The sequence below is a fragment of the Sulfuricurvum sp. genome (genome assembly GCF_023229695.1).
GTDB lineage: Bacteria > Campylobacterota > Campylobacteria > Campylobacterales > Sulfurimonadaceae > Sulfuricurvum.
In genome coordinates this window covers 8,819-66,489 of sequence record NZ_JALNYS010000011.1, presented here as the reverse complement: position 1 = coordinate 66,489, position 57,671 = coordinate 8,819, and the positions used below count along the sequence as shown (strand labels likewise).

Genomic DNA, 57,671 nt, shown 5'->3' with positions numbered 1-57,671 from the left:
CAATATGTAAATCGCCTGAAGGTTGAATACCGGTTAAAACTCTCACCATTACTCCTTGAATAGAGACAATTTTCCCGCATAGTGTCTTAAGCTTCGTATTAAGAAAAGATATGCTATATTTTTCATTGAAAACGTCACTACAAATTGTTGTACGTTGCAGTTTATCGCGGATGGGTCTTCTAAAACGGAAGAGGAGTCAACGTCAGTGTAGCTGATCGGAGTTTTGCTTCATCAGTGTATCAATCAAAAAATCAAGGATTTATTATGAATGTTCAAATTCGCTCGAAAGAGATTAAACTTACCCAGCATCTCAATGATCACATTGGAGCGGCTATCGAAAATTTTAAGCGTTACCATCTCGACATTACTACTGTAAACGTTATGATTACCAAAGAAAAAAATAAAGTCGGTGTCGAATTTGATATGCATATCGCCCATGCACAGCCGGTTGTTATCTCGGATTCCGACGAAGATGTTGATACGGCTATCGACATGGCAATCGAACGTGCCAATAAAGCACTTCGCCGATTACACGATAAAATGAAAGACCATCAGGCAACTTCGTTGCGTGAAATAGAGGTTGTCGAAGCAGAATAACCCCAACATACATATCTCGAAGAAGGGGTTGGTTACCCCTTCAACTGCAAGGGATGTCGGTTTCCAAACAATTTAAATTTTACAGAGATATGAAACGAGGGTTTTATGCAAAAAATTAATATCGTTTGCCCCCATTGCGGCGGTGTCAATGCCATTCCCGTCAAAGAGAGTTACACCAAAGCTGCATGCGGACACTGCAAAGGATCGCTTCTCGATACAAAACCTCTCAATGTCACCCAAGAGAAGCTTGATCGATTGCTTCTGAACGATGAGCGATTGATCATCGCCGATTTTTGGGCCCCGTGGTGCGGCCCTTGCCGTTCGATGGCACCCGCATTCGAAGAGGCGGCACGTTTATTTCCCCTCAAAGCCCAATTTATCAAAATCAATACCGAAGAGGAGCAGAACCTTGGGGGGCGCTTCGGTATCCGATCGATACCGACCGTTATCGCGTTTAAAAACAATCGCATCGTTGATCAATTCAGCGGTGCTCTTCCTGCCTCTCAAATTATCGCTTGGGTCAAAAAACATCTGTAAGTGTTAACTTTTTTTAGGTACCCTTGCGTCTACTTTTATTAACAGGACGTAACACATGTACAACTGGATCCTTTGGTTTCATATTATCTCAATGGTGTCGTGGTTCGCGGTACTCTTTTATCTCCCTCGTCTTTTTGTTTACCATGTCGAAAACGGTACCAATCAGGGATTCATCGACGTCGTTGAAGTGATGGAGATGAAGATTTACAAATACATCGGCATCCCTTCTTTTTGGGCGACACTGATTTCAGGGACAGCACTCATCATGCTCTCTACGCAACACTATGGGGTAAATGTATTTGGAATGGGGGGCTGGATGCACGCCAAAATGACCCTCGTCGCCATTTTGATCGCCTACTTTTTCTCACTCGGACACTACCGTCTCAAGCTCAAAGAAAACACAGCCTATAAAAGCGGAAAGTTTTTTCGCATCTACAATGAAGTACCGACCCTTTTGTTGATCGGTATCGTTGCATTGGTCATCGTTAAACCATTTTAATTCTTTGATCTGATGTTACACACTTTTCGCTCATAGCCCGTAAAGTGGCAGGGACAATTTGTCCCCTGCACCCCCCTGAAGCTACCCGTATCTTTCGGATACGGGAGATTACTAACCTTTTCGCACTTGTTGAGACAAGGTGCGTAAGGTCAGCTTTGATATTCCCCCGCTCATAAAAGGGGGGAGGTCACCCGCAATGACCCCTCTCTCATTACCACGATGCTTTTTTCTTATGCGGCTGCGGTTTTCGATTGCCGTTTTTGCTTTTCGCTTTAAACAGAATCGGCGTCCCTTCAAAATCGAACTGCGCGCGGAGCTGATTGGTCAAATAGCGACGATAGCTGAAATGGAGCCCCTGCGGTTTGTTCATGATCAACGCAATGCGCGGCGGACGGATATCGTACTGCGTCGCAAAATAGAGACGGATATTCTGGCCGTTGATACTCGGCAGGATATGCTTGCGCATTGCCGCCTGAATCACTTCATTCAGTTTGCCCGTAGAGATACGCTGCGAGTAGTTTTCGTTGATTTTGAGAAGCATATCGAAAATCTTGTGGACACGCTGTTTACTCTGTGCCGAAATCGTGATGATCGGGGCATAGCTTAAAAATTTAAAGCGGTCACGCACCTCTTCGATAATCTTGTCGTAATCTTCTTTCGGGGCCATATCCCATTTATTCAGAACGATCAGACACGCAAGGCGGTTTTTATCGACGAATCCTGCGATTTTCTCATCCAAGTCCATAAAAGGCTGTGACGCATCCAAAACAAGTAACGCGATATCGGCCGTCTCCAACATCTCTTCGGTACGCATTAAGGCATATTTTTCAATCCCCAGGATTTTCCCCCGCTTACGGATCCCCGCCGTGTCGATAAACGTAATTTTCTTCCCTTCATATTCGACCTCTTCGTCGATCGGATCGATCGTCGTCCCCGCAACCGAACTGACAACCGAACGATCTTCACCGAGCAAAGCATTGAGCAATGAGCTTTTACCGACGTTGACACGTCCGATAATCGCCACTTTCATTTGGTTGATATCGCCGGCTTCGTACTCTTTGACAATCCCGCGATATGCTTCTTCGAGTGCTTCTATCGATTCGTCATCGATCTCTTCGTCCGAATCATCTTCTGAATCGTCATCATCAAACTCTTCATCGTCGGAAGAAGCTCTCAAAGCGGCATCAAAACCGTCCATCTCATCTTCTTCCGCGATTTCATTCTCAGGAGTAACGATGGAAGACTCCGGCAGCTCCGAAGCTATCCAGTTTAAAAGCGGTAAAACCGATCGGTTATGGGCAACCGAAATTCCGAAAATTCGGTCGGTTCCAAACTCGTAATATTCCCATAGCTTCTCTTGCATTTTGTCATTATCAATCTTATTAACGACCAAAGCGATCGCTTTCCCCATCGATTCGAGTTCGTAAAAGAGTTTTTTATCGTCATCTTCCGGGAGACTTTTACCATCCACCATAAACAAGATGATATCGGCTTCATGCGCCGCTTTCAGTGACTTTTCTTTAATTCGGTCGAACAACTCGCACCCTTCGTCGAGTCCGCCGGTATCGAGGATTTCGACTTGCTTATCAACTACTACGGCAATCCGTTTTTTAACATCCCGTGTCGTTCCTGCCTGCTCAGAGGTAATTGCATCGCGCTGCTTTAAAAGGCGATTGAACAATGAACTCTTGCCAACATTCGGACGGCCGATTATGGCTAATTTTTTCATTAATATTCCTGTTTTTTTCATCCCATCAAGACGCAATCTTGATTGGCTACGTTAACATAAGGGACCTTTTCAACGAATTGCCCTATACGCGTGAGCGCTTATTATACGATAATGAATTTTTTTTATTATAGCGTAGATGCCCTTATGATATGATTGCATTTATGATACTTTATACGTACAACCATTTTAAAACCGATATTCTGACACTGGGACATCAATGTGAACCCTTCGAACCGGATACGGTTGTAGCGATTGCACGCGGGGGGATGACATTAGCGCACGCTTTAAGTATGTACATGAATATACGCAATCTTCAAAGTATTCGGATAGAAAGCTATGACGAGGATCGTCAACGCGACACCGTTACTATTTTCGGGGAGTGCGATTTCAGCCGTTCTCGGCGAGTCTTGATTGTCGATGATATTGTCGACAGCGGCAAAACATTGCAGGCATTGTTGCCTATATTATCACAGAACTATCCGGACATCCTTTTCAAAAGTGCCGCTTTGTTCACAAAAACGACCGCCTTGATCCAACCCGACTATTCCTTGCATGAAGCAACCGACTGGATCGATTTTTTCTGGGAACGGGATTTTTTAAAATCCAATTTGCTATAATCACACCCTTTCACCCTCTGATCATTGGAAGATAGGGCTTCGACCAAGAGGTTTATTTCAACGCTAAACCGTGCGAGAGCACGTTAGCCTACTTACAAAATAAAAAGGATTTTTATGCCTAAAGAGTATATTTTCACCTCCGAATCGGTCACCGAAGGGCATCCCGATAAAATGGCCGATCAAATCAGCGACGCCATTTTGGACTACATCATAGAAGATGACCCGAAAGCACGTGTTGCATGTGAAACGCTTGTATCCAACGGATTTTGTGTCATTGCCGGTGAACTGAAGACGACTGCCTATGCTCCGATGCAGGAGATTGCCCGTCAGGTAGTTCGCGAAATTGGCTATACCGATGCTACCTACGGATTTGATTATCGCTCCTGTGCCGTCCTTAACGGTATCGGAGAACAATCTCCCGATATTAACCAGGGGGTTGATCAAGAAGACGGCGAAATCGGTGCGGGAGACCAAGGATTGATGTTTGGGTATGCCTGCCGCGAAACCGATGTTCTTATGCCTCTTCCGATCCATCTGGCTCACCGGATTACCGAACGCCTTGCTCAAGTACGTAAAGAGGGGATTATCCCCTATCTGCGTCCGGACGGTAAAGCACAGGTTAGTGTTCGCTACGTAGATGACAAACCGGTTTCCGTAGAGACCGTTGTCGTCTCCACACAGCATGCTCCCGATATCTCTCAGGAGAAACTCCATGCGGATGTTATCTCTGAAGTTATCCGACACGTTATTCCAGCTGAACTGATGAGCCCGAATATCGTCTATCACATCAATCCTACCGGCAAATTTGTCATCGGCGGCCCGCAAGGCGATGCTGGATTGACCGGGCGTAAAATCATTGTAGACACCTACGGCGGAAGCTGTCCTCACGGCGGAGGGGCATTCAGCGGAAAAGACCCGACCAAAGTAGATCGGTCGGCCGCCTATGCAGCGCGTTACGTTGCCAAAAATCTGGTTGCGGCAGGAGCCTGCGAGCGTGCAACCATTCAAGTGGCTTACGCGATCGGTGTCGTTAAGCCAATTTCGATTATGGTCAACACCCACGGTACCGCCGTCGTTGATGAAGAAAAAATTGAGAGCTGTGTCAAAGAGCTGTTCAATCTTACCCCAAAAGGGATTATCGAATCGCTTGACCTGCTGCGCCCTATTTATCGTCAAACAGCGGCATACGGCCATTTCGGACGCGAGCTGCCCGATTTTACCTGGGAAAAGACCGATAAAGTCGATGCGATTCGGGCCTATTTAGGTCTTTAACCCCGTTTTTTTTCCGCTTGTGTAACACTCCGACTCTATATTGCAAATTGCCTGCCTATTTTTTAGGTGGGTTTAAAATTCTTCTGTTATAGTTTCCCATATTTATTTATTTAAGGAGAACCCTATGGCAGTAGTCATTAATGATACCTGTATTAACTGCGGCGCTTGTATCGACGAGTGTCCGGTAGAAGCGATCGTAGACGAGGACGATAACCCAACGGGTGAAGAGATTTATTACGTATACGCTGATAAATGTGTCGAATGTGTAGGTCATCATGATGAGCCTGCATGTGCGACTGCCTGTCCTACTGAGGGTTGTATCACATGGGATGAGATCGGCGCAAGCCCGTCTCACCGTGAAGATATCTCTGCTGAGATGCGTGCGAACAAAGCAAACATCGTCGACTAATCCCCATTGCCCCTTTTGGGGCAAACACTTCTACTTCTCAATTTTTCAGTATCTTTAATATTATCTAAATTATTAAACCGCTATAATCGCACTCTATTTTTTACACATAAAACAGGAGTATTGATGGAACAAACGTTGTCAATCATCAAACCCGACGCCGTCGCAAAAGGTGTCATCGGCAAAATTTTAGATCGTTTCGAAAGTAACGGTCTTAAAATCGCAGCTATGAAAAAAGTTCAACTAAGTAGACAGGATGCAGAAGCATTTTATGCGGTACATGCCGCACGTCCATTTTTTAATGACTTAGTTGACTTTATGGTCAGTGGTCCGGTAGTCATCACCGTTCTTGAGGGTGAAAATGCCGTTCTTAAAAACCGTGATCTTATGGGTGCAACAAACCCTAAAGAAGCGGCTGCCGGTACAATTCGTGCCGATTTTGCAGAGAACATCGATGCGAATGCGGTACATGGGAGCGATTCATTGGAAAATGCTGCAAACGAAATCGCATTTTTCTTTTCAGGCCGTGAGATCTCGTAAGTGACACGGATACCGTTTAAGCATGTGAACGACAATCCTCTTGATTTTGAGGTGAAACGGGAGAATGCTGTGTTTTCAGGAAATTTAGCCCTGAAAAAGCGTAATCTGGTTCAATTAAACGGTACAATAACAGGGAGTATTTCCATTCCTTGTGATCTATGTGCCGAGATAGTGGAAAAAGAGCTGAATGAAGAGGTCCATTTTTATCTATCCGATGGGATCGTACACGGAAATAGTGATGAATTGGATCTTGTCGAAGTTGAGAACTCTTCCATCGATATGGATGAACTTTTCGCTTCAGAGCTTGAGCTGATCAAAAGTGACTACTTTTGTTGCTCAAGCTGTGAAGGCTCCTCTTTAGAACGCGAGTTTTAAAGAGAAACCGGTAGTCATCAGGATAGCGGAAATTGCATTTTCCGTCTCTCATCCTAATTGCGTAGCGTACATAAGTGCATTCGGTTTCCTTCGATAGAAAACCGAATGTTAAGCAAGCAGGGGGAATCTCCCTGCATTTAAAATTAAATAGAAAGGGATAAAATACTATGGCAGTACCTAAAAGAAGAGTGAGTCATACTCGTTCGGCAAAACGTAGAACTCACTATAAAGTTACACTCGCTCGCCCCGTAAAAGATAAAGACGGGACATATAAATTGTCGCACTATGTCAATCCGACGACCGGTGAGTACAAATAATCGATGATCAAGATTGCTATTGATGCAATGGGCGGGGACTTCGGTCCCGAACCGATTGTTAAAGGGACCCTTGAAGCACTCAAGGAAAAAAGATTCGAAGCAATTCTTGTAGGTAAAAAAGATGAAATTTTATCTTTGTTACCCAAGGGTTATAAAGATAAAATTATTATCGTCGAAGCGGACGATGTGATCGATATGAGTGATGCGGCCACGGATGCGCTCAAACGAAAAGAGAGCTCAATTTACAAAGCGATCGAATTGGTCCGCGACGGACACGCAGACGGTGTTGTCAGTGCAGGACACAGTGGTGCGACGATGAGTTTGGCTACGCTGCGTCTTGGACGTTTAAAACACGTTTTACGCCCTGCTCTTGCCACCCTTATGCCCACAAAAAGCGGACAACGAAGTATACTGATGGATGCCGGAGCCAATGTCGATTGTAAAGCGGAACATCTGTTCCAGTTTGGTATCATGGGGTATTACTATGCCAAAGATATGCTCAAAATTGCAAATCCTCGTGTCGGGCTTCTGGCAAACGGTGAAGAAGATTCCAAAGGGAATGAAGTAACCAAAGAAGCTTTCACACTGCTTCACGGGACTCAGGGATTTATCGGAAATGTTGAAGGGAATAATATTTTTGATGCCTCCTGTGATGTCATCGTATGTGACGGTTTTATCGGAAATTTAGTCCTAAAAGCTTCCGAAGGGGTCGCTTCTACGATCAGTTTTTTCATTAAACAATACATCCGCAAATCTCCGGTAGCCATTACCGGTGCACTTCTTATGCGTAAAGTTTTTCATCTTTTGAAAAAAGAGATCGACTATGCCGAAATCGGCGGTGCACCTCTGATCGGTATCAAAGGATGCGCCATTGTCAGCCATGGCAAAAGCAATCCGAAAGCGATCAAAAATGCTATTTTTCAAGCGATTCACTATGTTAATACCGGCGTAAACGGCCATATCGAAAATCGTCTTGAAGAGCTTAAAAGTTAAACCGGTATATCAAAAGGATAACCAATGTATGCAGCGTTCCGTTCTATCGGGGCTTATGTCCCGACCAAAATTCTCAGTAATGCCGATCTTGAAGTCATGGTTGATACCACAGACGAATGGATCACCAAGCGTACCGGGATAAAAGAGCGCCATATCGCCGATGAAAATGAAACTACAAGCGATATGGGTGCCAAAGCAGCGGAACTCGCCATTGAACGCTCCGGATTGGATAAAAATCAGATTGATATGCTTATCTGTGCTACGATCTCCCCCGACTATTTCTGCATGCCCTCAACGGCTACTATTTTGGCCACAAAACTCGGTTTGAACAAAGTAACCGCTTTTGATATCTCTGCCGCGTGTACCGGGTTTGTTTATGCCCTTAGTATTGCAAAAGCCTTTATCGAATCGGGGATGAAAAAAAATATTCTGATTGTCGGGGCTGAAAAACTAAGTGCCATTACCGATTATTCCGACCGAGGCACCTGTATCCTCTTTGGAGACGGTGCAGGTGCGGCACTCATCAGTGCGACCGAAAACAAAGCGGAAGCAATCATTGATATTCATACCGGATCGGACGGCGCTTATGCTGATTTGCTCATGACCCCCAATGGAGGAAGCGGCTCTGTCCACGATGAGCTGGACCGTGAAAAAGCGGGTTGCTTCATGAAGATGAAGGGAAATGAAACATTTAAAGTGGCCGTACGGACATTGACCAATGACGTTATCGAAATTTTAGAGCAAAATTCCATCTCCTCTTCGGCCATCAAACATTTTGTACCCCATCAAGCCAATTATCGTATCATCAAAGCGGTCGGTGACGCACTGAATCTTGCCGATGAACAGGTAGTTTTGACGGTAGCAAAATACGGAAATACCTCCGGCGCGTCTATCCCTATGGCGATTAATGACATTTATGAGTCCGGTCGCCTTCAAGAGGGAGATTTAATGCTTCTGGATGCCTTCGGAGGCGGTTTAACGTGGGGAAGTGCCCTCGTTCCGTTTGCAGGAAAAACTCTCTAAAAATCGCTACAATATCGGATCTTTTAAAAGGTCTGATATGTTTTACTCCAATCCTCTTATTTACATTGACATCCACGACAGCGAAATCCCCTGGTTAAAACTATTCACCCATATCCCGTATAAAGAGTTTTCCGAATGTTCACGGGAAGAAAAGGAGATGCTCTGGGAATGTTTGGATCTCATCGAAAAAGAGATGCTCTCTTATTTTAAACCTGAAAAAATCAATATTGCATCATTTGGAAATATGGTGCCGAGAGTTCATTGGCATATTATGGCGAGATTCAAAGAAGACAGTTATTTCCCAGAACCGATGTGGGGAATGAAACAAAGAGAAGGATTGCTACCGGTAGCTCCATTGGAACTGTTTTTGCAGGAGTTAAAAGTAAAATTAGAAATCTGCCTCGAAAGAGGCAAACATTTCGAGGAAACATTGGGTTAACCAAGCACTTCCCTTGTGTCTCCCTTAGCGGCTAACGCAGCCAAAGGGATTTTGACATTCAAAAATAATGATTAGCTTCTTGGCTTAGAAGAACGGTTTCCGCCGCTGAAGCTGCGTGAACGCTCGCCGCTGCGATCGCTACCGCCGCCGGCATTACGATCGTTATTACCACGGTACCCACCGCTACGCTCACCGCCACTGGCATTACGATCGTTGTTGCCGCGATATCCGCCGCCGCTTCGATTTCGATTGAATCCGCCCCGATTTCCGCCCCGATCTTGGCGATTTTCAAGGTTATGAAGGATTTTTTCCAATCGCTCTGCCGCGATACCGATTTGATTCGGTCCGGCAACCGTATTACGCTCCATCAAAACCGAGATCAATTTATAGGCAATTTGCTCTTGATCGTATTCTTGTTTTAAGATATCGAGAACTTTGTGCGCTTCATCATAAACATGCTGTTTTTCGATTTCGGCACACAAACGGCTTACCTGAGCCTCTTTAACATCAAGTTTACTCGGGATATAGGCGTGCTCCATCGTGGTCCCCACTTTAGAACGGATACGCTGAAGTTCTTTAAACTCAAGCGGCGTTACGAGAGTAATTGCGACCCCTTTTTTACCTGCACGACCGGTACGTCCGATACGGTGGACATAACTCTCCGCATCAAACGGAATATGGTAATTGAATACGTGGGTAACATTATCGATATGAAGGCCGCGCGCTGCCACGTCGGTTGCGATCAATACGTCAATCCCTTCGGTTTTGAATCCTTTGATGACACTTTCACGCTGACGCTGCTCCATGTCGCCGTGCAATCCTTTAGCCGAATAACCGACTGCCGACAAAACGTTTGATAAACGGTCAACCTCTTTTTTCGTACGGCAAAAAACAACGGTTTTTTGTGCATCTTCAGCATCCATCAAACGGATAATCGCATCATCACGCTCGGATTCTTCGATAACGTAATACTGTTGAGTAATATCGGTATTGGTGGTCTCCGATTTTGTAATGGATGCAAAAAATGGATTGACCAAAATACGTTCAGCAAGATGCTTGATCGGAGGAGGCATCGTGGCTGAGAACAATAATGTCTGACGTTCTGTCGGAAGATAGCTGAAAATTTCATTGATATCGTCCAAAAAGCCCATATCAAGCATCTCATCCGCTTCGTCCAAAATAACGGTTGAAGGGGTAAAACCTTTAAGCATGTTACGGCTAAGCATATCAAGCAAACGGCCCGGAGTGGCAATAATCACTTGAGCGCCGCGCTCAATCAAATCCATCTGGCGGTTGTATGAACTTCCGCCGTAAATGGTTACGGTACGAACACCCAAGTGCTTGCCGTATTTGAAGATTTCATCGCTCACCTGATTTGCAAGCTCACGCGTCGGAGTGATAATGAGAGTTTCAATCCCCCCTTTTAAATGCATTTTATTCAATGCAGGCAAACCGAATGCAGCCGTTTTGCCGGTACCCGTGTGGGCTTGTCCGACAACGTCGCGCCCTTCCATGATAACGGGGATAACCATGGATTGAATCGGGCTTGGGCTCTTAAATCCAGCATAACTAATGCTCTGCATAATTTCGCTACGAAGACCGAATGCTTCAAACGTCGGAAGATTTTCCAAACCTGCTTCTGTGCCCATTTCTGTGCTATTTTTTGTGTTACTCATAATTCTACCTTTTTAAATACGCCACGCCGGCAAAAAAAAGGAACCCGTTTTTCGCATTGGCGAAAATATTTCCTCTAAAAGCCCATGTTGCTACGCTGTGCGGCTATGACGTTAAATTTTGCCCTGCTAAAGGGCCATAAATTTTCAGAGATTTGAATCAATCTCTACCATGGAGGGCACTTTCTTCTGTAGCAGCAGACACGTCACAAAAGCCCTCTGCTCGTTACGAGTCAAGCTTTAGTGCCATAGCGGCCGGCGTAGTCTCAGGAGTCATCCCCCTGAAGCGTAAAACAAAATGTATGTACCCAAAAATTTGGCGAATTATACCCACTTTGACCATAATATCTCCTGATAAAGACATTTTAATAAAAGTTAAAGTTAACCTTTCGTTTCAATTCGCATCTATTTTGTTTAAATTTTTTAATCTTTCCCGATTATACTTCCGAAAAATTTACCTTTGGAGTAACCTTGATGTTTAATGTGACAATAGAAAAAGAGTGTGGATGTTTCAAACGAAGCGGGATGAAAACTATCAAATCATTTGAGAACCGTGATGACGCAATGGTGGAAGCTCAAGAGTGGGCAGAGGAGATGAATGAAACGTTTTGTAAAAAACACAGCTTTCATGTAGTCGAAGAGGGAAATGATTTGATCATAAAAGTGGGAATGAACTAATCGCTGAGGGGAATACCCCTACAGCTTTAGATGCATTTTTTCAATCGTCATTTTTTTCGACCACATCGGATCTTTTAGCTCCAGCATCTCCCGCACCTCATCATTGACCAATCGGTACGAAATATGAATCGATACCTCATCGGCACCCTCAACAAGCGGAAGCGAAAAGATTTTCGACCCTTGCGCCGGGATAACGTTGTGTTCTATCGTCTTTTTTGAAAGATGGGGTACCGTCGGCTTATCCCGCTTGGTTACATAACGGGAAGTGAGTGAAAGGGTCTCTTTTTTAATCACTTTCCCTTCCAATGCATAATACGCTTCAATGAGAATCTCACGCGAACCGAATCCGCTCGGAAGAGCATGGGGCTGAGGGTTGCGCAAAACAACTTCAATCTCGCGCGATTTTTTCGTTACCTCAACCTTTAATGCCCCTTGCCACATCCGCTCGCTATGCGCACCGCTAAAATCGTGTTCGCGTATGAGACGTTTGCGCTGCTGCCCGTTCCGATCTCTCAAGGTAGCGGCAACCCCCTCGATTCGCGGTCCCATATGGCAATCCACACACTGTTTCCCATCATTGATAAACTCCGACTGCATGTTAATAAAACGGTTCCCCTCTTCTGAGGTATCGTTGGCATGACAGACAAAACAGAGCTGATTGGGGTTGCTATTCATAAAATCACGCGGTTCTACTTTATGGTAGGGGGATTTGGCATCACTGTAGGGGCCGCTCATCGTCCCCGAGGGCATCCAGCTTACCCGATGGATCCCCCGTTTGCTTTCAGGGAGCTCATCATGGATCTGATCGATATTGTGACACACGACACAGTTGATCCCTTCGGCAATCGTATTACTGCCGAGGGCTTTCGTCGCTGCCGTATCTTTATCAAGGTTCAAAGCCGCTATGGCCTCATAATCGGCATTGGTTGACGTGACCGAAATACGCGGATTATGACAGGCGGCACACTCTATTTTGATGGCATTAAGGGACTTGCGGCTTTTTCTGGCTAAATAATCGATGGTTTTTCGGAAATATTCGTCATTATCGTAATGAGATTTGGCGTGCCATGAACCTTCCCACTGTTTGACCAGATGGTTATGACACGGTTTGCATTTCCCCGAATCTTTGTACCGATCCCCTACGGCTACCACTTCAGCACTGTGTCCGATAACAACGAGTAATCCCAATCCTATTAACCAACGCATCTTTCCCCCCTATCGGTGTTTATCGAGCCAAACCATCAACCCTTTTTGGGCATGCAAGCGGTTCTCCGCTTCCTCAAAAATGAGACTTTGTCCCCCTTCCAGTACCGTTTCACTCACTTCCACATCCCGATATGCGGGGAGACAATGGAGAAATATGGCTTCGCTGTCGGCACGTTTCATCAATGCCTCATCCACAATATACCCTTTAAAATCAAGGATACGCTGCGCTTTTTCCTCTTCCTGCCCCATCGATATCCACGTATCGGTCGTAACAACCGTAGCCCCCTGCACTGCCTCTTTCGGGTCATTCGTGATCGTGATTTTTGCGCCGCTGATACGTGCAAATTCCATAGCATCCGCCACAATAGCCGGATCGCACTCATACCCTACCGGGGTGGCAATGCGCAGCTCAAAACCCAGTTTAGAGGCCAACATAAGCCACGAATGGGTCATATTGTTCCCATCCCCGATATAAGCAACGACAGCATTTTGATCTTTCCCGTGTTCCATCATCGTCATGTAATCGGTCAGAAGCTGTACCGGATGATAACTATCGGTCAAACCGTTAATAACAGGAACCTTTGAATGGGCAGCAAACTCTTCAAGCATCGATTGCGCGTACGTCCGAATCATAACCATATCGCACATAGACGAGATAACACGGGCCGTATCTTTGACCGGCTCACCGCGCCCCAAATGGATATCACGGTTAGAAAGAAAGAGTGCATGACCGCCAAGCTGATACATTCCGGCCTCAAAACTGACACGGGTTCGTGTTGAGCTTTTTTCAAAAATCATCGCCAAGGTCTGCCCCATCAGATACGGATGGGGTATTTTGCTTTTTTGTTCTTTTTTGATGGCTAGTCCCAATTCGAGAATCTCCAGAATCTCCTCTTTGGCGTAGTCTTTCAAGGTTAAAAAATGTCTCACGTGTTTCCCTACATCTATTTTGAACGCCAAAAGCAAAACTTTTAGCTGCGTTTCGAACATAAAATATGAAGTTTTTTTGATTTTACCGGCAAAAACTTCATTTTTACCGGGTTTACCCCGATAAGTTGGTTAAATCATAGCATAAAAAAATTACATTAGTTTAAAACTGCCCTTACACACTTTATCTTAACCAGTGCTTCAAGGGCAGTTAATCTCCCGTATCCGAAAGATACGGGTAGCTTTAGGGGGTTGCAGGGACATCTGTCCCTGCCACTTTCTGGGCTTCGCCCAAAAAGTGCGTAACATCAGTTTAAAAGTAATGCTGCTTCTTTAGCATGGTAACTGATAATAATATCGGCACCTGCCCGCTTGAATCCAATCATCGTCTCCATCATCACACGGTTATAATCGATCAGTCCCGCATTCCCGGCATATTTAAGCATTGCGTATTCTCCGCTGACGTTGTACACGGCAAGCGGTAATTGCGAAGCCTCCCGGATATCCCGGATAATGTCCAGATAGGCCAATGCCGGCTTGACCATCAGAATATCCGCCCCCTGTGCTTCATCGGCAAGACTTTCCCGAATCGCTTCACGACGGTTTGCCGGGTCCATCTGATACGTCGAACGGTCTCCGAAACTCGGAACCGATTCGGCCACATCCCGGAACGGTCCGTAATAACCGCTTGCAAATTTGGTGGAATAGCTCATAATGGGAAGATTCACGTATCCGCCGCCGTCAAGCGCATCGCGCAGTGTCGTAATAATTCCGTCCATCATTCCCGACGGAGCGATCATATCGGCACCCGCACGGGCATGAACCAATGCCTGCTGTCCTGAAATATCAAGGGTTAAGTCGTTATCCACCGTCTCATGAACGTGATCCAAAATACCGCAATGACCGTGGTCGGTATACTCGCAAAAACACAAATCGGTCACGACAAACATTTTCGGATAGGCCCGTTTAATGGCCCGAATCGCGGTGGCGATAATTCCGTGATCGCATAAAGCATCAGACCCGATCGAATCTTTCACCTCCGGGATACCAAAGAGGATAATGGAGTAAATTCCAAGCGACTGCAACAGTTCACACTCTTTTAATATTTCATCCAGACTCATCTGATACACACCCGGCATCGAAGAGACTTCCGTTTTGATCCCCTCTCCCGGTCTCACGAACAACGGATAAATAAAATCATTCACACTTACATGCGTTTCACGAACCAGTGAACGCAGATGAGGATTGAGTCGAGTGCGGCGAAAACGCTCCATAATATAGCTCCAATTATAATTTAAATGTTAACATAGCCAATCGGGACGTGTTCCGATGGCCTCTTATTCAAAATCAGACAAAGATTGTATCAAGGGTTGCTTTAATAAACCATCTTTTTAGAAACAACCATTATAATGGCACCAATGAAAACGACAACACCCACTTTTGAAAAATCTGCCATTGCCAATCTCCCGAGTAAATACGGTCATTTTAAAATCCGTGTCTACAAAGAGGGGATTCAAGAGCACCTCGCAATTTTTACCGAAAATTTTGACCGCCAGGAGGCTCCGTTGGTACGGATCCACTCCGAGTGCCTTACCGGCGATACACTGGGGAGCATCAAATGCGATTGCAATAATCAGCTCCACAAAGCCCTTAAACTGATTGCCGAGCAGGGGGGATTGGTCATTTATCATCGTCAGGAGGGGCGTAATATCGGCTTGCTCAATAAAATCAATGCCTACGCACTCCAAGACCAAGGGCGCAACACGATCGAGGCCAATATTGAACTCGGATTTGCCCCTGATCAGCGCACCTACGATATCGTTCGGGAAATATTTAAAGATTTCGGACTCAAAAAAATACGCCTTTTGACCAATAATCCGGCCAAAGTATCGATTGTAGAAGAGTTGAACGTCGAAATTACCGAGCGCATTCCGGTCATTATCGATCCGAATCCCTACAATGAAGGGTATCTCCGGGTTAAAAAAGAACAAATGGGGCATATTATATGAGCCGTTTACGCCGTCTCCTCCTTGAAGCAAACGTATCGGTCGACGAACGTTTTTTTGAATACGTTGAACAGTATAAAGTTTTATTGGCCAAATGGAACAAAATCCATAATCTCACCGGAGCAAAATCAACCGATCAAATTGATGATTTTATTGCCGATGCCATCACCCCGATCACCTTTCTCCCTCCGATTAAAACGGCGATGGACATCGGTACGGGTGCCGGATTTCCCGGGATGATTCTGGCCATGGGGATGCCGCAAACCCATTTCACTCTAGTTGAGCCGCTTGCCAAACGGGCCAGCTTCCTGCAGTTTGTCAAAGCCGATTTGGGGTTAAGCAATGTAGATGTCAAAGCGGTACGGGTCGAACAACTGGAACCAAAACCCTACGATTTCATTACGTCCCGCGCCGTCACCGATACGCAGATGCTCTTAAAACTTTCCAAACCGTTTCGCGGCGAACATACCCTTTTACTCTTTTACAAAGGGGAAAAAGTGTATGACGAAGTGGACGAAACCTTGAATTACAAAATTTTTCAAACCCAAAACCGTCACTATCTCCTCATTGAGCCCTCATCATGTTAAAACTATTGCTGTTTATAGGGGTTGTAAGCGCCGTCTATTTCTTTTTTTTCAAAAAAAAATCTCTTCCCCCTTCCAATGACACCTCTCAGGAAGAGGCAATGATCCCCTGTGCCCAATGCGGGACGTACGTTCAAGTCAAAGAAACGTTGATGCGGGACGGAAAATATTACTGCTCACGCGAATGTATGGAGGTTTAAATGCTATTGTTCGGTCACCCCTATCTCCCATCAGAGACGTTTTACCATATCGAGTCACTCGAAGCGATTCGACGCACTCCGCCCAATTCGGTCCTCACCCTTTTCTTTAGTTCTGAAAATTTAGATCTGATAGAGCATCTCCGTCAGCACGGTGTCCGTTTTGCCCTGCATGTCAATTCGATTACCGATGCGGTCATCGGGGAAAATCTGCGTGCAAGCTATCTCATTATCAATCCTAAATACGGGAATGAAATTCAAAAAGTGGCGGATCATTATCTTTTTGACGCAAAAATACTGGGGTATGTAAAAGAGATGGATGATCTGGAATCATTAATTGATATGCGGCTTGACGGTGCTATTTTTACCAATGCTATTATCAAAATAACCTCATAAAACTTTTTACTTTATCCACTCTCGCTTTAAATCTTTATCGAGGCATGCCAAAATTTCGTACCCGATCGTCCCGACGGCACGGGCATAATGGTTGGCGTTATCAAAAATCAGCAATTCGTCGGCATCGCTTGTGAACACGCTATTATCCATCGATATACGCCCCCGCAATGCGATCCCCTCGGGAGTCACATAACGGTTCGATGCCAAGCGGTCCAGTCCATTTGAATAGCCCAGATCATACGTCGAGATTACCTCATCTTCCATCGCTTCATAAATCCCGTTATACCCGACTCGCTCCCCTTTTTTCAGGATTCTGGTGGCGATTTTATCTCCCCAGAGTGATAAAACGGGTTTTAACCCAGGCTGCGGCAATGTCGCTTCCATCTCCAAACATCCGTACAAAGCGATACCGACACGTACCAAATCATCGCTACAGTCTGAGCGAAACGTACCGGCGGAATTCGATGCGTGAAAACGGAGAGTCCAGCCGTACTTTTTAGAAAATTCTAATGCCTGCACTTTTAACGTATCAAAGGCTCTACGCTGCCAATACCATTCACTGCTTAAGGTGTCGGCACTGCGGTAATGGGTAAATACCCCGCTGCAGATCAGCCCTTGTGCAGCTATCTGTGCAAAAGCTGGTGCAAGCATCGATGGATCGATTCCGTTTCGATGCATCCCCGTATCGATTTTAAGCTCCACCCGTGTGCCGTGGGGAAATTTTCGAATCGATTCAAGCGAGTTAATCGCATAGGTAAATTTCTCATCTGTTTGCGTAGGGGTATCAGCCAAAATCAGTATCTGATCAAAAAAATCGGCAATCTCTACCGCTTCATGTTCCAACCGAACTACGGCATTTTTCACACCGTATTCTTTTACAGCCTGAGCGATTATTTCGGCTCCATGCCCGTACGCATTATCTTTTAATACAACGGCAATTTTATCTTTTCCACCGATTTGGTGTGCGATAATGTCAAGATTATGAATGAGTGCCTGACGGCTAAGTTTAATTGTTCCCATAAAGATATTATATTGCAAGGTTAATTAATGCGCTATTTCCCCGCCGAATTCGAACCCCAAAGTTTTGTTCAACTTATTTTCCCTCATCCTCAGAGCGACTGGGCTCCTTATCTCGAAGAGGCTCGTCAATGTTTCGTCAATATCGCTTCTGCCGTTGCACGCTATCAGCCTTGCCTCATCATCTGTGATAATGTGGATACCGTCAAAAGCTATTTTTCTTCTCAGGACAATCTCCTCTTTGTTACGTATCAGACCGACGATACCTGGGCGCGTGATTGCAGCGTTCTAAGTGTCATCGACGAAGAAGAAGATGAAGCATTGCTCCTTGATTTTACGTTTACCGGATGGGGCGGAAAATTTGACGCATCACGAGATAACGGAATGAGCCGTTCACTCTGTGACGTATACGGTGCTCCGATGAAAACCGTCGATGTCATACTTGAAGGGGGAGGTATCGAAAGTAACGGCGCAGGATCGCTTCTGACAACGGCGGAGTGCCTCCTGAACCCAAACCGCAACGCCCATCTCTCCAAAGCCCAAACCGAAACAATGTTAAAAAAAGAGTTCGGAATAGAACAGATATTGTGGCTCCATCACGGCTATCTTGCAGGTGACGATACCGACAGCCATATCGATACCCTCGCCCGTTTTATCGATACCGATACCATCATGTACGTCAAATGCGATGATGAAAACGATGAGCACTACGATGCACTGAAAAAGATGGAAGAGGAGTTGCATTCCCTTCGCGACAGTGAGGGCGAACCGTTTAAGCTGATTTCCCTGCCGATGTGTCAGCCCCATTTTTATGATGATGAGCGTCTTCCGGCAACCTATGCCAATTTCCTGATCATCAACGATGCCGTATTGCTCCCCGTTTATAATGAACCGAATGATGAAAAAGCAATTGCAATCTGCGAAAAAGCGTTCCGGGGACGCGATATTATCCCCATCGACTGCTCCGTTCTAATCCGCCAGCACGGATCGCTCCATTGCGTCACGATGCAATTTCCCGAAGAAGTCTCTCTACGCCTTGACTAAGCGGGAAAACTTTTTCTAAGGCTGCGTCATAACAATTTCGTATGCAGTTTTTGCATCATCGGGTTCAAAATAAAATTTTCCAAGAAGCGGTTCAATCGTTTCAAAAGGGTGAATTCCCCTCAGTGTGAACAGTGTTCGGGCACATTTGAGTGCAGCACAGCTTTTGGGTTCAATCCCCTCCTCCGGCATGAGCGAATATTCCAGTGCATTAACAAATAGCGGATCAAAATTCCAATGTAAAAACAGCTGTGCGGCCAATCCGTCCCCCGATTTTCCAAGAAGAGCGGCTTCTTCAAGAAATAATCCATCCGGTCCGTTTTCAACGAACGTATGCGACCGGTTTTCCAACATCAATGCATACGAAGCAACCAGTCGCCCAATTTCGAGAATAAAAGTGAGTCCGCCCGCCGATTGAAGAATTGATCGGTGTTTTTTGCCAAGCCAAAGATCCGTAAATCGTTGCTGCTTCTCCATCACTTTGAACCACTCCGAGATTGAAATTCCATAGGGGGAAATATCCCTGAACGGATGTGCTCTCAAGGCTGCGGATAGAGCCATTCCACGAATTGTGGAAATACCGAAAAGTGCAATTGCCTGGGAGATCGACGTGATAGGATAACGAAAACCGTGGGACGGAACATTTGAAAACCGAAGAATGTCCGTATACAGCAACGGATCAGATTCAATAATACGGGTAAATGCTCGCAGATCGACCTCTTCTACACGACACAATTCATTAATTTGATGGATCGATTCCGGCAACGGCGGAAATGATTCGATCGTATAAAGCAAAGATTCTTTCATGCATTCCCTTTAAAGTTTGTGATAATATTTCGACTTTTTTGTGTCATACTTCTCCTATGGAAGGCCTTTATCGAGAATCAATCCCGTGCAAAACAAAAAAAAATAGTATTAGAAGCTATAATAATTAAAATGATTCTAACGTAAATATCTTTGAATGTATTCTTATAAAGCTATTATCATGATTATCTACCTTGACCTTTTCGACGCATATGTAACCTATCGTACCGTCCGATTGATGAGGACCAAAGAGTGAACATAAATCTCAAATCACGGTATAAAATTAAACTCGATGAGAATTGGTACGAGCTTAAAATTTTAACCATGGCAATGGAACATACATCCGACAGTATAATCGTTACTGACCGCCAAAATCGAATCATCAAAGCAAACCATGCATTTTTGCAGACCTTCGGCTATACGGAGGATGAAATACTGGGTAAGAATCCCCATATGCTCTCCTCTATCACCCAGGAAAGCCATCTTAATCTTGAGATATGGGAAACGCTACTACGCAAAAAACAGTGGAGCGGTGAAATATGGAATACGCGAAAAAACGGTGAGATTTTTTCGGCATGGGTCCGCATTAGCACGATTACAAACGAAAAACACAAAATTCAAAACTATCTTACCGTTTTTACCGATCTAAGCGCTTTGCGCACCAGTCAAAAAAAATCGCTAAAACTCGCTTTCTACGATCAATTGACCGGCTTGCCTAACCGGCAAAAAATCGTCTCCGACATGCAAAAAAGAAATCCGACTGCATGCATCATTTTTAACGTCGATGATTTTAAAGAGATCAATGATTTTTTCGGAATTGAAACCGGTGACATTGTCTTAAAGCAAATCGGGCAATGGTTTGAAAGAATGAACTTTTTCCCCTATCGAATCGGCGGAGATGAATTCGCCGTCTTGTTCCACAACAATATCACATGGAACGATTTACGCAACCGGATCATCGCTCTCATGTCGTTACTCGAAGAAAAAGTTTTTTTGGTCGATGAAGAGATGATCACGATACAAATGACAGTCGGTGCGGCTATCGGAAACAACAAATTACTGACACGAGCCGATATCGCCCTCAACCATGCAAAAAAAAGTAAAAAAACGATTGCCCTCTACGCAGAACACGAAAATGTGGAAGAAATATACTGCGCGAATATGAGGATGAGCGCCGCGATACGACAGGCATTGGCAAACCGGCAGATTGTTTGCCATTATCAACCTATCGTTAATTTCAAAACGGGGGCCATCGACAAATACGAGACACTCGTTCGCATGATCGATCATGAAGGAATGATAGTCCCCCCAGCCTTGTTTTTAACCATTGCGAAAAAAACGAAACTCTACCCCCACATCACGATCGAAGTGGTCAATCAAGCCTGCAACCTATTCGCATCACGAGATGAAGAGTTTTCAATCAACCTCTCTGACAGCGATATCCGTGATCAGCGTATCGTCAAAGAGATTATAAACACGATTCTCAAAACCGGCACGGGACCCCGGATCGTCTTTGAAATTCTCGAATCCGAAGGGATAGAGAACTACGAAGAGGTGGCGGAGTTTATCACTAAAGTCAAAACACTGGGAGCAAAAATCGCCATCGATGATTTTGGAACGGGATATTCGAATTTTGAAAATATTATCAAGCTCAACGTCGATTACATTAAAATTGACGGGTCACTGATACAGGGGATTGCTGAGAATCCAAGACACCGTATCGTCGTTGAGACCATTACCGATTTCGCCCATAAGATCCATGCCAAGACGATCGCTGAATTCGTCGGTTCACAAGAAACCTACACAATACTCAAAGAGATCGGTATCGATTTTTCACAAGGATATTTTACCGGCAAACCGGGCCCATTGAGCTAAACCATCGATTGTTGCAAATCTTCAACATGGTTTCTGGTAACTTTAGGGAGAGTAATATTAATAGACTTCTTGCATAACCTTGTAATGTAAGAAGTTTCTGCCTCGAAGAGGCAAGCTTTAGTGCCATAGCGGCCAGCGTGGTGCTTTGGGCTTTGCTCAAAGCACGTTTAAAATAGAGTTCTGCAAGAACTCTAATGAAATAGAATCGAAAAGCCGGAGTAGAGGAAATAGCCCGAAGCTGCCAGAAGAATAAGTGTCAAGATTATTTTTTTAATAGTTGGTTTCATAGTCCCTATTATAATCTCTTAACACTAATGTAACACTTTAAATCTATAATTCTTCATATTTACTTAAGGAATTAAAGTATGAAAAGCGTTGCTCTTCTCTCTTTAGCGGCCATTTCCGCTCTCGCTTCTGAACCGCTAGCCATCCAAAAAATTACGGTTGAAGCAGATACCTCTCAACAAGAGGTCTCACGGATTATCCCGGCGGCTACACCGACGGCAAAGACCATGACCGGAGATTCGGCAGCCCTTCTCGCAGACGTACCGGGGGTAAGCCTCTATTCAAACGGCGGCTTTGCTTCCCTTCCGGCAATCCACGGGATGGCGGATGATCGGGTGAAGATTGATATCGACGGAATGCAGATCACCTCCGCCTGCCCCAATCACATGAACCCCGCTCTCTCGTACATCGACACCTCAAAAGTTGCCGTCATGGACGTCATCGCAGGCATTACACCGGTCAGTGAGGGGGGAGACAGTATCGGAGGAAGCGTTATCGTCAAATCCAAAGAGCCCGTTTTTGCTAAAAATCGGGGCGAAGTAATTATAAATGCAGATGTGACCGGTTTTTACCGCAGCAACAGTGCCGCGCGTGGAGCATCACTCAACGCCAGTGCCGCCAATGACAAAATCAGTGTCACTTATGCCGGGTTTGCCGAAAAAGCGGCCAATTATAAAGATGGAAACGGCAAAATCGTCAAAGCGACTCTCCACCAAATGCAAAACAATACAGCCACGCTAGCCTATAAACTCGATGAGGGAATTGTCTCTCTCAAGCTCGGCAAACAAAATGTCGATTTCGAAGGATTCCCGAATCAGTACATGGATATGCTCGGAAACGAATCCACCTACGGCAACCTCAGCTACAAAGGGCGTATCGGCAAACTCCTCCTCGATGCCAATATTTTTCGCCAAAATACCGACCACTATATGAACAAAATTTCGACGGAACGTCCCGGTAATATGCCGATGTATACCCAAGCACAAGAGAGCGGGGCGAACATCAAAGCAACTCTCCCCTACAGCTCTACGCAAACGTTTAAATTCGGTGCCGACTACGACCGATACCGACTCAATGACTGGTGGCCACCGGTCACGACTACGGTCGGCGGTATGGGACCGAACACGTTTTGGAATCTCAACGACGGCCAACGCGATCGCCTCGGGATTTTTGCGGAGAGCGTTTCCCAATGGAGTGAAAAACTCTCCTCTACCATCGGAATTCGGACCGACAGGGTCAGCATGAATACCGGAAGTGTTACCGGATACAATACGGTCACTCCCCCCAACATGATGAGCAACGATCCGGTGGATGCAAACGCATTTAACGCCTTGGACCATAAAAAACAAGACAACAATTACGATTTCACCGCTATGACCAAATACGAATACAGCGATTCAAATGATTTTGAACTCGGTTTTGCCCGTAAAACCCGCTCTCCGAATCTTTACGAACGCTATTCATGGGCCGGAGGATACGGCGGAAATTTAAATGTCGCTCCGATCCGTATGGATATGGCGATGATTAACTGGTTCGGCGATGCCAACGGCTATGTCGGAAATCTCAATCTCAAACCCGAAGTCGCCAATACGATCAGCGCCACCGCTTCGTGGCACGATGGCGCATCCGGTTCGTGGGGGGTCAAAATCACCCCGTACTACACCAAAGTTCAGAATTACATCGATGTGAAAAAAATCGGATCGGTTGCGGGAGACGGAACAAAGTTCACCAATATTCAGCTGCTGCAATTTGAAAATCATGATGCCCATCTCTTCGGTGCCGATCTTTCCGGCTTTGCCACCCTTTGGGACAATAGCGAAAACGGCGTCGGAACGCTCAAATCCGTTATCGGCTATACGCGGGGATTTCGGGATGACGGCGGATCACTCTACCATATGATGCCTTTTCATGCCAAAGTCAGCTTAAACCGTCTCTCCGGCGCATGGAGCAACGGAATCGATGCACAAGCGGTCATGGCCAAAGATTCGGTCGATACCGTCCGTTCTGAGCCGAAAACGCCGGGGTATGCGCTTGTTGATCTCCGTACCGGTTATCAAATTTCAAAAAATATCAAATTTGACGTAGCGGTAACCAATCTGTTCAATAAAGCCTACGCTCTTCCTCTGGGAGGCGTCGATGTTGTCAACTATTCTGCCGGCAGCTATACACCGATGCAGGGGATGGGACGGTCGTTTAATACGGCGCTCAATATGAAATTCTAGTCATGCCCTTCGGGGCATTTGTGTTTTCGTCATTTCCCGATCAAAAGGGAACCTCTACTCTATTCTCCAAAAACCATCCAAAGCCAAACATCAATCCGGGTGTTTTGGCTTTGGTCTCATCCAGCACAAACGCTTTGGCTTCCGCTACACCGATCTCTACGACCTCAATCGATTCAAGATCGACACCGCCCCCTTCATGATGGCGCATCGATTCATTTACCCGGGCGAAATACAGGGTCTGTACCGATCCGGCAAACCCTACTGCGGTATAAAATGACGTCACCCTCTCGATCAATTCGAGAGGAACGCAATAACCGCACTCTTCGAGTATCTCTTCATGGGCAATCTCGGCTAACGACTTCTCCTTATCCACAATCCCCGCACACAGTTCATACGTAAAACCGTCACCGTTTTTCAGATAGACGGGAGGGCGAAACTGCCGAACGATAACAAGCGATTGACGCTCTTCGTGATACAGGATAATAGCTACGCTGTCATGCACTTCCACCATATCCCATCGCTTTGTTACCCCCTCCTGAGTATAGAGGATCCGTTTGGGCTTGATAAACTCAGAGTTTTCGCACGGCACTATCTCAATCGTGTCAATCATAATCACCCCTTAAAACGGTTTCACTTGAAACGTATCTTTGTCCACGTAATACGTATTTTGAAAATCGACGTATTTTCGCGATACCGGCTTCGTCGCAAGCTTTTGTGTAAATATCCGATCCATTTTATTCCGTATGGCCAAGAAAACATTACGCTCTTTTCCGCTAAATCCTTCGGTTTTTTTCTTCATAACGCTCAGCGGATCGATCGGTGTACTCCCCGCATACATTCCGAAATGCAGATGAGGCCCCGAAGAGAGACCTGAATTACCGACATAGCCGATCACGTCCCCTTGTTTCACGCTACTGCCGGAGCGAATCCCGCTCCGGAACGATTTTTGATGGGCATACAAACTGGTCAGCCCGTTCGAGTGCCTGATCTTAATCGTCTTTCCGTATCCCCGCGAAAAGCCTGCAAAAGTGACACGTCCATCCCCTGTTGCGAGAATCGGAGTCCCCGGACGGGCACCGAAATCAACCCCCACATGGGCTCGATAACGGTGCAATACGGGGTGCCATCGGCTTTTCGTAAATCGGGAAGTAATTCGGGGGGTTCGTACCGGAATTTTAAAAAGAAATTTCTCAAATTGCGCCCCTTTGGCATCATAAAAGTGACCGTCTTTATGACGGTACATCGCATACCGCACCCCTTTTATATCAATCATGGCCGCATGAATTTCCGGCATGGAAAACGGCTTACCCAGGCGATATTTCTGATCGTATACGATAATAATAGGGTCCCCCGGGTTCAAACCGCTTTTAAAATTAACTTTATTTTTAAACATTTTGACAAACGTAGCGGCAATGTTATTGGATCCCGTAGCATGGATAATATCATTATAGGGGAGTGACTTGATCGGTAGATACAACGCTTCATGATGCGTTTCGCTGATGATCGGTACGACTTTCATCGCATACCGTTTTTTCGGCGTTATGTAGATTTGTAGCTGTAACTCGTCATTCACCGGAATCAAAATCTGCCGAATCGTGTTTTTATCACTTACCAGTATCTGGCAATTGGCATTGTAGGGGATATCTTCGGTCAGCTTCTGGTCCTCTTTGTCAAGATTATAATAGATGGAGAGGGGGAGTTTTGTACGCTCCAAAAAAGTCAGAAAACTCTCGCCGTCTTTCCATTTGAACGGCTTGAGCGAAGTGCCGAAAAGGAGCATGGGGAGTAAAAATAAACTTAAAAACCTACCCATTGCTATCCTTATAATCCAGTGTGAGCGTAAAAAAAGTCTTAAATAATATCGAAAATTTCATTTACAAAGACTCCTTAGGCTATAATCAGCTTTACTTACTTTTCAAAAGGTTACCATGATGCGCATTTGGTTTTACTCTCTTATCTCGTTCGGCGTCCTGTACGCTTCACCGATTTCAGCCCCCTTGCTGAGCGTAGAGGGGAATCATGCTTCGATCGAAGCAGCCGAAGCGCGTGAGGGAATGAGCGGTTTTATCGTTCGCCATTTTGACGGAGTCCACAGCAGCATTATCGCCAATGCACATGTCGAACAAACCAACCCCTCCGATCACCGCACACTACTCCGACTTGATCCGTTTGACGGACTCCACCAAAAAGCACTTCCCGGAGGTTCATGGAGTGCACACCCCTCCGATGAAGCGGTTTTGGCTTACGATTACACTCGGGCCCTTTTAATCGCCCCGAATGAAGAGAGCTACGATAGTGTTGCGAAAAGCATTTCCGGTATCGAGTGGATTCATCCGGACCTTTACGCTACCTATCTCTCGTACGAAGGGCATCCGACCCCTTTGGTCAAAGATTTTCATGCATTCTGTACCGCCAATTCGATAGGATTGCTCTATATCCAAGATGCCCAGACCCTGTTTACTCTCGATTGCAAAAGCTTTGCCCTTCTTGAAGCGGTACCTTCCCTTCAAAAAGGGGAAACCTCCCAGACACCGTTTTTTACCCATATTCCGAAAATTCGCGCCGCATGGTGGGGAGAAGGAAGTTCACGTCTAACGAGATACGAACCCTACTATCTGGAACAAATCGCTTTAAACAATTCAAAAAATCAAAAGCTATATGAACTGTACCAATCAAAATTTAGCGAACAAAGCGCACTATTGCGCCATTTTAAGATTAAGGAGTAAGAAATGAAAGCACGCATGCGGGCACGGGCACTCTGCCGAAGAGAACACAGTGTTAACGTAACCAGAGGGGGCTTTGCTCCCTTTGGTGTGTAAGGAGATAATCATGCTGCCCGCTACCGAATTTTTTACCGCACTGTTAGGCAAAGAGAATGTCTACAGCGATAAAGCCCATCTGATTGCCTATTCGTATGACGCAACCCGCGAACGTTTTGAACCCGACATGGTCCTCTTTCCCCGCCATGAGCAGGATGTAAGCGATATCCTCAAATACTGCAATGAACACCGTATCGTCATTGTCCCGCGCGGAGCCGGAAGCGGTTTTACCGGAGGGGCCCTCCCCGCATCCGGCGGTATCGTTCTGGCTTTCGAAAAGCACATGAACAAAATCCTTGAGATCGATATGCAAAACATGGTCGCCATCGTCCAGCCGGGAGTCGTCAATATGGAACTCCAAAAAGCGGTCGAAGAGGTGGGTCTTTTCTATCCGCCCGATCCGGCAAGCCAAGAGTATTCGACAATCGGGGGAAATGTCAACGAAAACGCCGGCGGGATGCGGGCGGCCAAATACGGAATCACCAAAGACTACGTCATGGCGATCCGTGCGGTACTCCCCAACGGCGATATCATCAAAGCGGGAAAACGGACGATCAAAGATGTCGCAGGCTACAACATCGCCGGAATCCTGATCGCTTCGGAAGGGACGTTAGCCGTCACGACCGAGGTGACCCTCAAACTCCTTTCCAAACCCAAAATGACCAAAACGGCCATGGGGATTTTCTCCACCGTCGGTGAAGCGATGGAGGCGGTCTACAAAACAATGGCCAGCGGCGTCACCCCGGTTGCCATGGAATTTCTTGACAACCTCACGATCCGCGCCGTTGAAGAGGTGTATCATAAAGGGCTCCCCGTCGAAGCGGGAGCAATCCTCGTGACCGACGTCGACGGAAACCTCGAAGAAGACCTTGATTTTCAGCTCGACATCGTCGAAAAAGTGTTCCGTGAAAACGGCTGCAGCGATTTTAAAATCGCTCAAAACAAGCAAGAAGCTTCCGATTTGTGGTTCGCCCGCCGAAATGCCAGTCAATCCCTCTCGGTCTACGGAAGCAAAAAAATCAATGAAGACGTCACCGTCCCCCGTTCGGCTCTCCCTGAACTCTTAGAAAAATTTTATGCCATCGCCGAAAAATACAAAATCAATATCCCCTGCTTCGGCCATACCGGTGATGGCAATGTCCACACCAACGTCATGGTCGATGGAAAAGATCCCGAACAGGTCAAAATCGGTTATGAAGCGATCCGCGAAGTGTTTCAAGCGACAATCGATCTGGGGGGAACACTAAGCGGCGAACACGGTATCGGTCTGGCCAAAGCTCCGTACATGTCGATGGCATTTACCCCCGAAGAGATGGCACTATTTCAATCCATCAAACGGGCATTTGATCCGAATAATATTCTCAACCCCTCCAAAATGGGACTTGAATAACCGATGAATGTTAAAGCGGCATGGAGGCATCTGAGGCTTTTTGTAATGATGATGTTTGACCGTGAAATCACGGTCTATGCCTCCAGCCTCAGCTTCTATACCATTTTCACCGTGGTTCCCCTCCTTATCATCTCATTGAGTCTCATTGCCAACGTTCCGGTGTTCAATGAGCAATACGCCAAAATTCAAATTTTTATTTTCGATAACATCATGCCCGTCCAAACCGAAGCGATTGCCGGCTACCTCGAATCGTTTTTCCGAAACTCCGTCCAGCTCGGGGTGATCGGATTTACCACTATGGTCGCCTCATCGCTCCTCTTTTTCCAAAATTTTGAGCACATCGTCGGAAAAATTTTCAATACGACCAAACGGGGGGTCTGGGAATCCATTACCACCTATTGGACGCTCATTACCCTGACTCCGATTGTCCTGATCAGCTCTATGAGTCTAAAAGCCTATCTTCAGGCCAATATAAGCGGTTTTGCCCTCAATGCACTCTCCATTTTCCCTTTTCTACTCCTGTGGGGGATCTTTTTTCTGATTTATAAAATTGCCGTCAATGCAAAAGTCTCCACCAAAGCCGCCGCGATCAGCTCTTTTGTCGTCGCTTTGGTATGGGGAATGGCCAAAAACAGTTTTGTCCATTATGTCTTTTACAACAAAACCTACGCTACGATGTACGGTTCATTTTCGGCATTGATCTTCTTCTTTTTATGGATTTACGTCTCGTGGATTATCGTCATCTACGGAATGAAATTATGCTATCTGATCAATCGCGCCTATCAGCGTCATGATACCCAACACCCCTAATATCCAAAATGCACCTTTCCATCGCATCGCCATCATAGCGAGAATAATACTGGCGATACCGATCCACATCGGAATCACGACGGGATGCATATCTCCCTTCTCAAACATACGAATCAGATAAGGGTCATACAGATCTCCCCACGGAGTCCAATGCAACAATAAGACACTTGGATAATAGAGATTAAACACCAATGCGAGTAAAATTGAACCCATATGCCAAAATCCGAACGTTCCGAAAATGGAGAGGGAGATCGGTAAAAGGACAAGATAGCACCACAGGTGAAGGGCTAAAAAAATTTGCCATGGTTTCCAATGTTCATAGTATCGGACGAAGATAAAGATGGACAATACCCCAAAACTCGAAAACCAAAAACCCAGCGAAAAAAAGAGTTTCGGGAAAAAAGCGAGCAATACCCCGACCACAATCAAAAGCGTCTGGACGGAGACAATCTTAATCCCCCGGTCATACAACCAATACCCCACCGCAATCATCCCAAACGCTCTTACCATCGGAGGGATAAATTCAAGGGCCCATAGATAAAAGAAAAGTATCCCCGATACGATAAAAAAAAGATCACGGTTACCGTGGCGATAGGGGAAATAACGGTTTTGAAGCCATCGGTAGGGGGGGCGAAGGATAAAAAAAGCAATCAGGCTCAGTATCCCGAAATGGTATCCGCTGATCGAGAGGATATGACTCAACCCCATCGCTCCGACCAGAGCCTGAAACTCCTGAGACATCGGTGTCGCAACAAAAAGGGCCCCGTAAAGCTCTTTCATTCTCTGATCTTCATGAGCAAAGGCGAGGAGCCGATACCATCTCTCTTTAAGGCTCAGATCGGGATACACTTCCACAATGACCCCGCGCGTCCGAAACCCTTTAAGATAGTCCAAAAAGGTCACTTTCGCGACTTGGAGTTCAACCAGCACGTCACGCCCACGCAAATCCCGAAGATAGGGGCTCATCGCACACCGGCAGGTGGAACCGTTTTCCAGACGGAGCTTCATCGAAGTCTTAGGCTTCTCACCGATCAGCCTAATCTCCTGATCGATCACTTCGGCACGTATCAGCGGATCGTCAAAACGTTTCAGTTCGGTAAATCGGTAATATTCGAATGAGAGGGAAAAAGAAGCGATAAAAAGAAGGAAGAGGAGAAAAAAAGCGCCGCTTTGTCGATCAAAAAGCTCCACCCGCTCCAACTTACTCATAAAAGCCTCTCCTTCAGCATAATCTGCCTCGCAGTGCCATAGCGGCCAGTGTAGCATAAGGGATTTTATTCCTTATGCGTTCAAATTAAATAATCGGCATGGAGACCATTTCATCCTCGATATTCATCGTCGCCGATTTCATATCGATATTTTCATAGACGATTTGTGCCGCACCAAAGGTGGGCTTGTCGACAAATCGGGTAAATTTTTTCTGAAACATCAGCTTGACATGACCCGTCGGACCGTTACGCTGTTTACCGATGATGATCTCCGCCTCCTCTTCCTCTTTTTCGACGTATTTGGAGATGAACTCTTTTCCGGCAGATATCGCCTCTTTCTCCCGCTCTTTCTCCTCTTTATAGAGATAGACGTCATTACGGTAAACAAAAAGGATGATATCGGCATCCTGCTCGATCGACCCCGATTCACGAATATCGCTCAGCATCGGACGCTTGTCGGAGCGCGATTCAAGACCCCGGTTGAGCTGAGAGAGGGCAACGATTGGAATTTCAAGCTCACGCGCCAGCATCTTCAGTCCGCGTGACATTTCACTCACTTCCAGATGCCGATCCTTCCCCCCCGTCCCGTTCATAATCTGAAGATAGTCGATGACGGCCAGTTCGATCTCGGGATGGCGGCTTTTCAGCTTCCGAAGTTTGGATCGGAGCTGATTGATATTGACCGATCCGTGATCGTCGACAAACAGTTTGGTATGGCGCATCTTATCCACCGAATCGTTCAGCCGCTTGTACTCCTCAGGGGTCATATCCCCGACACGCAGCCGCTGAAGCTGAATCGACGTCTGGACGCTCAACAATCTCAGCATCAGCTGCTCTGCCGGCATCTCCAGAGAGAAAAAAGCGACCCCTTTCCCTTTTTCGAGGAGATTTTGGACCATATTAAGGGCAAAGGAGGTTTTCCCCATTGCCGGACGGGCCGCAATGATGACCAAATCCCCTTTGCCGAATCCTGTCGTCATCTTGTTCAGTTCCGCATACCCCGTATCGACCCCGACGAGGATCGCATCGCCGCGTGCTTTCATCTCTTCGATATAGGCCATCGTCTGATCCGTGATAAGGGTAGCATCCTTAAAATCGGTCGCTTGGGAGCTTTGGGTGATTTCGTAGAGCTTTTTTTCGACCAGATCGACGACATCCGCACCGCACAGATCTTCTTCGAGGGTAACCCGTTTGATTTCCGTCGTCAGGGTGAGAAGATGACGTTTGATCGCTTTGTCTTTAATCTCCTGCACATAGGCGGTTGTGTTGGAGATCGGATTGGCGGTCAGAATCTCAACCATCACCCGTTCATCGAATTTTTGTTTGCTGTTCAGCTCTTTCTTGAGAAACTCCTCATCGATCGGGAGATCACGATGAGAGAGTGCCACCATTGAACGATAAATTTCCTGATGGGCAGAAAGGTAAAAATCTTCGGGACTCAATACCGCTTCAAAGTCGTCAAACTGTGAAGGGTCGAAAATAATGGAACTTAAAACGGAACGCTCAAACGCTAAGTTATACAGAGATTCTTCCATTTCAGTCCTCTTCTTTGGCCATTTTTTCGACCTCTTCGACGAACCGGTCAACCAGCTGATCTTCATTCAATCGGGCAACGACTTCCCCTTTAACCATTATCAGTCCCGATCCTTTTCCGTAAGCAATAGCGACATCGGCATGTTTGGCTTCCCCGATCGCATTGACGACGCATCCCATAACAGAGAGGTCCAACGGCTTTTTGATGTGTTTCGTCCGCTCTTCGATCACTGCCACGGCGCTCACCAAATCGGCCTCTATCCGACCGCATGTCGGGCAGGAGATGATATTGGGCCCCTCTTTCGCGACGCCGCTGTCTTTGAGAATGGCACGCCCTACTTTGATCTCCTCTTCGAGTTCTCCCGTGATGGAAACACGCATCGTATCGCCGATCCCCTCAAGCAATAGCGTTCCCAGCCCGATCGCACTTTTGATCGTCGCATGGAAAATCGTCCCCGCTTCGGTCACCCCAAGGTGAAACGGATAGTCGTTTTTGGGACGCAGCATACGGTACGCTTCGACGGTGCGCTGCACGTCACTTGCTTTGAGCGAGACTTTGATATCGGCAAAACCCAAATCCTCTAAAAATTTGATATTGTACTCGGCCGAAGCAACCATCCCCTCCGCCGACTGACCGTAACGCTGTTCGAACTCTTTTTCCAAACTCCCGGCATTCACGCCGATTCGGATAGGGATACGGCGTTCCTGACACGCTTTGACGATTTCGCGAATGCGCGATTTTTCGCCGATATTTCCCGGATTGAATCGGATGCAGTCCACAGTTTCAGCAGCGATCAATGCCAATTTGTAATTAAAATGGATATCGGCCACAAGGGGGAGAGAAATCTGCTCTTTAATCGCTTTAAGCGCATGCGCATCTTCCTCATCGGGGACGGCGACGCGGACGATATCGCATCCGGCAAAATGGAGCCGATTGATCTGCTCGATCGTGGCCGCAACATCGGCGGTACGCGAATAGGTCATTGACTGCACTGAGATCGGGGCATCTCCTCCGATAGCGACATTTCCGACGTATATTTTTTTAGTAGGGTAGCGTGTTATCATAGTGGAGATTGTAGCTTTTAACACGTTAATTTTACGTAAATTCTATTGGATCCATATCGATCTCACAGAGAGGCGATTTCACCGACCGGACAGCCCGTATCAGATCGGTGCTCCGCCCACTCCGTAGCAAAATCTGAAAACGGTACTTCGAACCGATTTTTTCGATCGGAGACGCTCCAAATCCGATGATCTCGATCTCGCAAAAACCCCGTAAAATCGCTACGGCCGCTTCCATTTCCCCTTTGGCCTTCAAACCGTTTTTATGGGCATAGAGGAGCCGTGCCAATTTTTTCGAAGGGGGGTATCGCCCCTCTCGGAGCCTCTGTTCATCTTTTAAAAATGTCTCATAATCGTCGAGATAGTTTCTAAAAAACGACTCGTTAAAACTTTGGACAATGACAGTAGAGCTGTTCTTTCTCCCACTCCGTCCGGCAATCTGAATCAACAGGGACAACGCACGCTCCCGCGCGCGATAATCGGCCTGAGAGAGGAGGTTATCGATCCCCATCACGATTGCAAGGGTAATGTCGTGATAATCGTGCCCCTTGGAGAGCATCTGCGTCCCCACCAAAAGATCAATCTCACGATTATTGAACGCTTTAAGCACTTTGATCAGTTTATTTTGGGTCGTGATGATATCACGGTCAAACTGGGCGATCCGAATATCGGGAAACTGTTTTTCGAAATGTTCCACCGCCTCTGCCGTCCCCAATCGTGAAGTAACAAGATGGCCGCTGTGACATTTGGGGCAAAGACGAGGAAGGATTTCGGTGTAATTGCAATAATGGCATTTCAGCGCGCGCACATTACGATGCAACGACATCCCGACACTGCAAAACGGACATTCGATACTGTTGCCGCACGATTCGCATCGTATGCTCTTAAAATTGGCCCGCGTAGGGATAAAGACGATCCCCTGATGTCCGCCCTCATGATTCTTCTCGATGGCACGGTCCAAAGAGGGGGTTAACGCCTCAATGGAGGGTTCAAATACAAAGGTTCGCTTCGCATGATAATACCCCCCCCGCAAACGATAAAACGGATACTTTGCATAACTGGATAAACTCGGGGTTGCACTCCCGAGCACCACGGGAATTTTCAGTACGCTCCCCGTATATATCGCCATATCCCGTGCATTGTAACGGGGGCGTGAAGAGGATTTATAACTCTCATCATGCTCCTCGTCCACCACAATCAACCCTAAATCATCAATCGGTAGAAAAAGAGCCGACCTTGGCCCCGCTACGATGCGAGCACTTCCGTCCAGAATTTTGGAGAGGGTCACTTTTTTTTGTTTGGGGGTCATTTTCGAATGCCACAACACCACCGCGTCTCCGAAATGGCGCTCAAAACGCTCCTGCATCTGCGGAGTCAACGAAATTTCCGGGAGAAGGAGCAAGGCCCGCTTCCCCTCTCTCAGTACCTCGTCCATCCGACACATATAGATTTCGCTTTTTCCCGCTCCCGTATCGCCGAATAAAAGTGAAACGGGGTGAGAACGGATGAAATCGAGGGCTTGGATTTGGATGGAAGAGAGGGTGATAGTAACGTTAGTATACTCTTTTAGCTGGATTTCCGCCTTCGCGGGAATGACGGGAGGGTTGTCATTCCCGTGAACGCGGGAATCCACTCTTTCAAACGGCACAACTAAATTAAGCGCTTCCCCCAGTGAACACCCATAATACTCTGCCATAAACTGAGCTATCTTGATTTGAGATTCAGAATAAACAAACGGGAGAACGTCTAAAATAGAGTTGGTTTTAAACTCAGGTTTTTCTACCTCACAGAGGACAACTCCCTCTGTTTCACGATTACTCAGAGTGACGCTCACTTTACGTCCAATTGACAATAGAGTCTCTGAATGATAAGTGAGAGGTTCAAGGGGGGAGCCCAAAAGGGCTAGAGAGTAAAAATGCACGTATTTACATCTTTGCGGCTACTATTTCCATTAATGTATTTAATAATGTAATATATTTATCACTGTCATTTAAATCATCGTGGATAATCGAATATCTACCTTCCACCGCAAAATCTGTCAGTGGTAATAACTCTTCCAAATCATCAAACAAAAAAATTTCATTCTCTTCTAAAAGTGTCATTAAATTATCTAAATCATGTGTATGAGGAAATTTAATGTTATGTATATCTAAAACTGTTTTGATTAACTTTTCCGCACATTGCTGAAAATGGAAAAAGATAATTTCTAAATTTAATTCCAAACCATGATGATTAAATCCGTCCAATAAATACTTTGCAGCAACAAAATCTTCTTTCGCTTTAATGAATAAAATTTCATGTTGCTTCAAGAGCTTCGTTGCCATAAAACTCTACCTTTTGTATCTATATCATTGTAAACTGAATTGATCTCTTTTCGATAAAATTCATAATCTTTTAAATTCGTCACTAAAATGTCTTTTGGCATTTTTATATTTTTCAACATTGCTCTAATTTTCTTTTTTTCTTCCCAAATATTATTAAATGATTTTTCAATAATACATAGGTCTAAATCACTGTCCTCATTTGGTTTTCCATATGCATAACTACCAAATAAAATGATTTTTTCAAGATTCAAAGGTTGTAATTGCTCTACAATTTGTGAATATAAAACTTCATTATTAAAAAACATATCCTTCCTTTTATTCCATAGGAGAACCCAAAAGGGCAACACGGTAAAAAAACACGTTTTCCGAAATTAATTGGTCAGATCGGAACAATACGTTCCATTTGTACATTTAAATGTTCCATCGGTAGAATTATAGGTAAACGTATTATCAACATTTATGACCCTATACACATACGTCGTCGCCGATGTTTTTGTCCAATGACCATTACCTGCTGCTGCTTCGATACCGTATTGCAATAATGTACCATTTGTAGTAACAGTATCATTGTCATCGAATAAAAGACCACTTGTTGCTGTAGCCCCAGACATATGATCGAGTTTTGTAATATAATTTGTCTGTCCCCGCATAAGACGAGTCTGTCGTTCGCTCACGATCGCCGAGCGGATCGCCGCGATATCGCTGCGCCCTTTTGCCATCTGCGCATCATCACGAGTGGCTGCAAATTTCGGTATTGCAATCGCCGCCAAAATACCAATCACAACGATGACAAACACCAACTCAATCATCGTAAAACCGTTTCGTTTATAATCTAACATGAGTCCCTCTTAATAATATCGGATAATCTTTTTCACCAATCAAATTATGTAACCTGTCACACTTCGTATCACCGGATGCACCTTTGATAATCGTCAATGTATCAAAGTCACCTGCACTTGTCACTTGAACGGTAATGCAATTATCAATCTCTCCAAATTTCACGGTCAGCTTTGAATTTGTTACATCATTGAGAGCATCTCCGGCACTTACCAACGAATAATAAGCATTCGACATAAGGGTTAAATCAGGCTTAATACTTTCATTGGCTACGGCATATTCACCAACTTCAGCAGCCCCCCCCATAATGCTCTGAGCCAATGAGGACGCTTTGGCATCATCCCGCGTAGCGGTCAAATAGGGGATAACAACAGCGGCCAAAATACCTATAATGACGATAACAAAAACGAGTTCAATCATCGTAAATGCATCCCGTTTCATCATCTCACCCTAAATTGTTCTGAGTTTTAGGATTGTCTGGCAATCATACAAATCAATTCAATAACTGTTAGCATTCCCACTCATGAGAGGGGGAATGCAAAGATCAATACAATTTTTGTATTTAGTTTTTAACGCTTGAACCGCCAAAAGTGTAAACTTTTGCTGTTCCATCTGCTTTCAGTATCCCATTAGATTTCGCTTTAGCTGTTACTGAAGTTAAAAGTGCCGAAGGACATTCAGTAGTAGCGGTACCAATAACCCCAACCGTAACATTACCATCATTCGCAGTACCCGCTTCAGTAAAAGAAAAACATTTTGTAGAACCAGTTGCCATAGCAACGGTATAATTTGTAAACGCACCCTGTGCTGTATACTCCGCACCCAAATTTTGTATTCCTTGCGCAACACTTGTCATTTCAGCTGCAACCTTTGCATCATCACGTGTTGCTGCCAGCTTCGGAATGGCAACCGCTGCCAAAATACCTAAAATCACGATCACGAAGATCAACTCAATCATAGTAAAACCTGAACGTTTCATGGCTTACTCCTTACGTTTTAAAATGTAGATTACACTTGTAACCTTGTCAACAGTATGAACTTCTTATTCTTAAAAAACGTTTAAATATATCAAAAATTAATAACTTTTTCTTAATTTCAATTCTTTAAGGAGAATGCGGCATAATTTAACCACACAAAAAGGGAGTACACTATGAAAATTGCCGTACCTGTAATCAATGAAACACTAAAAATGGCAGGAAATGCGGGGCATACCCCTTATTTCGCTGTTTTTAATTTAAAGGGGGGAATGTTCCGTTCGTTTGAATTTGAGGGACTTCGCCCCAATCCGAAAGTTGCCGATGAAGAGGAACACGATCATGATGAACACCATACCTGCGACCATGATGAAAACGATCTCGAACATCTCAAAGCGCACGATACGATGGCTCAGGCGATTGAGGACTGTGATTATCTTGTTGTTAAAATGGCCTGTAAAAATACCGCCAAAAGCATGAACAATTTAGGAGTTAAGCTCCAAAAATACAATGGTTCCGAAGCACTTGCCCCTAAAATATTAACCGAATTGGCCATCCATTTTAAGTGACCGACCTTACGTACCTTGCCTTAAGGGGTACTTCAAAGGGAGTTAATCTCCCGTATCCGAAAGATACGGGAAGCGTTTCAGGAAACATCCCTTCGGCAGCGCTTCGCTTGTTTTGGGGGTAATATCAGTGAATACTTCACTACTTTGTAAGATTTAGCATAATTTAACCACACAAAAAGCCGTACACTATGAAAATTGCCGTACTTGTAATCAATGAAACGTTTGCCTCTTCGAGGTAGAAAGCTTCTCAATTTTAATCCGTTATGACCGAAATTATAGAATCAAACTTTTCTATTTTTTGGCTCTAGCCAAAGGACCTCCTGCCAAATCAAGCAGACCAAGCTCTTCGAGTATCCCTAGTTTTTTTAACGATACAATTTTTCTCTCATATGCCAATATATGCCAAAAATATACTTTTTAATTGTTTTTTATAATACTACAAATTTATGCCAATTAGTGCCAAATAGCAATGAATTCAGTCTTTTTTTAAAAAATCGATTTTCTCCTTGAATATGAGATCTAGAGTGAAAAAAATAAGCCAAGTTGCACCGCGACTACCTTCTTCTTCTCAAAGGTTTGTATAACAAACTTCGTAGTTTAATTCTCGTTTATAATTTAAAGGCGTATAATTCGTTCCAGAAAGTTGCTCTATGCATACGAGCTTCAATATTTCATCCCTATACAGTATAGGTGTGAACCAAAAAGGCAAAAAAATATCATGATTCCCACAGAGATTGCGACGTTAGGCATAAAAAACAGCGGAAAGCTTTTCCATAATCTAGATTATAGTGAGCTTATTGAACACGAATTGCGTAACGGCGAATGCCGTCTTGCCAGTAATGGTGCGACGATGGTCGATACGGGAATCTTTACCGGGCGCAGTCCCAAAGATAAATATTTTGTCAACCAAGATCCTTCAAATCACTATATTGCATGGGGTGATGTCAATAAAAAAATTGACAAAGCCGTCTTTGATGAACTTCTGGAAGTAGCACAAAAACAACTTTCCGATAAAGATCTCTATATCACCGATGTTTTCTGCGGCTCCAGTGCTTCAAGCAAACGTTCCGTCCGTTTTATCTCTGAAATTGCTTGGCAATCTCATTTTGTCAAAAATATGTTCATCCGCCCAAGCAAAGAAGAGCTTGCTGACTTCAAACCGCAATTTACCGTCCTTAATGCCTGCAAAGCGGTCAATGATCAATGGAAAAACCACGGGCTCAATTCCGAAGTATTCGTCCTCTTCAATGTAGAAGAGAATCTCTGCATCATCGGCGGTACCTGGTACGGCGGAGAGATGAAAAAAGGGATCTTCTCGATGATGAATTACTGGCTTCCTCTCGAAGGGAAGCTCTCCATGCATTGTTCTGCCAATGTAGGAGCAAAGGGTGACACCTGTCTCTTTTTCGGTCTTAGCGGCACCGGTAAAACAACCCTCTCCACTGATCCGAACCGTGCGTTGATCGGTGATGACGAACACGGGTGGGACGATGAAGGGGTCTTTAACTTCGAGGGCGGATGCTATGCAAAAGTGATCAATCTCGACCCGTCCAGCGAACCTGAAATTCACAATGCTATCCGCGCCAACGCCTTACTCGAAAATGTCGTTTTCAATGAAGACGGTATCGTCGATTATACCGACGGCTCTAAAACGGAGAATACCCGCGTCTCTTACCCGATCGAACATATCGACAACCATCAGCCCTCTCTCATGGCAGCGCATCCCAAAAATATCATCTTCCTCTCCGCCGATGCGTTCGGCGTACTCCCTCCGGTGAGCCGTCTCACCAAAGAGCAAGCGATGTACTACTTCCTCAGCGGATATACCGCCAAAGTTGCCGGAACGGAACGGGGTATCACTGAACCGGTAGCAACCTTCAGCTCATGTTTCGGTGAAGCGTTCTTACCTCTCCATCCGACCGTTTATGCAAAACTATTGGGCGAAAAAATTGATCAGCATGGGGTAAACGTCTACCTCGTCAACACCGGCTGGACAGGCGGAGGATACGGTGTCGGAAAACGTATGAGTATCAAAGACACCCGTGCATGTATCAATGCGATTCTTGACGGTTCAATCAACGAAAGTGAATTTGATACCACCAACACATTTGGATTTCATATCCCTAAAACCCTCGGTTCTATCGATCCGATTATCCTCAATCCTCGAAATGCATGGGCAGATCGTGATGCGTATCTCGTACAGCGCGATAATCTAGCAGCTCTCTTTATCAAAAACTTTAAAAAATACACCGACGGCGAGAGTGATTTTGATTACTCCGCTGCGGGCCCGCAACTCCCGTAAACCAAGCATCTCTTCAATTCTCCAGAAAAGCGCCCGTATCTTCCGGATACGGGAGAAACCATTCCCGCGATATACAATAACCCTCTATACGATTTCAAATACTCAGTGAAGCGGATTGCTTTTTAAAAATAACCAAAGATACGAGCGGGGAAAAAGTAAAAGCGAAGCTAGGGGTACAAGCAAAGCTGCTTGTACCGTGATATTAGCAAGAGTAGGTAGTTTTAAATTCGAACGCCGTAGGACGCGCTTCGTCCGGCCATACTTGTGTTTCAAATTTGTAGTGCTGATAGGTATCGATAAACAAATCGCTCATAACCGGCTTCAAGAATTCGTTATCACGAATCAATGATTCTAATGCACCGCGAAGGGTATGCGGCATTTGAGGAATCCCTTTTTCACGAATCTCCGCAAGAGTAAGTTCGAATAAATCTTCATCCATCGGCCCGATTGGAACCGTTTTGTTTTTAATACCGTCAAGTCCGGCCAACAACATAGCCGTAAACGCAAGGTAAGGGCATGAGGTAGAATCCGGGAAACGCATTTCGATACGGGTCGCTTTTTCACCCGCACCGTACGGTACACGGCATGACGCGGAACGGTTTTGGCTTGAGTAGGTCAAAATAGACGGAGCTTCAAATCCAGGGATCAAACGTTTGTACGAGTTGGTTGACGGGTTAGTAAACGCCGCGATCGCACGCGCATGGGCAAAGATACCGCCAACGTAATGAAGTGCCGTTTCAGAAAGGTTGCTGTATCCCCCCTCTTTGTAGAAAAGGTTTTTACCGTCTTTCCAAATCGATTGATGAACGTGCATTCCGTTACCGTTGTCTCCGTAGAGCGGTTTCGGCATAAAGGTGACGGTTTTTCCGTTCAAGTGGGCAACCATTTTGATAACGTATTTAAGTTTTTGTACGTTGTCGGCCGCTTCGACGAGGGTACCGAATACAACACCGATCTCCCCTTGCCCTTGTGCAACTTCGTGGTGTCCCAGAACAACCTCAAGCCCTACTTGCTCCAGCACCAACATCATCTCTGCACGAAGATCGACCATCGTATCGATCGGAGCAACCGGGAAGTAGCCCCCTTTTGTACGTGGGCGATGACCTGAATTGAATCCGTCCGCGAATGATTTGGCATCATTCCATGCGCCCTCTTCGGTATCTACTTCATAATACGAACAGTTGACTTCATCACGGATTTTGACGTCATCAAAAACAAAGAATTCATTTTCAGGACCGAAATAGGCAACATCGCCGATACCGGCATTATTAAGATGCTCAAGCGCTTTTTTCGCAATGGAACGCGGGCATTTTTCGTACATTTGACCTTTATAGATGTCAAATACGTCACAAAATACGATAATAGTCGGATCGGCAGTGAACGGATCCATGAATGCGGAAGGGGCATCCGGCTTAAGAAGCATATCCGAGCGGTTAATAGGCTGCCACGCATCGATCGAAGAACCGTCAAACGGAAGACCGTTTTCAAACATACCGGCATTGACTGCACTGTAACGGTAGCTTACATGGTGCCAAGTTCCTTTCATGTCAGTGAAACGGAAATCTACGAACTGTACATCGTTCTCTTTACAAAAATCAAAAAACTCGTCAACACTATTTACGAATTTACCCATGCTTATCTCCTGAAAAAATAAAAGTGACTGTAGTATATCAAAAAAGATCAAAAATAGAGGTTTAAGGGATGATTAAAAATTAATCAAACTCCGATCTCTATTACGGTACAGCGCACATTGGGTGTACCCTACCGATCGTGCAAGCGCCTCAACCTGATCCGTGTAAAGTCCAACCTGATCGGGTCTGTGGGCATCGGAACCAAACGTGATGGGGATATCCATCTCAAAGGCTTCGGACACCAAGAGGGGGGAAGGATACGCTTCCGCAATCGGTTTGCGATATCCGGAAACGTTAAGTTCCAGACTCATTTTTGCTTTTTTGATCGCTTTAAGGGCATTTTTTGCCAGCAGCCGAATGTCCCTTTTCGGAAGAAATTTAAATACTTTTAATAAATCCAGATGGCCGGCGATATCGAACTGACCGCTTTTTGCCATCGATTCTATCAGTTCGAAATAACGGGTATACATCGAATCGATATCCACCCCTTCATATCGGCCGATAAATTCAGGATTGTCAAATCCCCACTCATCGATAAAGTGGACGCTTCCGATCAAATAATCGCAGGGACGTTGCAATACACGTTCATCCATGTATCCCGGAAGATAATCGACCTCATATCCCAAAAGGAGCGTAATCTGATTTTGATACCGGTCACGGGCCTCTTGAACCCATCGTTCATACACATCCATCTCCTCAAACGTCATGCGATACTGTGGATCGTAATGCATCGGGGCATGGTCGGAAAAACCGAAATACTCGGTACCGGAGGCGATTGCCGCCTCTACGTACTCATTGACGCTTCCCGTTGCGTGATTGCACAAAACGGTATGATTGTGAAGATCGACTTTCATTTTTTATCCAAATAAAATAAAGATTTAACATGCTATTATAGTGCAATTAAATCGTTGAGGGTAGAAGTCATGACGCAAGAAGAACTCGATGCACTAATGAATGGTGAAATGGACTTGGATGAAGAAGATGGAGATACGGAACTTTCAGCTGATATAGCGTTAGAAGAAGAAGTTGATGATGAATCTTTTTCAACTGAACACGATCCGAATCACTACCGTGTATCAGCAATGCACAGCTGGCCCCCCCCACCGCCGACCGACGACAACAAAATGGTTCACCAGCTGGACGATGTCACCAAAGAGAGCGAAGAGAAAGCGAGTGAAATTTTCGATCTGATCGAAGGGATCAGTAACGATTTAGGGGATGGGGAAAAACAGGTCAAAAGCGTCAATGCCGTCATTAAGAGCAATATCGAATTGTTTGAAACCCTTTCCGTAAAATTCCCCCACGTCGAAGCGTTTAAAACACAGCTCACAAAAAATAAAGAAGCCTCCGAAAATATGGGCGAAATATTGGAAATATTCCAAAACGGAGGGGACACGATCATGAATGTCATGGACATTATGCAGTATCAAGACATCCACCGTCAAAAAATCGAACGGGTCATCAACGTCATGCGGGCACTCTCCACTTACATGAACCACCTCTTTTCCGGAAAAATCGACGATGCCAAACGGGTCTCTTCGGCGGTCCATTTACCCGGAGACACGTCAACGGATGATATTGTCAGCAGCGATGATATCGAGGCGTTATTGGCTTCGTTTGGAAAAAAATAGAAGGCTGAAGCTTGCTTCACCCTTTTAATCCCATTATTAACCCTAAATTTTCATTCTACTCACCCCGTTTTTAAGATAAAATTCCCGTAAAATTATGAAGAATCGAGAATATGCTTTGAATAAAGTGGAGCTCCTCTCCCCGGCAGGGAATTTAGAAAAACTCAAAATCGCTATCGATTACGGTGCTGATGCCGTTTACGGCGGAGTCAGCCATTTTTCGCTCCGCATCCGTTCGGGCAAAGAGTTCGATAGGGAGAGTTTCAAAGAGGGGATAGAGTATGCCCATGCACGGGGTAAAAAAGTCTACGTTACGATCAACGGTTTTCCGTTTAATTCGCAATTGGGACTTCTGAAAGAGCATATTGCACAAATGGCATCTCTTGAACCGGATGCGTTTATCGTCGCTACCCCCGGTGTTCTCAAGCTGGCCCATCAGATCGCTCCGCATATACCGCTGCACCTCTCCACGCAAGCCAATGTCATGAATGTCCTCGATGCTCAGGTCTATTATGAGATGGGGGCGCGTCGTATTATTGCCGCGCGGGAAATTTCCCTGAAAGACCTCAAACAGATCAAAGAGGAGCTCCCCGATCTTGAGATCGAGGTATTTGTCCACGGATCAATGTGTTTCGCTTACAGCGGCCGATGTCTGATCTCCACACTCCAAAGCGGCCGTGTCCCCAACCGGGGAAGCTGCGCCAACGACTGCCGCTTTTCTTACGAACTGTATGCCGCCAATCCCGAAACGGGTACGCTGTTTCGTCTTGAAGAACAATCGGAGACGGGGACCTACATCATGAATGCCAAAGATCTCAATCTTGCTTCTCATATTCAAGAGATTCTGGATGCGGGATGCATCGATTCCGTTAAAATCGAAGGGAGAACGAAAGCCCCCTATTATGCCGCGATTACCGCCAAAACCTATCGCAAGGCCATCGATGATGTTTATGCCGGAAAATTTGACGGGGAGCGCTATCAAAAAGAGTTAAATACGATGCAAAATCGCGGTTTTACCGATGCCTATCTGGTGAACCGTCCGTTTGAAAAACACGATACCCAAAATCTCGATTTCACGATGATGATGGGGACCCATCAAGTGAGCGGGATGGTCGATGAGAGCGGGGAATTTTTTGAGTGCAAATACAAAACTTTCCCCGGAGAGACAATGCAAATCGTTACTCCCGATGAGAATGGGATGAAAGCCATCGACAACGAAATCGGCGCCATCGCTTTTGAAAACGGCCACTGGACCATCACGTTCAAGCAGCTTCTGGCGGAAAACGGCAAAATATGGGATCAGGTCCACAGCGGCAATCTAAACCGCTTTACCCTACCCGCCTCATTACCGCCGTTTTGTTTTTTCCGTATCCCTGCCACCGAGGATATGGGGACCGTCACCAAATGTTAAATTCAATCACACCAAAAGGAGATAAATAGCATGAAGTTCGTATCCATTATTATGGGGAGCAAAAGCGATTTCGATGTCATGAAATCGTGTTCGCAAACACTTGAAGAGTTTGGAGTTCAGTATGAACTGATTATCTCATCCGCGCACAGAAGTCCGGAGCGGACCAAAGAGTATATCATTACCGCCGAAGCCAAAGGGGCTCAGGTGTTTATCGCGGCAGCCGGTATGGCGGCGCATTTGGCAGGGGTATTGTCTTCCAAAACCGTTAAACCGATCATCGGTGTTCCGATGAGTGCATCCGCACTTAACGGTATTGATGCGCTCCTCTCTACCGTACAGATGCCGGCGGGTATGCCGGTAGCAACCGTCGCGATCGGGAAAGCGGGAGCCATCAATTCGGCCTATCTTGCAATGCAGATCCTTGCGCTGAATAATGAAGAACTTCGAATGAAACTTCAGGAAGACCGTATTGCAAAAGCAAAAAAAGTAGAGATGGATTCTCTCGAAATCGAGACGATTCTTTAATTTTAAAACTGTTTATACCCCTTTTTCTTTGCAAAAGCAAAGAAAAAGGAGAGCATCTCCTATTTCATCTGCAATACGTACCGTAACTGAATCGACCCAAATACAAAACAGTACAAAGTACTCTTACCCCCTCACTACACCTTTAACACATTTTTGGTACAATCGTCCTATCAAAACACGAGGCGGGAACTATGCAGGGACACTGGATGAGCATCGACGACTACGCCCGTCTGACGCAGATGGAGAGATCGGAGGTCGAAACGCTGATCGTTCGGGGAAAACTTACCACTATCATCGAAGACGGAGTCGTTATGATCGATCCCGGTCAGGGGATGGCGGGGATCGTCCCCGCCTCCTTGCATGAGCTTAGTGCATCGGAAGCCGATATGACGCTGGGGGCAAGTTTCGTCGAAAAAACCATCGGTACGATTATCAATCTGCACGAAAAAGTGCTCGTTGCCAAAGAGGAGACGATTGAATCGATCAAGAATGAGAATCTTTTTTTAAAAGAGGCCCTTGCATCGCTTCAAGAACTGTATGAAGAGGATCGCCATACGATTGCAACCCTGACCGAACAGTTGAAACTCTCTCAGCAGGAAGTTGAATTTATGCGCCGCAAATACAAGCTAATGTGGGGCAAAGTGATCGAAGAGCATGCCGCACAATGAGAAAAAATCGAAACCATAGTATTAGCGCAGCCAATCGGGGCTTTGCTGTGATGGCATAACCATGCACATAGAAAATGAGTGTATCGGGTGTATCATCGCCCAAAGCGGACGTGTTTGTGATGCCATTGGAGCAGATGACGCTTTAAGAGAAAAAATTGTCTCTTTTGTTGAAACCTCTCTTTCTACTGCTGATTTCACCCTCTCCCCACCTGTCATTGCCGCACCGCTGTATGAACAGATGGCTTTTTTTGCCGAAAAAACCGATCTTTACGATGAGCAAAAAACACACGCAACGCTACAAGCTCAACACTATCTCCCCTTTTTGCGTGAAACGATAGAACAAAGCGATAACCCTTTTATGGCGCTTCTTAAAACTGCCGTTGTGGGAAACGTCATCGATTTAGCAGCAGAGGTAACGTTTGACCTGCACGGTGCGATACTGTCGGTATTTGATACGCCATTTGCGCATGATGACGCTATAAAGTTGGCCGAACACTTCAAAAATACCTCAACACTGCTCTACATCGGCGACAATACGGGTGAACATCTCTTTGACGCCTTGGCAATCGAACATCTAAAAATACTCTACCCCCATTTAAAAATCACCTACATGGTACGAGGCAATTTTATTATCAACGACGTCACTTTAAAAGAGGCGGAAGAAGCCAAGATGGATCAGATTTGTACCCTCATGGATAGCGGCGTCCCGACTCCCGGATTTGTCTACAGCCTCGCATCCCCCGAAGCCCAAAAACTCTTCGATACCGCCGATCTGATCATCGCCAAAGGGATGGGCAATTACGAGTGTATGAGTCCGGTACGCCGCAAAAATATCTGTTTTCTCCTCAAAATAAAATGTTCCGTCGTCTCCCGCTCACTCGGGCGTGAAATCGGTTCTATTATCTGTAAGTTGGATTGATAAAAAGATAAAATATTAGCTATAATGGTTAATATTATTGCAAAAGGGCTAATATGTTATCCTTTTTACCAAAAGAGCCTCACCACATCATCGAAGAACTCCGAACCAAATTTCGAGAACGGCGACGCACCTTAGGCTACACCCAAAAAGAACTCTCTGCACGCTCCGGTGTGAGCTTAGGCTCACTCAAACGGTTCGAACACAGCGGAGATATTTCTCTCGAATCACTTCTCAAACTGGCTTTTATTTTGGAATGTTTGGGGGATTTTGAGGGGGTTTGTAAACCGAAAGAGAAGGTTTATGGGAGTTTGGAAGAGGTGTTAGGATGAGTTCCTTCACCCCTAAACTCACCGTCCACCTCAACACCACACAAAAACAAAAAGTAGGAACCCTCGCCTACAAAGATCGAAAAATCTATTTCGAGTATGACCAAGCATTTCTCCAAACGGGTATCGAAATTTCCCCCTATAAACTGCCGCTCAAAGCAGGGGTGATGCGATGCGACGATGATACGTTTGAGGGGTTGTGGGGGGTGTTTAACGACTCATTGCCTGATGGTTGGGGTCGGTTGCTCATGGATAGACATTTGATGCGGTTGGGTGTTCATGCACGCGATTTGACCCCACTGGATCGACTGGGATATGTCGGAAACTACGGGATGGGAGCACTCAGCTACGAGCCTTTTCACGAGGTCGAAAATCCCTTTATGGATGCCATCGTGTTGGATCAATTAGCACTTCATTCCCAAGAGATTTTAGCAGGGAGCAGTGAGGAACTGATCGATGAACTTTTAGTTCTTAACGGCTCATCCGCAGGGGCGCGACCCAAAGCGATGATCCAACTCAGTAACGATCACAACGATATGATCCACGGATCACAACCGCTCAAAGAGGGATATAGCCATTGGATGGTCAAATTTGCCTCCGGGGCGGATCACCCTGAAATCGGAGCCATCGAGTATGCCTATTCGCTGATGGCGAAAGAGGCGGGATTGGAGATGCCCGAAACGGCACTACTGGAGGGGAAAAAGGGGAACTATTTCGCCTGTGAACGATTTGATCGGATCGGTGATACGCGTGTCCATGTCCACTCGGTGGCGGGATTAGTCCATAGTGATTTTCGCTTTCCCTCTCTGGATTATCATGATTTGCTCTCGTTAAGCCTGCATCTGAGCAAAAATATCCAGGAGCAGGAGAAGGTTTTTCGCCTCGCGTGTTTCAATCTTTTCGCCCACAATCGTGATGACCATGCCAAGAATTTCTCGTTTCTGATGGATGAGAGGGGAGAATGGAAGTTTTCACCGGTTTATGATATTACCCTCTCCGGTGGACCGGGGGGAGAGCATAGCACGATGGTTGGGGGAGAGGGGAAGAACCCGACGAAAGAGCATCTCTTGGCACTCGCCAAAAAACATCGGCTCAAAAACGGGATCGCTATCTGTGATGAAGTGTATGCATCGGTGATGCAATGGTCGCATTTTGCGAAACAAGCGGGGGTAAGTCACAAGATGATACGCTTTATCGAATCAAAACTCCTAGCGTAACAACCCACAAGAAACGTTCACTGGCTTCATTAAGAATCAAGTCACTTTGGCTATAATAGCCCCACTTTTTTTACGGGAAATTTTTATGATCACTTTCGGCGATATGCTTTTAAAACTTCAACAATTTTGGAACGATCAGGGGTGTGCCATCGTCCAGCCTTATGACATCGCAGCGGGTGCGGGGACGTTTCATCCGGCTACATTTTTGCGTTCCCTCGATTCAAAACCCTGGTCGGTTGCCTATGTCGCCCCTAGCCGCCGTCCGACAGACGGACGCTACGGCGAAAATCCGAACCGTCTGGGAAGCTACTACCAGTTTCAGGTTCTGATCAAACCAAGCCCTGAAAATATCCAGGAACTCTATCTCAAAAGCCTCGAGTACCTCGGACTCAATCTCAAAGAGCACGATATCCGCTTCGTCGAGGACAACTGGGAATCTCCGACGCTGGGTGCGTGGGGACTGGGCTGGGAAGTGTGGCTCAATGGGATGGAAGTGACCCAGTTCACCTATTTTCAGCAAGTGGGAGGAATTGCCTGCGATCCGGTTGCCGTCGAAATCACCTACGGAACGGAACGTCTGGCGATGTATCTACAAGGGGTCGATACGGTATTTGATATCGTCTGGAGCGAAAACAGCTTCGGCAAAACCCTCTACCGCGACATCCACAAAGAGGGGGAGATCGAATTTAGCAAATACAACTTCGAAATCGCCGATACCGCCATGCTTTTCGCCGAATTTGAAGCCAAATCGGCCGAGTGCAAACGGTGTCTCGATGCCGAGTTGCCCCTTCCGGCCTACGATCTGTGCATGATGGCGTCGCACACCTTCAACACTCTCGATGCGCGCAAAGCGATCTCCGTCACTGAACGGGCCAACTACATTCTCAAAATCCGCGAATTGGCACGGGGATGCGCCGAACTCTACAAATCGCAGGAAGAGGCCCGGATCGAACGGGTGAAAGGGTAACTCTCTTTCGGGTTTCACCCAAAAAATATACTTTTTGTTACATTCTAATTAATTTATTTCAAATTGATCTAATTCATGACGAATAAATGATACAATTTCTCCATGAACAGCCTAAATAATTTTGCAGTGTCTACGAACAAAAAACATCATACCATTGCAATTCTCGATACTGACAGAGAATTGAGTACTCAGCTTTGCGCTCATCTGTGTTCTTTAGGCTCTACCGTATTTCAGATATTCGAACCCGATAAACTCTCTGCAATTCAGGAGTACCGTCCCGATTTTATCATCATTGATCCGATCTCTACCGGATTGGATGACGCCGCCCTCTGCGAATATCTCACTGCGCCGGAGAGTGCAGGTGTCGTTGTTTTTACGTTCGACAATGATCTGCAACAACGCAGCCGCCTGTTTGAATGCGGAATTTTGGATTATTTTCAGAAAAAAGAGCCGCTTGCCTACGTTGCCAATCAGTTGTCACGTCTTTTTGAAACCATCAATACCAATCCTCAGTATCAGGTTACCGTAGTCAGCGACACCCGTTTTTCGGAACAAAAATTCAACACTATTCTCCTCCACCGGAAATACCATCTGACCCACTTCTCCCACCCGGATACCATCAAAGAGCAATGGGCTGCACCCGGCCATCTTTTCCCCGATCTTTTGATACTCGATCTAAAAGAGGAGAATACCGCTCCCCTCTTCGAATTCATCGATTATGTCCGGATCGATAAAATATCGGAAATACCGATTATCGTCTTATCGGGTTCGCTTGATCCTGACCTCTCTGCCAGACTCTACCGAGCCGGTGTCAATACCGTTCTTACGCAAATTTACTCTGCCGAAGAGTTTCTCTGGACGCTTGCCCATACGCTGGACTATCGAATCAGTAAAAAATGGTTCCATTATGAACACACCATATCCAGCCAGCTCAAGGCGATGATCGATTCAAGCTCCATCGTCTCAAAAGCCGATCCGAAAGGGATCATTACCTACGTCAACGAAAGATTTTGCACGATTAGCGGCTACACCAAAGAGGAGTTGATCGGACGTCCCCACAGTATTATCCGTCACCCCGACACCGATCCGATGATTTTTCGCCAAATGTGGGAGACGATTCAAAACAAGCAGATTTTTAACGGTATGATCATGAACCGCCGCAAAGACGGCAGTACCTATTACATCGACAGTACGATCGCCCCGGTTCTGGATAATAACAACACCATTATCGAATTTATCAGTATCCGTCATGACATCACCCCCTTGATTGAAAAACAGCACGAAATCGAGGAGCAGCGGCGTCAGATCCAAAATGTTCTCGATGCACAAACCAGCCTCGTCTGCATGGTCGACAAAATGAAAGGGGTGGTCCAGTCCAACCGGGGATTTATGGAATTTTTGGGAATCCCCTCTCTGGACCCCGAACATTGCGGATTTCAAAATCTCTATGATCTTTTTCTGGATGGAGACGATACGCTACAGATTTCCTATGCATCACGCTACGTCTGGCTGGAACATCTTTATGAGATGCGAAATAATTTTATTAAAGTGGCCATGCGCGATCACGCATACCATCATCATATTTTCTCCATTCATGTTGAAAAAATTCCGGATTACCGTTTCAGCGGAGGGATATGCTATCTTGTCTCGTTTGAGAACGTCTCCGAACTCAACCGTGCTTTACAAACCGCCAAAGAAGCATCGGAAGCAGAGAGCCGGTTTCTGGCAACGATCAGCCATGAGATACGGACACCGCTGAACGGTATTTTCGGTTTTACCGAACTGCTCCATGAAACGTCTCTCAACGAAGAACAAAAAAAATACCTTCAGGCCATCTCCTACAGCAGCGATACCCTCCGCCAGATCATCAACGATATTCTCCATGTTATGAAACTTGAGCGGGAGCAGTTGGAACTCTATAATGAAACCATCCATCTGATACGGGAACTTGAAGCAATTTTTTACCCTTTTTACGCCCTCGCAGCAAAAAAAAGGGTCGATATGCTCGTGCTAATCGACCCCCGACTGCCGGTCACCGTCGAAACCGATATTCTCCATCTTAAGCAAATTCTGACGAATCTCATCAGCAATGCGATCAAATTCACCCCATCCGATAAACGGATCTATATTCGGGTCAAAAAACTTCAACGTTCAGACGGAAAAGTGAAGATCGGCTTCACCGTTGCCGATGAGGGGATAGGGGTCAAACCGGAGCACAAAGAACGTATTTTTAAAGCCTTTATCCAAGCGGACAACTCGATCGCACGTGAATATGGGGGGACAGGTCTCGGACTCAATATCGCGATACGCGTCACCGCCGCCATGGGGGGGAAAATCGCTTTCAAAAGCCAGGTGGGAAAAGGGAGCGTCTTCCATACCGTTTTGGAATTGACCGATCTCACCCCGGACAGATCGTATGAATATCAGAAAAAAGATATCCGCCTCTATTGCCCCGCTTCCGATTTACCGCCCCGATTTAAATTGGTAGAACAGTATCTCAAACGTTTCGGATGCACGGCATCCGTTATCTCGCATCTTGATCCGATTGATCACGCCGAAGATCAGAGCGCTCTTTCGATTCTCCTCTTTATGGACTGTATGAAGATGAGTGAAACCACCGCGATGCTTGAGCGTTATCAACACGCCAACCTCTATCTCATCTCCTCTTTTATGCCCGTTGTGACCTCTTTGCCTCTGAGTAAAAGAAATATCATCTGGATCACCAATGAGCTGACATGGTCCAATATAACCCGACAATTCGATCTGTATGGAGTTGAATCCTATGCACCCGCCATCTATGAAGAGTCCTCCCATTTCGGGGAACTTCATATCCTGATTGCCGAAGACAATGAGGTCAACCGATTTTACATTCAGGAAGTGTTGAAAAAAATGGGGTTCACGATCGATATTGCACAAGACGGTAATGAAGCACTCACCAAATTTATGCACCATACCTACGACTTGATCCTCATGGATGTTAATATGCCCAATCTCGACGGAATCAGCGCGACACGGCAGATACTTCACTACGAGCAAGAAGCCGGACGTCCCCATACTCCGATTATCGGTGTCAGTGCCGATGCCATTGAAAAAAACATCAAAGACTATATCCGACAAGGTTTGGACGGATACCTGATCAAACCGCTTCGAAAAACCGATCTTATCAAAATATTTCACGATTTTTTCGGTGCCCAAACGATACCTCCTCTCACACTCCGGAGCGGATCCGATGCTATCGACGCACTAGAAATCACCGATATGAGCTTAATGACTTCTACCGCTCAAAAATTGGAGCTCCCCGAAGAGATTGTTGCGGAACTGTTTCGAAAATTCATTAACAATACCCAAACGCTTCTCCAACAGATACGTGAACACCCTAACGACTCCGTCCCCTTAAAAATGGCCATCCATTCGCTCAAAGGGATTGCCCGAAATCTCTATATGGAACCGTTGGGAAAATATTGTCACGAATTTGAAAGCAAGATCGGAACACTCAGTGAAAATCAAACGATTCAAGAGCTAGAAACCATTATCCGAGAGAGTGAAAACGCTATCCACCGGATGCAAAAGGAACTAATACGATGAGGCACGAGACCCCTTTTACCATCATCACGATCGATCAGAATGATATGAATCTTTTAGTGATTGAGACCTACTTAAACAGTACCAATGCCGTGTTTGTCAATTTTACCGATTCGCGTAAAGCATCGGAATACCTTCAAAACAACCCTTTTGATATGGTGATCGTGGATTATGCCATGCCCGAAATGGACGGGATTGCCCTCACCAAAGAGGTCAAAAAAATCGATCCGGAAATTCCGGTCGTTATGATTACCGAACAAAACACCGGAAATACACTCCTGATCACAGCCCTCAGAGAAGGGGTCAATGACTTTATCAGCAAACCGATCCATAAATCGATCTTTCTAAACCGCGTCCAAACGTTGATAAAACTTCGCAAAGCACTCCTGCGGCTCTCGCATCAAGACAAACTGATCCAAAGACAAATCGAAAAAGCGACCGGTGAACTTCAAAAAAATCTTATAGAGTTGCAAACCGCCCAAAAAATAACCAATCTGGGAAGCTGGAAGTGGAACATCCTCAGCGGTATATGGGAGTGTTCGGATGAAACGTACCGTATTTTCGGACTTGAGCCGCAATCCGTTCAGCCGACCTATGAGAGATTTTTACATTTCGTCCATCCTGAAGATATCCAAAAAGTCAAACACGCGATTGATTTGTCGATCTTCACGAAAACCCTCTGCGATTTGCGTTACCGTATCGTCGTATCCGGAGAGATCAAATACGTTCATGGGAGGGGAAGCGTCTACTACGATGAGAAAGAGGAGCCGCTGTATATGGTCGGAACCCTTTATGACATTACGGAATCGACCCAAGCCTATCAGGAGCTGCAACAAAAAGAGCACGAAACGCTTCAAATCCTCTCCCGTACCGCCGAATACAAAAATGCAGAGACCTTCAACCACATCAAACGGATATCGAGCTATGCGGTCCACATTGCAAAGTATTTGAATTTGAGCGAACAAGAACAGGAGATTCTCCGATTTGCCGCTCCGCTGCACGATATCGGCAAAGTGGGGACACCCGACCACATCCTCCTCAAACCCGGGCTGCTGGATCCGACGGAGATGAAAATTATCCACAACCACACCACCATCGGAGGCAAAATTCTGGAAGATACCAAAAGTGTTTATCTCCAAGCGGCCTGTACCATTGCATTGAGCCATCATGAAAAATATGACGGAAGCGGATACCCTTTCGGACTGAAGGGGGATGAGATACCGCTTTATGGACGGATCGTCGCAATTGCCGATGTATTTGATGCCCTCACGTCCAACAGGCCTTACAAAACAGCCTGTTCGTTCGAAGCGGCCGTTGATTTTATCCAATCGAATGCCGGAAACCATTTTGATCCCGAACTGGTCAAACTTTTCACCCGCAATATCGAAGAGATTTACGCTATTTATACCCACTATGAGGATTGAACCATTATGCAAAAAGTTTTAATCGTTGATGACCAAACCCTGAACCAAACCCTTTTGGAAGCGTATATCCAACAGTATGTGAAACAATACAATACCGGACCGATAGAGATCAAAAAAGCCGATCACGGTCTTGAAGCGGTAAAAATGTGTCAGGAAGAGGCGTATGACCTCATTTTCATGGATATACTAATGCCCCATATGAACGGGATAGAAGCGACAAAACACATCCATGCCCTGTTGCCGCAGGCCATTATTGTCATCGTCTCGACCGAAGGGGATGAAGAGAATCAGATTCAGGCCCTTCGCAGCGGGGCCAAAGATTATTTTGTGAAACCGATCCAGCCCGACATCTTCAAACGCCGGCTTCACCTCTACGCAACGATGATAGACAACAGCAAGGGGATCACCTCATCCAAACAAAGCCTCAACCTTTTTACAAATACTATTTTTTGCTACAAAACAACCTATCATATCGAAAATGAAGAAGATCTCGCCCAGCTGTGGGAATCGCTCCTTTTTAAAGTCAAAGACAACGTCCGCACCAATTTCATGAGTGATTTGATCCGGTTTATCTATCAACTCTCGCAGGTGATGCTGACCCGTAAAGTGCAGCCCCATATTGTGATAGAGGAGAATGAACACTACTACTTTTTCTCCATTTTAAACATCAATATTGTCCAATCGAAAAAAGTGATTCAGCTGATCGAAAATTATTTCGACCAGATTGACTACCTGCTCAAACTCAATATCCTCTCCTTTAAAGTGATGAAAGATTTTTCACAAACCATGGTGATTACCACGATGGTCATCCCTGAAGAACAGCCGCGAAAATTTTCTTCCGATTCTACGGCGACAACGTACGAAAAAGGGTCCGAAATACTTCAGCGGTTTGATTTTATGGAAGAAGAGGATATGACTTCGTTAGAACTTAAACTGGGTGAGCTTTCAACCCAGTTTATGTGGATGGGGAGCAATGAACTCAACAGCGACGATGTCGATCAGATCATCGTCTCCTTTGAACGAATCTCCAGCATCCTCCTTTTTTACAGCCAAACCCAAACGCTCGGAACCGCCATTCGCGATTTAACCGCCATCATCAAAAAAGATGAAACCGTTTTCATCGCGATGGCGGCACAAATGTCAACCTTATGCAAAAGCTTCAATAACGATCTGATTGTTTGGTTTAAAACCCTCTTTTATGAAGGGGCCCCATCGGTCGATTATATGAATGCGTCCATCCTCTCCAATATCCAGATGATCCACTCCTTTTTGGAACCTATGGATGAAGCCGGTATGGAGGGGGACGACAATTTCGAATTTTTTTAACTGATGTTACGCACTTTCCGGGCATAGCCCGTAAAGTGGCAGGGGACAATTTGTCCCCTGCACCCCCCTAAAGCTACCCGCATCTTTCGGATGCGGGAGATTACTGGCCTATTTCACCCCTTTTGAAAAAGGTGCGTAACATCAGTTAAGATCACTAAAACTCGGACCGTCGCCGCTTTCCAAACGTGTTCCCTTTCCGTAATGAAAGCCGTCTATACTTTCGTCCATTAACCGGACTAGGATCAGTATGAAAACGGTACGATGGCGTTTAGAGACTGCCGCACTCTTGCTTGCGGCCACGGTGAGTTATCTGTTTTTTGACCGTTCGATCGCACTGTATTGCGCCCACGCCTGTACGGGAGAGTACAACGCTTTTTTTAGCGCCGTTACCAAACTGGGGGTATCTACCCCCTATTTACTCATTTCCGGATTGCTCTATCTCTATTTTTATACCTTTCGCAAAGACCCCTACTCGGCCTACCCTGCCAAATTTGTCTTTTTGGCGGTTGCCGTTTCGGGCATTGCGGCCGATATTGTCAAAGTCATTGCCGGCCGTTTCCGCCCCTCATTGTTTCTGGAACAGGGGTTGTACGGATTCGACTTCTTTCACCTCAAAGCGGCCATGCTCTCTTTTCCTTCCGGTCATACCGCGACGGCATTTGCACTGGCCGCCGTTATCGCACTGTACCGCCCCCGATGGGCACTCATCGGATGGGGAATGGCCTTTATGGTCGGACTCAGCCGGATCACGTTAACCATGCATTACACCAGCGACGTTCTCGTCGGAGCGCTTATCGGAATCATGACGGTCAAAATTTTAGCCCTCTATGAACCGAATCGAAACCGTTTGAACGCGAATCTCCCGATTTATGCCCGATAATTCCTCTCCCCTCCCATATTTGGCTACAATCGCATATGCAAACGCTTATCGGTCAAATCGACAAAATCATTTATGAAAACGACGGATTTTTTATCGCCCTCCTTAAAAGCGGCGAAAAAATTGCCGCCCATTATTACGAGAGTGACGTAGACCATCTCAACGGTGCGGCGATCACCCTCAAGGGGGTATGGGAAGAGCACCGGCAGCACGGCAGAACCTTTAAAGCCGAATCGCTCCTCGTTAATCAAAACGAACTTTTTTTCTTTTTAAACCGTGTCGTCAAAGGGTTCACCAAAAAACTCACCGCCGAACTGATCGAACGCTACACCCAAGAAGGGTTGATCGAGATTCTCGAAAACGACATTGAGCGACTGATGGAGATCAAGGGGATGAGTGCTACGCGCCTATCCAAACTCTCAAACGGCTGGAAACAATTTCGCTCGATGCGTTCACTGGGAGAATTTCTGGCCCCCTACGGGGTAACCCCCGGACTGCTGCGCCTGATTGCCACCGCCCTGAAAGGGGTACGCGATCCGATCGAAGCGATCCGGCACAACCCCTATGGCCTCATGTCGATCAACGGAATCGGATTCAAAAAAGCCGATGAAATCGCCCGTGCAATGGGGGTACATCACCACGATCCGCGCCGTATTCAGGCGGCGATGGAGTACACCCTCGGCGAATACTGCGACCAAGAGGGGAACAGCTGCATCGAACGCCCCCTCCTCTACCGGAAACTCGATCTCCTCCTCGAACTGGGAGAGGAAGCCGTCTATGCCAACGCCCTCGAAGATCGTATCCATGAAGAAAAAATCGTCCTCCTCCCCAGCCAAAGGCTTGCCCCTTCGCGATTGTATCAGGCCGAAAAGTTCTTGTTTGACCAATTCCGTCGGCGGGGAAAAACCCAAGAGGGGGCCATTACCGACAATCTGGAAAATTTCCTAAGCGAACATACCCTGAGCTTGGGAGAGCAGCAGCGCCAGGCTCTGGAATGGATCAACAAAGGGGTCGGATTGCTCTTTCTCGTCGGCTATGCCGGAACGGGGAAAAGTACCACCGCCAAAGCCCTCCTCGATCTTTTGGC

General features: G+C 45.9%; 59 protein-coding genes (1 of these 59 cut by a window edge). 38 read left to right on the top strand and 21 right to left on the bottom strand.

Features of this window, described 5'->3' with window-relative positions; translation table 11 throughout:
- Positions 1 to 46 carry the 5' end (the start) of a tryptophan--tRNA ligase gene (gene trpS / locus M0P91_RS09335; RefSeq protein ID WP_295066533.1) on the bottom strand. 920 nt of this gene lie to the left of the window's left edge, so only the first 46 of its 966 coding nucleotides appear in the window; the start codon lies at positions 44 to 46; its stop codon lies beyond the left edge, outside the window.
- A 218-nt stretch (positions 47 to 264) separates the two neighbouring features.
- Between trpS and raiA the strand changes: the two genes are divergently transcribed.
- The 3 genes from raiA (at position 265) to M0P91_RS09320 (ending at position 1,633) form a co-directional block, all read left to right on the top strand.
- On the top strand, positions 265 to 597 hold the full coding sequence (raiA, locus tag M0P91_RS09330; RefSeq protein ID WP_295066531.1) for a ribosome-associated translation inhibitor RaiA: 333 nt from the start codon (positions 265 to 267) through the stop codon (positions 595 to 597).
- Between the two features lie 105 nt (positions 598 to 702).
- Positions 703 to 1,134, top strand: a complete 432-nt coding sequence (trxC, locus tag M0P91_RS09325; protein WP_295066529.1) for a thioredoxin TrxC — start codon at positions 703 to 705, stop codon at positions 1,132 to 1,134.
- Positions 1,135 to 1,189: 55 nt separating this feature from the next.
- Complete coding sequence (locus M0P91_RS09320; RefSeq protein ID WP_295066528.1) at positions 1,190 to 1,633, top strand: CopD family protein; 444 nt, start codon at positions 1,190 to 1,192, stop codon at positions 1,631 to 1,633.
- Between the two features lie 211 nt (positions 1,634 to 1,844).
- On the opposite strand, the gene der is transcribed toward M0P91_RS09320, so the two are convergent.
- A complete protein-coding gene (gene der / locus M0P91_RS09315) occupies positions 1,845 to 3,362 on the bottom strand; it encodes a ribosome biogenesis GTPase Der (protein ID WP_295066526.1) in 1,518 nt (505 codons plus the stop codon).
- 161 nt (positions 3,363 to 3,523) lie between these two features.
- Between der and M0P91_RS09310 the strand changes: the two genes are divergently transcribed.
- From M0P91_RS09310 to M0P91_RS09270, 9 genes are all read left to right on the top strand, one after another.
- Positions 3,524 to 3,979, top strand: a complete 456-nt coding sequence (locus M0P91_RS09310) for a phosphoribosyltransferase (RefSeq protein ID WP_295066524.1) — start codon at positions 3,524 to 3,526, stop codon at positions 3,977 to 3,979.
- Between the two features lie 114 nt (positions 3,980 to 4,093).
- Complete coding sequence (gene metK / locus M0P91_RS09305; protein ID WP_295066523.1) at positions 4,094 to 5,251, top strand: methionine adenosyltransferase; 1,158 nt, start codon at positions 4,094 to 4,096, stop codon at positions 5,249 to 5,251.
- A gap of 124 nt (positions 5,252 to 5,375) precedes the next feature.
- Complete coding sequence (locus tag M0P91_RS09300) at positions 5,376 to 5,660, top strand: 4Fe-4S dicluster domain-containing protein (RefSeq protein ID WP_295066521.1); 285 nt, start codon at positions 5,376 to 5,378, stop codon at positions 5,658 to 5,660.
- A 123-nt stretch (positions 5,661 to 5,783) separates the two neighbouring features.
- Positions 5,784 to 6,197: a nucleoside-diphosphate kinase gene (gene ndk, locus M0P91_RS09295; protein WP_295066519.1), complete on the top strand. Its 414-nt coding sequence runs from the start codon at positions 5,784 to 5,786 to the stop codon at positions 6,195 to 6,197.
- Positions 6,198 to 6,572 carry a hypothetical protein gene (locus M0P91_RS09290; RefSeq protein ID WP_295066517.1) on the top strand — a complete coding sequence of 125 codons (375 nt, stop codon included), beginning with the start codon at positions 6,198 to 6,200 and terminating at the stop codon, positions 6,570 to 6,572.
- Between the two features lie 167 nt (positions 6,573 to 6,739).
- Positions 6,740 to 6,889 (top strand): 50S ribosomal protein L32, encoded by a 150-nt coding sequence (gene rpmF / locus M0P91_RS09285; protein ID WP_295066515.1) that lies wholly within the window; start codon positions 6,740 to 6,742, stop codon positions 6,887 to 6,889.
- Between the two features lie 3 nt (positions 6,890 to 6,892).
- A complete protein-coding gene (gene plsX, locus M0P91_RS09280) occupies positions 6,893 to 7,882 on the top strand; it encodes a phosphate acyltransferase PlsX (RefSeq protein ID WP_295066514.1) in 990 nt (329 codons plus the stop codon).
- 24 nt (positions 7,883 to 7,906) lie between these two features.
- Positions 7,907 to 8,905, top strand: coding sequence for a beta-ketoacyl-ACP synthase III (locus M0P91_RS09275; protein ID WP_295066512.1), 999 nt, complete (start codon positions 7,907 to 7,909; stop codon positions 8,903 to 8,905).
- Between the two features lie 37 nt (positions 8,906 to 8,942).
- Positions 8,943 to 9,344, top strand: a complete 402-nt coding sequence (locus tag M0P91_RS09270) for an HIT family protein (RefSeq protein WP_295066511.1) — start codon at positions 8,943 to 8,945, stop codon at positions 9,342 to 9,344.
- Between the two features lie 71 nt (positions 9,345 to 9,415).
- Here the strand turns inward: M0P91_RS09270 and M0P91_RS09265 are convergent, their stop codons facing one another.
- Positions 9,416 to 10,993 carry a DEAD/DEAH box helicase gene (locus M0P91_RS09265; protein WP_295066509.1) on the bottom strand — a complete coding sequence of 526 codons (1,578 nt, stop codon included), beginning with the start codon at positions 10,991 to 10,993 and terminating at the stop codon, positions 9,416 to 9,418.
- A gap of 549 nt (positions 10,994 to 11,542) precedes the next feature.
- Here M0P91_RS09265 and M0P91_RS09260 point away from each other — a divergent pair.
- Complete coding sequence (locus M0P91_RS09260; protein ID WP_295066507.1) at positions 11,543 to 11,695, top strand: hypothetical protein; 153 nt, start codon at positions 11,543 to 11,545, stop codon at positions 11,693 to 11,695.
- An 18-nt stretch (positions 11,696 to 11,713) separates the two neighbouring features.
- Here M0P91_RS09260 and M0P91_RS09255 read toward each other — a convergent pair whose 3' ends face one another.
- From M0P91_RS09255 to hemB, 3 genes are all read right to left on the bottom strand, one after another.
- Complete coding sequence (locus tag M0P91_RS09255; RefSeq protein ID WP_295066506.1) at positions 11,714 to 12,901, bottom strand: multiheme c-type cytochrome; 1,188 nt, start codon at positions 12,899 to 12,901, stop codon at positions 11,714 to 11,716.
- Positions 12,902 to 12,910: 9 nt separating this feature from the next.
- Positions 12,911 to 13,831 (bottom strand): ornithine carbamoyltransferase, encoded by a 921-nt coding sequence (argF, locus tag M0P91_RS09250; RefSeq protein WP_295066504.1) that lies wholly within the window; start codon positions 13,829 to 13,831, stop codon positions 12,911 to 12,913.
- A 305-nt stretch (positions 13,832 to 14,136) separates the two neighbouring features.
- On the bottom strand, positions 14,137 to 15,105 hold the full coding sequence (gene hemB / locus M0P91_RS09245) for a porphobilinogen synthase (protein ID WP_295066619.1): 969 nt from the start codon (positions 15,103 to 15,105) through the stop codon (positions 14,137 to 14,139).
- Between the two features lie 132 nt (positions 15,106 to 15,237).
- Here hemB and ribA point away from each other — a divergent pair, with 132 nt between their 5' ends.
- From ribA to M0P91_RS09225, 4 genes are read left to right on the top strand one after another with little or no spacing between them, the layout of a single operon-like run.
- Positions 15,238 to 15,837 (top strand): GTP cyclohydrolase II, encoded by a 600-nt coding sequence (ribA, locus tag M0P91_RS09240; protein ID WP_295066502.1) that lies wholly within the window; start codon positions 15,238 to 15,240, stop codon positions 15,835 to 15,837.
- Positions 15,834 to 16,421, top strand: a complete 588-nt coding sequence (gene rsmG, locus M0P91_RS09235) for a 16S rRNA (guanine(527)-N(7))-methyltransferase RsmG (protein WP_295066501.1) — start codon at positions 15,834 to 15,836, stop codon at positions 16,419 to 16,421. The genes ribA and rsmG overlap by 4 nt, the downstream gene beginning before the upstream one ends.
- Positions 16,415 to 16,618 carry a PP0621 family protein gene (locus M0P91_RS09230; protein WP_295066499.1) on the top strand — a complete coding sequence of 68 codons (204 nt, stop codon included), beginning with the start codon at positions 16,415 to 16,417 and terminating at the stop codon, positions 16,616 to 16,618. Before rsmG ends, M0P91_RS09230 begins: the two co-directional genes overlap by 7 nt.
- Positions 16,619 to 17,011 carry a hypothetical protein gene (locus M0P91_RS09225; RefSeq protein ID WP_295066497.1) on the top strand — a complete coding sequence of 131 codons (393 nt, stop codon included), beginning with the start codon at positions 16,619 to 16,621 and terminating at the stop codon, positions 17,009 to 17,011.
- A gap of 6 nt (positions 17,012 to 17,017) precedes the next feature.
- Here M0P91_RS09225 and M0P91_RS09220 read toward each other — a convergent pair whose 3' ends face one another.
- The gene (locus tag M0P91_RS09220) at positions 17,018 to 18,031 is read right to left on the bottom strand and encodes an alanine racemase (protein ID WP_295066495.1); all 1,014 of its coding nucleotides are present in this window, start codon (positions 18,029 to 18,031) and stop codon (positions 17,018 to 17,020) included.
- A 27-nt stretch (positions 18,032 to 18,058) separates the two neighbouring features.
- On the opposite strand from M0P91_RS09220, the gene M0P91_RS09215 reads away from it, so the two are divergent.
- The gene (locus M0P91_RS09215; protein WP_295066493.1) at positions 18,059 to 19,072 is read left to right on the top strand and encodes an agmatine/peptidylarginine deiminase; all 1,014 of its coding nucleotides are present in this window, start codon (positions 18,059 to 18,061) and stop codon (positions 19,070 to 19,072) included.
- A gap of 15 nt (positions 19,073 to 19,087) precedes the next feature.
- Here M0P91_RS09215 and M0P91_RS09210 read toward each other — a convergent pair whose 3' ends face one another.
- Entirely contained in the window at positions 19,088 to 19,876 is a 789-nt protein-coding gene (locus tag M0P91_RS09210) for an HDOD domain-containing protein (protein ID WP_295066492.1), read from the bottom strand.
- Positions 19,877 to 20,125: 249 nt separating this feature from the next.
- Between M0P91_RS09210 and M0P91_RS09205 the strand changes: the two genes are divergently transcribed.
- Positions 20,126 to 21,748 (top strand): bifunctional diguanylate cyclase/phosphodiesterase, encoded by a 1,623-nt coding sequence (locus tag M0P91_RS09205; protein WP_295066490.1) that lies wholly within the window; start codon positions 20,126 to 20,128, stop codon positions 21,746 to 21,748.
- Between the two features lie 365 nt (positions 21,749 to 22,113).
- A complete protein-coding gene (locus M0P91_RS09200; protein WP_295066488.1) occupies positions 22,114 to 24,255 on the top strand; it encodes a TonB-dependent receptor in 2,142 nt (713 codons plus the stop codon).
- 40 nt (positions 24,256 to 24,295) lie between these two features.
- On the opposite strand, the gene M0P91_RS09195 is transcribed toward M0P91_RS09200, so the two are convergent.
- Together M0P91_RS09195 and M0P91_RS09190 are read right to left on the bottom strand one after the other, a co-directional pair.
- On the bottom strand, positions 24,296 to 24,865 hold the full coding sequence (locus M0P91_RS09195) for an NUDIX hydrolase (protein ID WP_295066486.1): 570 nt from the start codon (positions 24,863 to 24,865) through the stop codon (positions 24,296 to 24,298).
- Positions 24,866 to 24,874: 9 nt separating this feature from the next.
- The gene (locus tag M0P91_RS09190; protein WP_295066485.1) at positions 24,875 to 26,068 is read right to left on the bottom strand and encodes a peptidoglycan DD-metalloendopeptidase family protein; all 1,194 of its coding nucleotides are present in this window, start codon (positions 26,066 to 26,068) and stop codon (positions 24,875 to 24,877) included.
- A gap of 118 nt (positions 26,069 to 26,186) precedes the next feature.
- On the opposite strand from M0P91_RS09190, the gene M0P91_RS09185 reads away from it, so the two are divergent.
- The 3 genes from M0P91_RS09185 to M0P91_RS09175 all read left to right on the top strand — a co-directional run bounded on the left by M0P91_RS09185 (position 26,187) and on the right by M0P91_RS09175 (position 29,274).
- Complete coding sequence (locus tag M0P91_RS09185; RefSeq protein ID WP_295066483.1) at positions 26,187 to 26,981, top strand: plasminogen-binding N-terminal domain-containing protein; 795 nt, start codon at positions 26,187 to 26,189, stop codon at positions 26,979 to 26,981.
- Positions 26,982 to 27,084: 103 nt separating this feature from the next.
- Positions 27,085 to 28,464, top strand: coding sequence for an FAD-linked oxidase C-terminal domain-containing protein (locus M0P91_RS09180; protein ID WP_295066481.1), 1,380 nt, complete (start codon positions 27,085 to 27,087; stop codon positions 28,462 to 28,464).
- 3 nt (positions 28,465 to 28,467) lie between these two features.
- Positions 28,468 to 29,274 (top strand): YihY family inner membrane protein, encoded by an 807-nt coding sequence (locus tag M0P91_RS09175; RefSeq protein ID WP_295066479.1) that lies wholly within the window; start codon positions 28,468 to 28,470, stop codon positions 29,272 to 29,274.
- On the opposite strand, the gene M0P91_RS09170 is transcribed toward M0P91_RS09175, so the two are convergent.
- From M0P91_RS09170 to M0P91_RS09130, 9 genes are all read right to left on the bottom strand, one after another.
- Positions 29,221 to 30,483: a ComEC/Rec2 family competence protein gene (locus M0P91_RS09170; RefSeq protein ID WP_295066477.1), complete on the bottom strand. Its 1,263-nt coding sequence runs from the start codon at positions 30,481 to 30,483 to the stop codon at positions 29,221 to 29,223. The two genes, M0P91_RS09175 and M0P91_RS09170, sit on opposite strands and share 54 nt — an antisense overlap.
- Before the next feature lie 85 nt (positions 30,484 to 30,568).
- Entirely contained in the window at positions 30,569 to 32,017 is a 1,449-nt protein-coding gene (locus M0P91_RS09165; RefSeq protein ID WP_295066475.1) for a replicative DNA helicase, read from the bottom strand.
- Between the two features lies 1 nt (position 32,018).
- Positions 32,019 to 33,104: a flavodoxin-dependent (E)-4-hydroxy-3-methylbut-2-enyl-diphosphate synthase gene (gene ispG / locus M0P91_RS09160; RefSeq protein WP_295066473.1), complete on the bottom strand. Its 1,086-nt coding sequence runs from the start codon at positions 33,102 to 33,104 to the stop codon at positions 32,019 to 32,021.
- 7 nt (positions 33,105 to 33,111) lie between these two features.
- Complete coding sequence (locus M0P91_RS09155; protein WP_295066471.1) at positions 33,112 to 34,998, bottom strand: primosomal protein N'; 1,887 nt, start codon at positions 34,996 to 34,998, stop codon at positions 33,112 to 33,114.
- A 4-nt stretch (positions 34,999 to 35,002) separates the two neighbouring features.
- A complete protein-coding gene (locus M0P91_RS09150) occupies positions 35,003 to 35,401 on the bottom strand; it encodes a HEPN domain-containing protein (RefSeq protein WP_295066470.1) in 399 nt (132 codons plus the stop codon).
- Positions 35,383 to 35,706 (bottom strand): nucleotidyltransferase domain-containing protein, encoded by a 324-nt coding sequence (locus M0P91_RS09145; protein WP_295066469.1) that lies wholly within the window; start codon positions 35,704 to 35,706, stop codon positions 35,383 to 35,385. Before M0P91_RS09145 ends, M0P91_RS09150 begins: the two co-directional genes overlap by 19 nt.
- A 66-nt stretch (positions 35,707 to 35,772) precedes the next feature.
- Entirely contained in the window at positions 35,773 to 36,240 is a 468-nt protein-coding gene (locus M0P91_RS09140; protein WP_295066468.1) for a type II secretion system protein, read from the bottom strand.
- A complete protein-coding gene (locus M0P91_RS09135) occupies positions 36,227 to 36,679 on the bottom strand; it encodes a type II secretion system protein (RefSeq protein ID WP_295066467.1) in 453 nt (150 codons plus the stop codon). Before M0P91_RS09135 ends, M0P91_RS09140 begins: the two co-directional genes overlap by 14 nt.
- A gap of 121 nt (positions 36,680 to 36,800) precedes the next feature.
- The gene (locus tag M0P91_RS09130) at positions 36,801 to 37,217 is read right to left on the bottom strand and encodes a type II secretion system protein (RefSeq protein WP_295066466.1); all 417 of its coding nucleotides are present in this window, start codon (positions 37,215 to 37,217) and stop codon (positions 36,801 to 36,803) included.
- 171 nt (positions 37,218 to 37,388) lie between these two features.
- Here M0P91_RS09130 and M0P91_RS09125 point away from each other — a divergent pair, with 171 nt between their 5' ends.
- On the top strand, positions 37,389 to 37,781 hold the full coding sequence (locus tag M0P91_RS09125) for a hypothetical protein (RefSeq protein ID WP_295066465.1): 393 nt from the start codon (positions 37,389 to 37,391) through the stop codon (positions 37,779 to 37,781).
- Between the two features lie 718 nt (positions 37,782 to 38,499).
- Positions 38,500 to 40,083 carry a phosphoenolpyruvate carboxykinase (ATP) gene (gene pckA, locus M0P91_RS09120; RefSeq protein ID WP_295066464.1) on the top strand — a complete coding sequence of 528 codons (1,584 nt, stop codon included), beginning with the start codon at positions 38,500 to 38,502 and terminating at the stop codon, positions 40,081 to 40,083.
- 202 nt (positions 40,084 to 40,285) lie between these two features.
- On the opposite strand, the gene glnA is transcribed toward pckA, so the two are convergent.
- Positions 40,286 to 41,716, bottom strand: a complete 1,431-nt coding sequence (glnA, locus tag M0P91_RS09115) for a type I glutamate--ammonia ligase (protein WP_295066463.1) — start codon at positions 41,714 to 41,716, stop codon at positions 40,286 to 40,288.
- Positions 41,717 to 41,788: 72 nt separating this feature from the next.
- A complete protein-coding gene (locus M0P91_RS09110; protein ID WP_295066462.1) occupies positions 41,789 to 42,568 on the bottom strand; it encodes a histidinol-phosphatase in 780 nt (259 codons plus the stop codon).
- Positions 42,569 to 42,637: 69 nt separating this feature from the next.
- Here M0P91_RS09110 and M0P91_RS09105 point away from each other — a divergent pair, with 69 nt between their 5' ends.
- The 13 genes from M0P91_RS09105 to M0P91_RS09045 form a co-directional block, all read left to right on the top strand.
- Complete coding sequence (locus M0P91_RS09105) at positions 42,638 to 43,345, top strand: chemotaxis protein (RefSeq protein ID WP_295066461.1); 708 nt, start codon at positions 42,638 to 42,640, stop codon at positions 43,343 to 43,345.
- Between the two features lie 94 nt (positions 43,346 to 43,439).
- Positions 43,440 to 44,753 (top strand): peptidase U32 family protein, encoded by a 1,314-nt coding sequence (locus tag M0P91_RS09100; RefSeq protein ID WP_295066460.1) that lies wholly within the window; start codon positions 43,440 to 43,442, stop codon positions 44,751 to 44,753.
- 30 nt (positions 44,754 to 44,783) lie between these two features.
- On the top strand, positions 44,784 to 45,278 hold the full coding sequence (gene purE / locus M0P91_RS09095; protein ID WP_295066459.1) for a 5-(carboxyamino)imidazole ribonucleotide mutase: 495 nt from the start codon (positions 44,784 to 44,786) through the stop codon (positions 45,276 to 45,278).
- A 191-nt stretch (positions 45,279 to 45,469) separates the two neighbouring features.
- Positions 45,470 to 45,946, top strand: a complete 477-nt coding sequence (locus M0P91_RS09090) for a DUF3972 domain-containing protein (RefSeq protein WP_295066458.1) — start codon at positions 45,470 to 45,472, stop codon at positions 45,944 to 45,946.
- 61 nt (positions 45,947 to 46,007) lie between these two features.
- Complete coding sequence (locus tag M0P91_RS09085) at positions 46,008 to 46,865, top strand: ARMT1-like domain-containing protein (protein WP_295066457.1); 858 nt, start codon at positions 46,008 to 46,010, stop codon at positions 46,863 to 46,865.
- Positions 46,866 to 46,918: 53 nt separating this feature from the next.
- Positions 46,919 to 47,194: a helix-turn-helix transcriptional regulator gene (locus M0P91_RS09080; RefSeq protein WP_295066456.1), complete on the top strand. Its 276-nt coding sequence runs from the start codon at positions 46,919 to 46,921 to the stop codon at positions 47,192 to 47,194.
- Entirely contained in the window at positions 47,191 to 48,408 is a 1,218-nt protein-coding gene (locus tag M0P91_RS09075) for a type II toxin-antitoxin system HipA family toxin (protein ID WP_295066455.1), read from the top strand. The genes M0P91_RS09080 and M0P91_RS09075 overlap by 4 nt, the downstream gene beginning before the upstream one ends.
- Before the next feature lie 85 nt (positions 48,409 to 48,493).
- On the top strand, positions 48,494 to 49,375 hold the full coding sequence (gene glyQ, locus M0P91_RS09070) for a glycine--tRNA ligase subunit alpha (protein WP_295066454.1): 882 nt from the start codon (positions 48,494 to 48,496) through the stop codon (positions 49,373 to 49,375).
- A 126-nt stretch (positions 49,376 to 49,501) separates the two neighbouring features.
- Positions 49,502 to 52,960, top strand: coding sequence for a response regulator (locus tag M0P91_RS09065; protein ID WP_295066453.1), 3,459 nt, complete (start codon positions 49,502 to 49,504; stop codon positions 52,958 to 52,960).
- A complete protein-coding gene (locus M0P91_RS09060; RefSeq protein ID WP_295066452.1) occupies positions 52,957 to 54,381 on the top strand; it encodes an HD domain-containing phosphohydrolase in 1,425 nt (474 codons plus the stop codon). Before M0P91_RS09065 ends, M0P91_RS09060 begins: the two co-directional genes overlap by 4 nt.
- 6 nt (positions 54,382 to 54,387) lie before the next feature.
- Positions 54,388 to 55,707, top strand: coding sequence for a response regulator (locus tag M0P91_RS09055; protein ID WP_295066451.1), 1,320 nt, complete (start codon positions 54,388 to 54,390; stop codon positions 55,705 to 55,707).
- A gap of 247 nt (positions 55,708 to 55,954) precedes the next feature.
- A complete protein-coding gene (locus tag M0P91_RS09050) occupies positions 55,955 to 56,587 on the top strand; it encodes a phosphatase PAP2 family protein (RefSeq protein ID WP_295066450.1) in 633 nt (210 codons plus the stop codon).
- Positions 56,588 to 56,622: 35 nt separating this feature from the next.
- A partial coding sequence (locus M0P91_RS09045) for a helix-hairpin-helix domain-containing protein (RefSeq protein ID WP_295066449.1) occupies positions 56,623 to 57,671 on the top strand: 1,049 nt, incomplete at its 3' end.

Excerpts from the sequence above, each read along its gene's own strand:
- M0P91_RS09080 (WP_295066456.1), top strand. The coding sequence starts at position 46,919 with ATGTTATCCTTTTTACCAAAAGAGCCTCACCACATCATCGAAGAACTC.
- raiA (WP_295066531.1), top strand. The coding sequence starts at position 265 with ATGAATGTTCAAATTCGCTCGAAAGAGATTAAACTTACCCAGCATCTC.
- trxC (WP_295066529.1), top strand. The coding sequence starts at position 703 with ATGCAAAAAATTAATATCGTTTGCCCCCATTGCGGCGGTGTCAATGCC.
- glyQ (WP_295066454.1), top strand. The coding sequence starts at position 48,494 with ATGATCACTTTCGGCGATATGCTTTTAAAACTTCAACAATTTTGGAAC.
- ribA (WP_295066502.1), top strand. The coding sequence starts at position 15,238 with ATGGCACCAATGAAAACGACAACACCCACTTTTGAAAAATCTGCCATT.
- M0P91_RS09105 (WP_295066461.1), top strand. The coding sequence starts at position 42,638 with ATGACGCAAGAAGAACTCGATGCACTAATGAATGGTGAAATGGACTTG.
- M0P91_RS09090 (WP_295066458.1), top strand. The coding sequence starts at position 45,470 with ATGCAGGGACACTGGATGAGCATCGACGACTACGCCCGTCTGACGCAG.
- M0P91_RS09180 (WP_295066481.1), top strand. The coding sequence starts at position 27,085 with ATGCTGCCCGCTACCGAATTTTTTACCGCACTGTTAGGCAAAGAGAAT.
- M0P91_RS09100 (WP_295066460.1), top strand. The coding sequence starts at position 43,440 with ATGAAGAATCGAGAATATGCTTTGAATAAAGTGGAGCTCCTCTCCCCG.
- M0P91_RS09275 (WP_295066512.1), top strand. The coding sequence starts at position 7,907 with ATGTATGCAGCGTTCCGTTCTATCGGGGCTTATGTCCCGACCAAAATT.
- rsmG (WP_295066501.1), top strand. The coding sequence starts at position 15,834 with ATGAGCCGTTTACGCCGTCTCCTCCTTGAAGCAAACGTATCGGTCGAC.
- M0P91_RS09220 (WP_295066495.1), bottom strand. The coding sequence starts at position 18,031 with ATGGGAACAATTAAACTTAGCCGTCAGGCACTCATTCATAATCTTGAC.
- metK (WP_295066523.1), top strand. The coding sequence starts at position 4,094 with ATGCCTAAAGAGTATATTTTCACCTCCGAATCGGTCACCGAAGGGCAT.
- M0P91_RS09255 (WP_295066506.1), bottom strand. The coding sequence starts at position 12,901 with ATGCGTTGGTTAATAGGATTGGGATTACTCGTTGTTATCGGACACAGT.
- M0P91_RS09270 (WP_295066511.1), top strand. The coding sequence starts at position 8,943 with ATGTTTTACTCCAATCCTCTTATTTACATTGACATCCACGACAGCGAA.
- M0P91_RS09145 (WP_295066469.1), bottom strand. The coding sequence starts at position 35,706 with ATGTTTTTTAATAATGAAGTTTTATATTCACAAATTGTAGAGCAATTA.
- M0P91_RS09300 (WP_295066521.1), top strand. The coding sequence starts at position 5,376 with ATGGCAGTAGTCATTAATGATACCTGTATTAACTGCGGCGCTTGTATC.
- M0P91_RS09200 (WP_295066488.1), top strand. The coding sequence starts at position 22,114 with ATGAAAAGCGTTGCTCTTCTCTCTTTAGCGGCCATTTCCGCTCTCGCT.
- pckA (WP_295066464.1), top strand. The coding sequence starts at position 38,500 with ATGATTCCCACAGAGATTGCGACGTTAGGCATAAAAAACAGCGGAAAG.
- ndk (WP_295066519.1), top strand. The coding sequence starts at position 5,784 with ATGGAACAAACGTTGTCAATCATCAAACCCGACGCCGTCGCAAAAGGT.
- M0P91_RS09230 (WP_295066499.1), top strand. The coding sequence starts at position 16,415 with ATGTTAAAACTATTGCTGTTTATAGGGGTTGTAAGCGCCGTCTATTTC.
- M0P91_RS09050 (WP_295066450.1), top strand. The coding sequence starts at position 55,955 with ATGAAAACGGTACGATGGCGTTTAGAGACTGCCGCACTCTTGCTTGCG.
- M0P91_RS09110 (WP_295066462.1), bottom strand. The coding sequence starts at position 42,568 with ATGAAAGTCGATCTTCACAATCATACCGTTTTGTGCAATCACGCAACG.
- der (WP_295066526.1), bottom strand. The coding sequence starts at position 3,362 with ATGAAAAAATTAGCCATAATCGGCCGTCCGAATGTTGGCAAGAGTTCA.
- M0P91_RS09190 (WP_295066485.1), bottom strand. The coding sequence starts at position 26,068 with ATGGGTAGGTTTTTAAGTTTATTTTTACTCCCCATGCTCCTTTTCGGC.
- M0P91_RS09310 (WP_295066524.1), top strand. The coding sequence starts at position 3,524 with ATGATACTTTATACGTACAACCATTTTAAAACCGATATTCTGACACTG.
- M0P91_RS09055 (WP_295066451.1), top strand. The coding sequence starts at position 54,388 with ATGCAAAAAGTTTTAATCGTTGATGACCAAACCCTGAACCAAACCCTT.
- M0P91_RS09140 (WP_295066468.1), bottom strand. The coding sequence starts at position 36,240 with ATGTTAGATTATAAACGAAACGGTTTTACGATGATTGAGTTGGTGTTT.
- M0P91_RS09210 (WP_295066492.1), bottom strand. The coding sequence starts at position 19,876 with ATGAAAGAATCTTTGCTTTATACGATCGAATCATTTCCGCCGTTGCCG.
- glnA (WP_295066463.1), bottom strand. The coding sequence starts at position 41,716 with ATGGGTAAATTCGTAAATAGTGTTGACGAGTTTTTTGATTTTTGTAAA.
- M0P91_RS09260 (WP_295066507.1), top strand. The coding sequence starts at position 11,543 with ATGAAAACTATCAAATCATTTGAGAACCGTGATGACGCAATGGTGGAA.
- M0P91_RS09225 (WP_295066497.1), top strand. The coding sequence starts at position 16,619 with ATGCTATTGTTCGGTCACCCCTATCTCCCATCAGAGACGTTTTACCAT.
- rpmF (WP_295066515.1), top strand. The coding sequence starts at position 6,740 with ATGGCAGTACCTAAAAGAAGAGTGAGTCATACTCGTTCGGCAAAACGT.
- M0P91_RS09150 (WP_295066470.1), bottom strand. The coding sequence starts at position 35,401 with ATGGCAACGAAGCTCTTGAAGCAACATGAAATTTTATTCATTAAAGCG.
- M0P91_RS09060 (WP_295066452.1), top strand. The coding sequence starts at position 52,957 with ATGAGGCACGAGACCCCTTTTACCATCATCACGATCGATCAGAATGAT.
- plsX (WP_295066514.1), top strand. The coding sequence starts at position 6,893 with ATGATCAAGATTGCTATTGATGCAATGGGCGGGGACTTCGGTCCCGAA.
- M0P91_RS09085 (WP_295066457.1), top strand. The coding sequence starts at position 46,008 with ATGCACATAGAAAATGAGTGTATCGGGTGTATCATCGCCCAAAGCGGA.
- M0P91_RS09165 (WP_295066475.1), bottom strand. The coding sequence starts at position 32,017 with ATGGAAGAATCTCTGTATAACTTAGCGTTTGAGCGTTCCGTTTTAAGT.
- M0P91_RS09125 (WP_295066465.1), top strand. The coding sequence starts at position 37,389 with ATGAAAATTGCCGTACCTGTAATCAATGAAACACTAAAAATGGCAGGA.
- M0P91_RS09170 (WP_295066477.1), bottom strand. The coding sequence starts at position 30,483 with ATGAGTAAGTTGGAGCGGGTGGAGCTTTTTGATCGACAAAGCGGCGCT.
- M0P91_RS09215 (WP_295066493.1), top strand. The coding sequence starts at position 18,059 with ATGCGCTATTTCCCCGCCGAATTCGAACCCCAAAGTTTTGTTCAACTT.
- M0P91_RS09265 (WP_295066509.1), bottom strand. The coding sequence starts at position 10,993 with ATGGGCACAGAAGCAGGTTTGGAAAATCTTCCGACGTTTGAAGCATTC.
- M0P91_RS09130 (WP_295066466.1), bottom strand. The coding sequence starts at position 37,217 with ATGAAACGTTCAGGTTTTACTATGATTGAGTTGATCTTCGTGATCGTG.
- M0P91_RS09185 (WP_295066483.1), top strand. The coding sequence starts at position 26,187 with ATGCGCATTTGGTTTTACTCTCTTATCTCGTTCGGCGTCCTGTACGCT.
- M0P91_RS09195 (WP_295066486.1), bottom strand. The coding sequence starts at position 24,865 with ATGATTGACACGATTGAGATAGTGCCGTGCGAAAACTCTGAGTTTATC.
- purE (WP_295066459.1), top strand. The coding sequence starts at position 44,784 with ATGAAGTTCGTATCCATTATTATGGGGAGCAAAAGCGATTTCGATGTC.
- M0P91_RS09135 (WP_295066467.1), bottom strand. The coding sequence starts at position 36,679 with ATGAAACGGGATGCATTTACGATGATTGAACTCGTTTTTGTTATCGTC.
- M0P91_RS09175 (WP_295066479.1), top strand. The coding sequence starts at position 28,468 with ATGAATGTTAAAGCGGCATGGAGGCATCTGAGGCTTTTTGTAATGATG.
- M0P91_RS09320 (WP_295066528.1), top strand. The coding sequence starts at position 1,190 with ATGTACAACTGGATCCTTTGGTTTCATATTATCTCAATGGTGTCGTGG.
- M0P91_RS09075 (WP_295066455.1), top strand. The coding sequence starts at position 47,191 with ATGAGTTCCTTCACCCCTAAACTCACCGTCCACCTCAACACCACACAA.